39 protein-coding genes, 2 tRNA genes and 1 pseudogene are annotated in these 41047 nt (G+C 50.9%); 15 read left to right on the forward strand and 27 right to left on the reverse strand.

What is annotated here, in order from left to right; genetic code table 11:
- Positions 1-423 precede the first annotated feature (423 nt).
- Together KKF06_03790 and KKF06_03795 are read left to right on the forward strand one after the other, a co-directional pair.
- Complete coding sequence (locus KKF06_03790; protein ID MBU1616891.1) at positions 424-2061, forward strand: tetratricopeptide repeat protein; 1638 nt, start codon at positions 424-426, stop codon at positions 2059-2061.
- Positions 2045-2551: a hypothetical protein gene (locus tag KKF06_03795; protein ID MBU1616892.1), complete on the forward strand. Its 507-nt coding sequence runs from the start codon at positions 2045-2047 to the stop codon at positions 2549-2551. Before KKF06_03790 ends, KKF06_03795 begins: the two co-directional genes overlap by 17 nt.
- On the opposite strand, the gene gcvPB is transcribed toward KKF06_03795, so the two are convergent.
- Genes gcvPB through nusB form a run of 6 tightly spaced genes read right to left on the reverse strand, consistent with a single transcriptional unit; the run spans position 2530 to position 7916 of the window.
- Positions 2530-3993: an aminomethyl-transferring glycine dehydrogenase subunit GcvPB gene (gcvPB, locus tag KKF06_03800; protein ID MBU1616893.1), complete on the reverse strand. Its 1464-nt coding sequence runs from the start codon at positions 3991-3993 to the stop codon at positions 2530-2532. The two genes, KKF06_03795 and gcvPB, sit on opposite strands and share 22 nt — an antisense overlap.
- Before the next feature lie 17 nt (positions 3994-4010).
- Entirely contained in the window at positions 4011-5153 is a 1143-nt protein-coding gene (ugpC, locus tag KKF06_03805; GenBank protein ID MBU1616894.1) for a sn-glycerol-3-phosphate ABC transporter ATP-binding protein UgpC, read from the reverse strand.
- Positions 5122-5577: a 6,7-dimethyl-8-ribityllumazine synthase gene (ribE, locus tag KKF06_03810; GenBank protein ID MBU1616895.1), complete on the reverse strand. Its 456-nt coding sequence runs from the start codon at positions 5575-5577 to the stop codon at positions 5122-5124. The genes ugpC and ribE overlap by 32 nt, the downstream gene beginning before the upstream one ends.
- On the reverse strand, positions 5540-6808 hold the full coding sequence (locus KKF06_03815; protein ID MBU1616896.1) for a bifunctional 3,4-dihydroxy-2-butanone-4-phosphate synthase/GTP cyclohydrolase II: 1269 nt from the start codon (positions 6806-6808) through the stop codon (positions 5540-5542). Before KKF06_03815 ends, ribE begins: the two co-directional genes overlap by 38 nt.
- A 6-nt stretch (positions 6809-6814) precedes the next feature.
- Complete coding sequence (locus tag KKF06_03820; protein MBU1616897.1) at positions 6815-7474, reverse strand: riboflavin synthase; 660 nt, start codon at positions 7472-7474, stop codon at positions 6815-6817.
- Positions 7475-7517: 43 nt separating this feature from the next.
- Complete coding sequence (gene nusB, locus KKF06_03825; GenBank protein MBU1616898.1) at positions 7518-7916, reverse strand: transcription antitermination factor NusB; 399 nt, start codon at positions 7914-7916, stop codon at positions 7518-7520.
- A 63-nt stretch (positions 7917-7979) separates the two neighbouring features.
- Here nusB and KKF06_03830 point away from each other — a divergent pair, with 63 nt between their 5' ends.
- Positions 7980-9068, forward strand: coding sequence for a phosphotransferase (locus KKF06_03830; GenBank protein MBU1616899.1), 1089 nt, complete (start codon positions 7980-7982; stop codon positions 9066-9068).
- On the opposite strand, the gene accC is transcribed toward KKF06_03830, so the two are convergent.
- The 17 genes from accC to KKF06_03915 all read right to left on the reverse strand — a co-directional run bounded on the left by accC (position 9069) and on the right by KKF06_03915 (position 25024).
- The gene (accC, locus tag KKF06_03835) at positions 9069-10412 is read right to left on the reverse strand and encodes an acetyl-CoA carboxylase biotin carboxylase subunit (GenBank protein MBU1616900.1); all 1344 of its coding nucleotides are present in this window, start codon (positions 10410-10412) and stop codon (positions 9069-9071) included.
- A gap of 24 nt (positions 10413-10436) precedes the next feature.
- Complete coding sequence (locus KKF06_03840; GenBank protein ID MBU1616901.1) at positions 10437-11666, reverse strand: divalent metal cation transporter; 1230 nt, start codon at positions 11664-11666, stop codon at positions 10437-10439.
- A 1-nt stretch (position 11667) separates the two neighbouring features.
- Positions 11668-12924, reverse strand: coding sequence for a CBS domain-containing protein (locus tag KKF06_03845; GenBank protein ID MBU1616902.1), 1257 nt, complete (start codon positions 12922-12924; stop codon positions 11668-11670).
- Positions 12925-13010: 86 nt separating this feature from the next.
- A complete protein-coding gene (gene dprA / locus KKF06_03850) occupies positions 13011-14030 on the reverse strand; it encodes a DNA-processing protein DprA (GenBank protein MBU1616903.1) in 1020 nt (339 codons plus the stop codon).
- A 1-nt stretch (position 14031) separates the two neighbouring features.
- The gene (gene scpB / locus KKF06_03855; protein MBU1616904.1) at positions 14032-14715 is read right to left on the reverse strand and encodes an SMC-Scp complex subunit ScpB; all 684 of its coding nucleotides are present in this window, start codon (positions 14713-14715) and stop codon (positions 14032-14034) included.
- A complete protein-coding gene (locus KKF06_03860; protein ID MBU1616905.1) occupies positions 14702-15469 on the reverse strand; it encodes a segregation/condensation protein A in 768 nt (255 codons plus the stop codon). The genes scpB and KKF06_03860 overlap by 14 nt, the downstream gene beginning before the upstream one ends.
- Positions 15466-16449 (reverse strand): tryptophan--tRNA ligase, encoded by a 984-nt coding sequence (gene trpS, locus KKF06_03865; GenBank protein MBU1616906.1) that lies wholly within the window; start codon positions 16447-16449, stop codon positions 15466-15468. The genes KKF06_03860 and trpS overlap by 4 nt, the downstream gene beginning before the upstream one ends.
- 46 nt (positions 16450-16495) lie before the next feature.
- Positions 16496-18088 (reverse strand): penicillin-binding protein 2, encoded by a 1593-nt coding sequence (locus KKF06_03870; protein ID MBU1616907.1) that lies wholly within the window; start codon positions 18086-18088, stop codon positions 16496-16498.
- 3 nt (positions 18089-18091) lie between these two features.
- On the reverse strand, positions 18092-19033 hold the full coding sequence (holA, locus tag KKF06_03875; GenBank protein ID MBU1616908.1) for a DNA polymerase III subunit delta: 942 nt from the start codon (positions 19031-19033) through the stop codon (positions 18092-18094).
- Positions 19026-20195, reverse strand: coding sequence for a tyrosine--tRNA ligase (locus tag KKF06_03880; protein ID MBU1616909.1), 1170 nt, complete (start codon positions 20193-20195; stop codon positions 19026-19028). Before KKF06_03880 ends, holA begins: the two co-directional genes overlap by 8 nt.
- The gene (gene aroB / locus KKF06_03885; protein MBU1616910.1) at positions 20192-21301 is read right to left on the reverse strand and encodes a 3-dehydroquinate synthase; all 1110 of its coding nucleotides are present in this window, start codon (positions 21299-21301) and stop codon (positions 20192-20194) included. Before aroB ends, KKF06_03880 begins: the two co-directional genes overlap by 4 nt.
- A complete protein-coding gene (locus tag KKF06_03890) occupies positions 21298-21801 on the reverse strand; it encodes a shikimate kinase (protein ID MBU1616911.1) in 504 nt (167 codons plus the stop codon). The genes aroB and KKF06_03890 overlap by 4 nt, the downstream gene beginning before the upstream one ends.
- Before the next feature lie 13 nt (positions 21802-21814).
- Positions 21815-21888: transfer RNA gene (locus KKF06_03895), tRNA-Arg, on the reverse strand.
- Positions 21889-21894: 6 nt separating this feature from the next.
- A complete protein-coding gene (gene panB / locus KKF06_03900) occupies positions 21895-22641 on the reverse strand; it encodes a 3-methyl-2-oxobutanoate hydroxymethyltransferase (protein ID MBU1616912.1) in 747 nt (248 codons plus the stop codon).
- Positions 22613-23425, reverse strand: coding sequence for a diadenylate cyclase CdaA (gene cdaA, locus KKF06_03905; protein MBU1616913.1), 813 nt, complete (start codon positions 23423-23425; stop codon positions 22613-22615). The genes panB and cdaA overlap by 29 nt, the downstream gene beginning before the upstream one ends.
- On the reverse strand, positions 23415-24662 hold the full coding sequence (lysA, locus tag KKF06_03910; GenBank protein MBU1616914.1) for a diaminopimelate decarboxylase: 1248 nt from the start codon (positions 24660-24662) through the stop codon (positions 23415-23417). Before lysA ends, cdaA begins: the two co-directional genes overlap by 11 nt.
- A gap of 95 nt (positions 24663-24757) precedes the next feature.
- Positions 24758-25024, reverse strand: a complete 267-nt coding sequence (locus KKF06_03915; protein MBU1616915.1) for a hypothetical protein — start codon at positions 25022-25024, stop codon at positions 24758-24760.
- Between KKF06_03915 and KKF06_03920 the strand changes: the two genes are divergently transcribed.
- Positions 25023-26132: a family 16 glycosylhydrolase gene (locus KKF06_03920; GenBank protein ID MBU1616916.1), complete on the forward strand. Its 1110-nt coding sequence runs from the start codon at positions 25023-25025 to the stop codon at positions 26130-26132. The genes KKF06_03915 and KKF06_03920 overlap by 2 nt on opposite strands.
- 3 nt (positions 26133-26135) lie before the next feature.
- Here the strand turns inward: KKF06_03920 and cimA are convergent, their stop codons facing one another.
- Positions 26136-27695, reverse strand: coding sequence for a citramalate synthase (gene cimA / locus KKF06_03925; protein MBU1616917.1), 1560 nt, complete (start codon positions 27693-27695; stop codon positions 26136-26138).
- Between the two features lie 104 nt (positions 27696-27799).
- On the opposite strand from cimA, the gene KKF06_03930 reads away from it, so the two are divergent.
- From KKF06_03930 to pta, 10 genes are all read left to right on the forward strand, one after another.
- Positions 27800-28852 carry an NAD(P)-dependent oxidoreductase gene (locus KKF06_03930; protein MBU1616918.1) on the forward strand — a complete coding sequence of 351 codons (1053 nt, stop codon included), beginning with the start codon at positions 27800-27802 and terminating at the stop codon, positions 28850-28852.
- A 1-nt stretch (position 28853) separates the two neighbouring features.
- A complete protein-coding gene (locus tag KKF06_03935; GenBank protein MBU1616919.1) occupies positions 28854-30098 on the forward strand; it encodes an SPASM domain-containing protein in 1245 nt (414 codons plus the stop codon).
- A gap of 56 nt (positions 30099-30154) precedes the next feature.
- Positions 30155-30664 carry a hypothetical protein gene (locus KKF06_03940; GenBank protein ID MBU1616920.1) on the forward strand — a complete coding sequence of 170 codons (510 nt, stop codon included), beginning with the start codon at positions 30155-30157 and terminating at the stop codon, positions 30662-30664.
- A gap of 74 nt (positions 30665-30738) precedes the next feature.
- Positions 30739-31509: a hypothetical protein gene (locus tag KKF06_03945; GenBank protein ID MBU1616921.1), complete on the forward strand. Its 771-nt coding sequence runs from the start codon at positions 30739-30741 to the stop codon at positions 31507-31509.
- A gap of 66 nt (positions 31510-31575) precedes the next feature.
- A complete protein-coding gene (locus KKF06_03950) occupies positions 31576-32595 on the forward strand; it encodes a Fic family protein (GenBank protein MBU1616922.1) in 1020 nt (339 codons plus the stop codon).
- A 116-nt stretch (positions 32596-32711) separates the two neighbouring features.
- A complete protein-coding gene (locus KKF06_03955; protein MBU1616923.1) occupies positions 32712-33650 on the forward strand; it encodes a hypothetical protein in 939 nt (312 codons plus the stop codon).
- Positions 33651-33704: 54 nt separating this feature from the next.
- Entirely contained in the window at positions 33705-34409 is a 705-nt protein-coding gene (locus KKF06_03960; protein ID MBU1616924.1) for a hypothetical protein, read from the forward strand.
- 40 nt (positions 34410-34449) lie between these two features.
- Entirely contained in the window at positions 34450-35091 is a 642-nt protein-coding gene (locus KKF06_03965) for a uracil-DNA glycosylase (GenBank protein MBU1616925.1), read from the forward strand.
- Entirely contained in the window at positions 35088-36011 is a 924-nt protein-coding gene (locus KKF06_03970) for a DUF362 domain-containing protein (GenBank protein MBU1616926.1), read from the forward strand. The genes KKF06_03965 and KKF06_03970 overlap by 4 nt, the downstream gene beginning before the upstream one ends.
- A 7-nt stretch (positions 36012-36018) precedes the next feature.
- Positions 36019-37014: a phosphate acetyltransferase gene (gene pta, locus KKF06_03975; GenBank protein ID MBU1616927.1), complete on the forward strand. Its 996-nt coding sequence runs from the start codon at positions 36019-36021 to the stop codon at positions 37012-37014.
- Positions 37015-37461: 447 nt separating this feature from the next.
- On the opposite strand, the gene KKF06_03980 is transcribed toward pta, so the two are convergent.
- Positions 37462-39378, reverse strand: a complete 1917-nt coding sequence (locus KKF06_03980) for a RecQ family ATP-dependent DNA helicase (GenBank protein MBU1616928.1) — start codon at positions 39376-39378, stop codon at positions 37462-37464.
- A 140-nt stretch (positions 39379-39518) separates the two neighbouring features.
- Here KKF06_03980 and KKF06_03985 point away from each other — a divergent pair.
- Positions 39519-39773 (forward strand): annotated as a pseudogene (locus tag KKF06_03985) (macro domain-containing protein).
- A gap of 74 nt (positions 39774-39847) precedes the next feature.
- Here KKF06_03985 and KKF06_03990 read toward each other — a convergent pair.
- Positions 39848-39926 (reverse strand) — tRNA-Asp (locus KKF06_03990).
- An 84-nt stretch (positions 39927-40010) separates the two neighbouring features.
- Positions 40011-40265, reverse strand: coding sequence for a GIY-YIG nuclease family protein (locus KKF06_03995; protein MBU1616929.1), 255 nt, complete (start codon positions 40263-40265; stop codon positions 40011-40013).
- Between the last annotated feature and the right edge of the window lie 782 nt (positions 40266-41047).

The raw sequence follows: 41047 nt of genomic DNA on the forward strand, positions 1-41047 counted from the left end.
ATACACTTGCCACTGGTGACTCCTTTCCCGTGTGTGATGACACGGCTTCTTAAGATCTGCTTGAGCTTTCTATAGTATATCTCGCTGATATATCCGATCTTAATTAACTGAGGGGGGTCACCATGTCCATAGAACTTTCTAAGCCCCGGATCAACTAATGAAATTTCCTCAATTATTTAACGATAATTATATACGAGCGAAAAAATATACTTTAGGGGGCCATTCAAAATGCGAACACCAGGACCGACAAGTGTCAGACAAGGTTTGCACTGTAACGCTGGTCAACCACCAAAAACAACATTTGTCAGACAGTTTATTGGTGCTCACCCTTCTCTTGTTCTCCCACAAACCGGCAATCGGAGTCAAGTCTTCGCCGCCCTGCTAAATCATGGCGGCAGTTCATCAGAACGAAATAAAGATCTTTTGGCTGTATTAGAAAAAATGGGGCTCCAGCATCCTATTATGCAGAGCGATTCCGCTGTTTTGGGACATTTAGGAAAACTCCGGGGAAATGCTCCAGAGATATATTCACCTGTTTATCACTCGCTGTTAATATTAACTTCAATTGTAAATCAATCTGAAGAAATTGCCGTTTCCCTCTCTCGAATAAATTTAAAGATCTTTCCCTCCTATTCAAAAAAGTTAGGCACCGTCTGGGGGCTCCCAACTGTTTCCGGCGGGTTAGGCGTCCGATACAGCGAAGACCCATCGGCGGCCGCCAGGTTGAAATACGGCAGTATCCTTCCCAACCAGATGATCACCCTCCCCCCGGGAGAGCGAGTCGCGACTTGTTTTGAATTCAGCGTACTGTTAATTTCTCTGCTCCGCGCCGCCGGCCTCACCGCTGAATTCAACATGGTAGAGAACGAGTCTCACGCTAATGTCGTCGTTACCATCAGAAACGATTATACCGGCCGCGATCAGTATTATTTATTGGATGCCGCCAGACATTCCTTCGCGGAAATACCAGAAAGGCCAGGCACCATTGTTGACGACGCTACTGTCTATATGAAAAGCTGCACCAACCGGATTTTTTGGCGCGTCCAGCAGGACGCGATCGGCCTGGGACATGCCGAATGGTGCCAGGAGCTTAACGACTGCGTCGCTGGCGCCGCGCTGGCTGGACAAAATCAAAGCCAGAGAACCTTCAACGCCCTGGGGCTCGCCAAACTAAAAATCGGCAATAAGCAAGGGACTATCCCATTCACCGAACGTGAAATCAACGCCGCGGCGTTTGCCGTCGAGCGGGCCGCTCAACCTGAGTTAGACAAATACTTTACCAGTCAGGGGCTCGGGCCAAACCCTTCACCTTCCCAGATTGCCGCCGCTTTTAATCTATTACTCGACAGCGCTGACTCATCATCGTCTGGCCTCAAGCTTGACCGGAGCAATCCCAAAAATGGAGTCACGCCCAATAATCGTCTAATTATTAAAATTAAATTGGCGGAGCTCTTCCCGCAAACATTAACCAGCGGCCGCTCTTTCCTGAACAACCTGGAAAACGCCGTCGCCTGTTTCAAGGTGGCAATCACGCTGGACCCACAATACCGGACCGCCCGCTATAATCTGGCAAAAGCTCTTTTGGATCTGCGACAATACGGCGACGCCGAAGTTGTTATTCACCAGGCCCTTAATGTCTTTCAAAACGATCGTTACCTCCTCTGTCTGGCGGGGGAAGCGGCTGGCCACCTGGGAGACATCAACAACATGGAGCGGTATTATAAAAAAGCGCTGCTGCTCGACCACAATTACGTCATTGAAACGATCGCTGAACGGAACCCAGATGAGAGCCGTCGGGGATACTTTATATGGCAGGTTCTAGGTCTAGCCTGGAGTAAAGGCAAAGATTATGAGTCAGCCGCCACCTGCTTCCAGCACGCGCTGGCAATCAATCCTCACGACTCGACATCCGCTTTTGAACTCTCCTACGTGCGGCTGAAAATGGGGCATTTGCTGGGTGCGCTCGCCTCTTTCTTTCAGGGGATGCGTTCCCTGCTTAACCCAAACAGCCGCTTAATCGCCATTGATCCATTGGAAAACGTAGATGCCGCTGATCAGTAGACTTAGCTCAATTCTCCCGCTTCGCTGGGGAACCGTCGTCTCGGCTGATAAGCCAGGGGGGGCCAAGGCTTTGTTCTTTCGTGGCATCAAAGGTGAACATCGACCGCTTATTCCGACCGAGGGAAATGACCGTCTCTTTTTTCTCGCGCCTCGGCAAGAAGTCATGAGACTGCTTGAGGGATACAAAGCAATCGACGAAGGATCAACCAACGGAGCAAACTCCTTGCCTCCCTCCCTACGCCGGGAAGTTTTTTTAGGGATAGCGGCTGATTTCGCGGCTTTATTAAATAGCGGGTTAGCTTTTTTAATAGAAAGAAGCCCAGCTGGCACCAGGGAAAAAACAATCCGCCGGGAAACATCAGGCACTTACTTTTTTTCAACAAATGAGAATCTGACCTTTATTGATGACCACATTCCCCCGGTGAGTCCTTTGGAAATGATTTTTCCGGCTGTCGGCCCGCGACCGGATTATTTTCCGCCGAAAAAATAGCGCAGGTTAAGGTCTCTGGCCGCTTTCGCTTCATCCAGCCTTCTTACCGGCGTGGTTTGAGGCGCATTTTTCACCAGCTCCGGCGTTGTTTCGCACTCTTTGGCAATGGCGATCATCGCGTCACAAAATTCGTCCAGGGTCGCTTTTGATTCCGACTCGGTCGGCTCGATCATCAGAGACTCTTCCACGATCAGCGGGAAATAGATCGTCGGCGGATGAAACCCGTAGTCGATCAATCTTTTGGCGATATCGAGCGCTTTGACCCCGTATTTTTCTTTTTGCCACTTGGCCGACAGGACAAATTCATGCTGACAGGGTCGGTCGTAAGGAAGCCAATAATGTTCTTTGAGCCGGTTCATCATGTAATTGGCGTTCTCAACCGCCTTTTCAGAAACTTTTTTTAACCCTGCTCCGCCTAAGGAGCGGATATAAGCATATGCTTTAATAATAACGTTTATATTGCCATGAAAAGGATGGACCCGGCCGATCGATTTCGGAGAAACGTCAGAAGAAAACTTGTATTTCTTCCCTTTTTTAACTATCCGCGGCGTCGGAAGAAACGGGACCAGTTTTTTGTTGACCCCTACCGGCCCGGCCCCCGGCCCACCACCGCCGTGCGGTGCAGAAAAAGTCTTGTGTAAGTTGAAATGAGCAACATCAAAACCCAGGTCAGCCGGACGGCAGATCCCAAGATTGGCATTGGCATTTGCTCCGTCGTAGTAAAGTAGCCCTCCCGCTTTATGGACCAGTTCGGCAACCTCCAGAATATGCTCGTCAAATAGTCCCAGAGTATTGGGATTGGTCAGCATTAGCGCGGCGGTGTCTGGCCCAAGCGCCGCTTTGACCGCCGCAACATCGATATTTCCCCGTTCATTAGACTTAATAACAACCGGTTCGTACCCGACAATCGCCACCGAAGCCGGATTGGTCCCGTGAGAGGAATCGGGAATAATGACTTTGCGCCTCTCTTTTTCACCTTTATCCCGGTGATATTCCTTGATCATCATCAGGGCGGTCAACTCACCGTGCGCGCCGGCAGCCGGCTGAAGGGTAAACGCGTTATAACCAAAGATCGCGCAAAGGTACTGCTCAAAATTGTACAGGAGCTCCAGCATCCCCTGGATATCTTTTTCTTCCTGTAATGGATGAAGTTCGGTAAAGCCCGGCAAACTGGCAACATCTTCGTTAACTTTGGGGTTGTATTTCATGGTACAGGAACCTAAGGGGTAAAACTGAGTATCAACTGAAAAATTCATTCGCGACAAGCGGGTAAAGTGGCGGACAACATCAAGCTCGGTCAGTTCCGGCAGGTCAAGGTCGCCCCTGATAAGCTCAGGCGGAATAAGTTTTTCCAGCTCAACTTCCGGAACATCCAGCTCTGGCAGCGAACAACCGATCGCGCCAGGTGAAGATTTTTCAAATATCAACTTCTCCCTATTCACCTAATTCCCTATTCTTCCTAGACTATCGCTTTCTGGGTCTCCGGGTCAAAAAAGTGGATCTTTCGCAGGTCCATGACCAGGTCAAGTTCGGCTCCCGGCTTTGGGTCGGCAAATGTCCCAATGCGGCCGATCATCTGATCTTTCCCCGCCTTGACATAGACATTGATGTCGGAGCCCATCATCTCCCTGAAATCCACTTTAACTTTAATATGAAAACGATGCTGCTCTTCCAGCCAGGTGGAAGAAGGAACATCCCAAAGGTCTTCCGGCCTCATTCCAAAAACGACCTCTTTGTCAACATGGTTCGCCAGCTCGCCGTCAATTTCCGGTGGAACAAAAAAGGTAAAGGCTTCCCCTTCAAAGCTATATTTCCCGGCCTTCTTCCTGATCATCCCCTTGATAAAATTCATCTGGGGTGAACCAAGGAACCCGGCAACAAAGCGATTGGCCGGCTTTTCATAAATGCTGACCGGATTTTCAACCTGCTGGAGCTCGCCGTTCAGGATCACGGCAACCCTCTGCCCCAGGGTCATCGCCTCAACCTGATCGTGAGTCACGTAGATGATCGTCGTCTCCAGGCGCTTGTGGAGCCGCTGGAGCTCCGCCCGCATCTGGACACGGAGTTTTGCGTCAAGATTGGAGAGTGGCTCGTCCATCAGGAAAACCTGGGGATTGCGGACGATCGCCCGGCCAAGCGCGACCCGCTGGCGCTGGCCGCCGGAAAGTTGTTTGGGCAATCGATCAAGCAGCTTGGTCAGTTCCAGGCTTTCAGCTGCTTCCTTGACCCGCTCATCGATCTCCTTTTTGGGCAAACCGCGAAGCTTTAGTCCAAAAGCCAGGTTATCAAATACTTTCATGTGGGGATACAAAGCATAGGATTGGAAGACCATGGCAATGTTCCGGTCTTTAGGGGGAACATCGTTGATCAGCCGGTCGCCGATATAGATCTTCCCTTCAGAAACTTCTTCAAGCCCGGCGATCATCCGGAGAGTGGTCGTCTTGCCGCAGCCGGACGGCCCGACCAGTACGACAAACTCCTTGTCTTTGATCTCCAAATTGACGTTCTTGACCGCGACGACATCATCGAAATATTTAAAAACGTTCTCTAATACGACTTTTGCCACTGGCTTATATCTCCTTACCCAGGTTTGCCATTTCAATCGCTGATTGGGCGGCGGCAAACCCTTTATTTGATTTGACTCCGGAGCGCTCGAGCGCCTGCTCCAGGTTGTCAGTCGTCAAAACGCCAAAGATCACCGGGACACCGGTCTGCAGGCCAACCTGGGCGATCCCCTTGGCCGCTTCGGAAGCGACATATTCAAAATGCGGCGTTCCACCCCTGACCACCGCGCCAAGGCAGATGACCGCGTCATAGTTCTTGGCAAGCTTCTGCGCGACCAACGGCATTTCAAACGCTCCCGGCACCCAGACAATGGTCACATTCTCGTCTTTGGCTCCGTGGCGCTTCAGGCAGTCTTCCGCCCCTCCAACCAATCCTTTCGAGATCATTTCATTGAACCGGGAAACGATCAGGCAAAACTTAAGTTTACTTGCTTCCAGATTTCCGGCGATCACTTTTACCATGTTTAACAACCCCCTCTAATAAATGGCCCAGCTTGCGGGATTTTGTCCGCAAGTATTTTTCGTTAAATTTATTTGACCCCACTTCAAGCGGCAGTCGTTGAGTGATCTTTAGCCCGTATCCCGCAAGACCAACAACTTTTTTTGGGTTATTGGTCAAGAGTTTGATCGAAGTTAAGCCCAGGTCACAAAGGATCTGCGCCCCGATCCCGTAATCGCGCAGGTCAGGAGCAAAACCAAGCATTTCGTTCGCTTCAACAGTATCGTACCCCTGCTCCTGCAGTTCGTACGCCCGTAATTTGTCCTTCAGTCCTATTCCCCGCCCTTCCTGTCTCATGTAAAGCAAAACCCCAAGGCCGCAAAATTCGATCTTTTCCAGAGCTTTGGCCAGTTGCTCGCCGCAATCGCAGCGGAGCGAACCAAACGCGTCGCCGGTCAAACATTCAGAATGAACGCGGACCAGGACGTCTTTTTTCCCTTTTACTTTCCCCTTGACCAACGCAATATGGCTCTCGCCATTTAAGATGTTCTCATAACCCACGGCCGAAAACTCCCCATGTTTGGTCGGCAGTTTTACCGTCGAGATCCGCCTGACCAGCTTTTCGTGGTTCATCCGGTAAGAGATCAGGTCGGCAACGGTAACGATCTTGAGCTTGTGCCAGCGGGCAAATTCCATAAGCTGGGGGACCCTCGCCATGCTGCCGTCCTGATGAATGATCTCGCAAATGACCGCGGCCGGATATAGTCCGGCCATCTTGGCCAGGTCGACCGAAGCTTCGGTATGCCCGGCCCGCCGCAGGACCCCCCCTTCAACAGCGCGCAATGGGAAGATATGGCCCGGTTTAACCAGGTCGTTCACTTTTGATCTGGGATTGATCAGAACTTCAATGGTCTTTGCCCGGTCCGACGGGGAGATCCCGGTCGAGACCCCAAAGCGATGATGCGCGTCAACTGACACGGTAAAGGCGGTCCGGAGTTTTTCCCGGTTGTTCCCGACCATCTGGTCAAGTTCCAATTCGTCGGCCCGGTCGCCAGTCATGGGAACGCAAACCAATCCTTTGGCATGAGTGATCATAAAATTAACAAGCTCCGGAGTGATCTTTTCCGCCGCCACGACCAGGTCACCTTCGTTCTCCCGGTCGGCGTCGTCAACCACGACGACAAGTTTTCCGTTACGGATATCTTCTATCGCTTCGGCAATTGTATTGAATTTAATTTTAGATTTTACGTTCATTTAAGGTCAGTTCTCGATCCAGCCCATCGGTAAAAATCCAACCCGCATCATCGGGTCGTCGAGCATGTCGACGCCTTCTTCACGCCGGAGATGGTGTTCAATATATTTGGAAAAGATGTCGGCTTCAATGTTGACCTTGTCTCCGGCGGTCAGGGACCCCAAAGTGGTCTGCTTCAGAGTAAGCGGAATGATCGAAACACGCAGCAACCCCTGCCGAAAACCGGCAACGGTCAGGCTGACACCATTGATCGCGATCGAACCTTTGGCCACAAAATAATTCATCAGGTCGCTCGGCACGGCAAGATAAAGCTCAATCGCGTCACCGGAGCGGACAGTTTCGCGGACCTCGCCGACACCGTCGATATGGCCGGTAACAATGTGCCCGCCAAGCCGGGCGGTAACCAAAAGGGCTTTCTCCAAATTAACTTTATCGCTAACTCTAAGCTCGCCGATAGTGGATTTTTTAAGCGTTTCCGAGGAAAGATCAAACTCAACGTAGTCGCGGCGGATGTGAGTAATGGTCAAGCAAACCCCGTTCACGGCAAGGCTTTCTCCGACCTTGGTCCCTTCAAAATACTTCCTGCTATAAATGACCAGCTTGGCCGCACTCCCTTGTCGGACAAGAGAGGCAACGCTGCCTATTTGCTCAATTATTCCTGTAAACATAAGGATATTTTACCACATTTTAGCGTCTGGCTCAAGCCGGGGATTAAGGCAAGCGGAGATACGCGCCAAGTATCCCGTTGATAAACTTAGCCGCCTCTTCGGAACTGTACTTTTTGGCCAGTTCGACCGCTTCGTTAACTACGACCGAAGGGGGTGTTTCTGCGGCTTTAAGCTCGCTAAAGGACAGGCGGAGAATGCTCCGGTCAACCTTGCCTATTCTATCCAGAGGCCAGTCGACCGAAAATTTGGCGATTATCTGGTCGCTCCACTCCCGGTCGGCCCAGGCCTGTTTGGCCAGTTTTTCGGAAAAGCCAATTGTTTCATCAATGAATTTTTCCGACTCAAAGAGGTTCTTTAGCGCTTCTTCGATCGAATTATTGGATATTTCCGCCTGGTAAATGGCCTGCATCGCCAACCGGCGGGAGGTTGTTCGTTTTCCCATAACTTCAGTATATCATTCAAGTCTGAAATTATCCAACATTTATGACGATAAATAGCAAGGATCATGACCTATCTTCAATCATATATTGGTTTTAACGCGCCAAGCCTATCGGTAACGGCCCGCAGGAACGCCGGCTTGCCCATTTGGCGCAACCCAGATAATTATAGAATAATTGGTGACGCCAATAACAGGCGGCTGGTTGTTCTTGACGTTGAAGGCCGGATCAAACATGGGAACGCTCCAGTTTATCGCGGTTTTTTGATATCGCCTGAAACACCTTTTGGCCATCCTTGTCAGCCTGAACCGATTTTCATCAAATTTCCTCACGGATCTGAAATCGGCCTCTATGAATGGTTGGAAAAAGAAAAAGAGACATTGACCGCCTTAATTGACATCCCCAGAGTACCGCGGTTTTTGGCCGCCGGACAAGCTGACATTATCGAATACCAGCGCTTTGGCCAGGATTGGCATGATTGGCTTAAAAATGGAAATCAACCTCCATATCCTTATAAAATGCCGTTTATCGTTATCTCTTCAGTAAATGGAACAGCAATGAACGCCTTTAGCGACCAAACCCTCAAATTTGTACCAAGCAGACAAAGGCTCGGTTGGTTGACTGGCACGGTGCTTGCCGGGGCGTCTGAACTGCTGGCCAGGGTCCATGATCACGGCATTATCCATCGAGACCTAAAACCCGCCCATATTCTATACGACCAGGAAGAACAGATAGTTGGCCTAATCGACTTCGGATCTTCAACCAGAATTGCCGACCGGCCAATAAACGGCCACTTCGGAACATTAGCTTTTTTCCCGCCTGAATATGTGTTTGAGCCGCCGGAGAAAGAAGATCCAAGGATCGATGCCTACTCAATAGGAAGCACCGCCTTCACCCTGGCTTCCGGCGGCGGACATATTCATTACGGGGAACGTTTACCGGTCGACACGGTATATAATTTTGTCGAAAATATCTGGGCGTATCGGAGCGCGGGGGTCGCGGAATTGATCAAAGAAAGCAATCTGCCGGCGGAACTAAAAGAGACCTCTTTTGCTCGCTATATTTTTCAATTGATGCATCCTGATATAAATCAACGGCCAATCAACATGCGCGAGATCGCCGATAATTTCAGAAGGATCGGGGCGGAGTTGGGCTGATCAGCTCCCGAAATGCTCTTCGATAAACTTGGTGGTCGCTTCCCCTCTTTTGAAAGCTTCATTGCGCAAGACTTTCAGGTGAAAAGGGATCGTGGTGTGAATGCCGACGATAACGTACTCGTCTAAGGCCCGCTCCATCCGCTGGATCGCTTCCGTCCTGGTTTTCCCCCAGGCGATCAGTTTGGCGACGAGAGAGTCGTAGTGCGGCTGGATATAATAGCCGGAATAAACGTGGCTGTCGACCCTGATACCAGGCCCGCCGGGAGCATGATAAGCCCTGATCTCCCCCGGGCTCGGCATGAAATTGCGGGTGTGATCTTCAGCATTAATTCGGCATTCGATCGCGTGTCCCTGGTATTTAACGTCGCCCTGGCGGAACCTGAGCCGATCCCCGTCCGCGATCATGATCTGCTCTTTGATAATATCAACATTGGTGATCATCTCGGTCACCGGATGCTCGACCTGGACGCGGGTATTCATTTCCATAAAATAAAAATTGCCGTTCTTGTCGAACAGGTACTCGATGGTTCCGGCACTGTGGTACTTGACCGCTTTTGCCGCCCGGACCGAGGCTTCCCCCAGTTTTTTGCGGGTCCGATCGTCAACCACCGGAGAAAGTGATTCTTCAACTAATTTTTGGTGGCGCCGCTGGATCGAGCAGTCGCGCTCCCCAAGATAAACGACATTGCCGTGCCTGTCGGCCAGGATCTGGACCTCAATGTGACGCGGCTCTTCGATGAACCGCTCCAAATAGACTTCCGGGTTGCCGAACGCAGCCCCCGCTTCGCTCTTGGCGGTCCGCATCAGGTGGAGAAAATCCTTGGGGTCAAGGCAAATGCGTAATCCCCGGCCGCCGCCGCCGGCGGTCGCCTTGATAGCGATCGGAAATCCGATCTTTTCGGCGACTCTCTGCGCCTCCCCTTCGTCGGAAATCGTCCCGTCGGAACCGGGGACGATCGGAACGTTGGCCTTGGCCATGGTCTTTCGGGCGGTCGCCTTATCCCCCATTTTGTCCATCGCTTCGGGATCGGGACCGATAAAAACGACCTTATTGGCGGCGCAGATCTCCGCAAATTTTGAATTTTCCGCCAGGAAACCATAACCGGGGTGGATCGCTTCCGCGCCGGAAACTTCGGCGACACTGATGATGCTGGGGATGTTCAGATAGCTTTGGGTCGGGGCGGCCGGCCCGATACAGAACGATTCGTCAGCGATCTTGACGTGCAGCGAGTCTTTGTCCGCTTCGGAGTAGACGGCCACTGTCTTGATCCCCATCTCTTTGGCCGCCCGGATAATCCTGACGGCGATCTCTCCGCGATTAGCGATCAGTATTTTTTTGAACATGCAAGGTCGAATGTTATCATGGAATTAAAAGAAGGTCAAATAAAGCATGATCAGGGAAATAACAGTAAAGCAGACGATCGTCAACCAGGCGATGGCGTTGAACAAGCTGCTGTTGACATGATTCCCCATCATTTTTTTATCGTTAATAAGCCGTAATATGACCACAAAAATGATCGGCAAAATAATTGTATTCAACGCCTGAGAAGCAACCAGGATGAACATGATCGGCAATTGCGGCAGAAGGACCAGAAAAGTACAGACAAAAATGCAAAAGCCAATGATCAGATAAAAAAGCGGAGCATCCCGGTAAGAAGAGTTTACTTTCCGCTCTGTTCCTAAGACCTCGGTTATCGCGTAGGCGGTCCCCATGGAAATAACGCAAACTCCGAGGATCGAAGCGTTGAGCAGCCCCCAGGCAAAAAGATGTTTGGCAAAATCTCCAAGCAGCGGCCCAAGGGCCCGGGCGGCGTCAATAGCGCTTTCGATCCTTACCCCTTTGACATAAAGGGTCGCGGCACAGGAAATAATGATAAAATAAGCGACCAGATCGGTCCATATTGCTCCAAAGATCACATCCAGCCGGGCGTTTTTCAGATGTTTCTTGGTTACCCCTTTATCGACAAAATACGACTGGACAAAAAACTGCCCCCAAACGGTCAGAGTGGTCCCGATCAAAGCGGTCGCGGTAAAAATATATTCCCGGTTTAGCGGCAAATATGGGACAAAGCTCCCCCGGACCATTGCCGGAATGTCCGGCCTGGCAAGGAATCCATTGATTATGTAGCCAAAAAACAAGATACATGAGGTCAGAAATATATTCTGGACCAGGTTAAAGCTCCCTTTAACGATAATATAATATATCAGCACACTAAAGATCGGCACAAAAATATAGCGGGGCAGACCATAGATGTCGGCAACCGAGGCGATCCCGGCCACATCAGCTAAAACGTTGGAAAAATTAGCCAGAAAGACCAGGCTGATCAGGATCAAAGCGCTCTTTAAACCAAGCTTTTCTCTGATCAGATCGGCCAACCCTTTGCCGGTCACCACCCCAAGCCGCATACCCATCTCCTGGGTGACGTAAAGCATGATGGTAATTAAGATCAGGATCCAAAGCATCCGGTAGCCGAAATGAGCCCCAACTATCGAATACGTCGCGACCCCACCGGCATCATTATCGGCGGTCCCGGTTATGATCCCCGGACCGATTACCGATAAAAAAATGATTCCCCTGATCCACCAGTAGCGCAGCATTTTAACCTATCCTTTGCCTTTTGCGGCGGGCAACAGGCGGTAAAATGTAATCAACCACGTCGTCGATCGTTACGATCCCGAGGATCTTCTTTTCCTCATCAACCACCGGCACCGCCAGCAAATTGTATTTGGAAAAGATCTCGGCGGTCTCTTTTTCTTTCATCTCCGGTGTCAAAGTCACAAAATCGGTGATCATGATGTCGGAGATCAGCCGGTCCGGCGGTGAAACGATCAAATTTCTCAAGCTCAGAATCCCGGCCAAATGATGTTGATCATCGACCACGTATAAATAATAAATAGTCTCCGCCCCCGGGGCGATCTCCCGCAGTTTGGCGATCGTCGCTTCTACCGTCATATCCTGGGGAAAAGTGATAAATTCGGTGGTCATGAGCCCCCCCGCGGTCTGGTCGTGATGCTTTAGCAGCTCGCGGATCTTCCCCGCTTTACCGACCCGCATCAGCCGAAGGAGCTCTTCGGCCTTTTCCTGCGCGAGGTCGCCGATAATATCGGCCGCTTCGTCGACCGGCATCTTCTCCAAAACTCCCAGCGCCTTTTTGGTGTCAATGTTGGAAACAATGATCGCCCCTAGCATCGGCTCCAGCTCGTGCAGGGCTTCGGCCGCGGTCTTATCGGCGAGGGAAGAAAAGATCGCTGTCTTCTCATCAACGTGGAGCTGGGAAATGATCTGGGCAACATCGGCCGGGTGGAGGTCAGAAATAGTTTTGCTCGGAATGGCGATCTTGCCTCCAGTAAGCCACTGGACATGGTCCCAACCGATCAGGCTCTCCTGGATCCGGCGGTGAAAGACCGAAGTGACCCAGTTGACCGCCCCCTCCAACCCCAAACGCCGCAGCATCCCCAGCGTCCCAACATCGGCCGCGATCAGCCGGACATCCTGGTTCATCTTGGCCAGCTTCAGGTCGTTGACCCGAATAACCCTCGCCCCTTCCAGGTCAACTATCTGTTTGTCGACAATATCCCGCATCAGCATAACTTCGCCTTCGCGGCGCGTCGCCAGCGCAACCTGCTCCCTGGGACTGCGGGTAGAAACAAACCGCCGGCCGATCAGGTCGATCTCGCCGATCAACAGGACTTTTTCGGCCCCTTCTATGGTTATGATCAAAAGGCCGGCAACTTTGGGAAAGGATTCTCCCAAAGCAATGATAATATCTTTGACTTTGCCGATGTTTTCCTGCACGCGATCAACCACAGGAATGCCGATTAGCTCTGAAGCGAACATTTCAGAAAATAAAACCATGATGAAGCCCCCCAATATTTGTCGGACTGGGGAATCTAGAGAGGTTTTGCAAGATCACCAGATCACCTAGCCCTGGACCGAACTCATTATATCATAATGTAATATTGGCCCGGGAGTTGTTTTACCGCCCGCTTGATCTCTAAAGAAAGAAGCAGGGTTGAAAGCTGGTATCCGGGTAAAGCTAATTCAGCGGCAATGACGTCCAAATGTTTTGGCTCCCGGCTTAAGCGGGCAAAGATCCGTTCCTCTTCCAGGGTTAATTGGCAGGCGGCTGCCGGCCGGCACTCCCGCTCATTGTTTTGGGGTTCCAGGTTAAGTTCAACCAGGACATCGTTAACCGTTTCAACCAGCTTAGCCCCGTCTTTGATCAGTGAATGAGGCCCGCGGCTTAATTCGGAATCGATCCTTCCCGGCACCGCCATGACCTCCCGCCCCTGCTCCAGCGCCATCCGGGCAGTGATCAGCGCGCCGCTCTTTTCTCCCCCTTCGACCACGATCACCGCCCGACAAAGACCGGAAACTATCCGATTGCGCCGCGGGAAGCTCCAGGTCTGCGGTTTTTGACCAAGCGGATATTCGGATATGACCCCGCCGCTCTTACTTATCTCGATCGCCAGCCTGGCATTACAATACGGGGTTGGAGCATCCACCCCACCGCCCAGAACCGCGATCGTCCGTCCGCCGGCCGACAACGCCCCTTCATGAGCGGCAGTATCTATCCCCATCGCCAGACCGGACACTATCGTCAACCCGCAGCTGGCCAGGCCCGCGGCCAGTCGCCTGGCGCACTCCAACCCATACGCTGTCGCCTTTCTTGTTCCAACGATCGCCACGGCCGTCTCCATTTTCACTAAATCGCCTCGAAGATAGAGGATCGGCGGCGGGTCGTGGATCTGCTTTAGTATTTCCGGATAATCGTGGTCGACCAGCTGGATAATGCGGATATTGTTCTTTTGCGCGGTCTCTATCTGCCGGTCGGCAAGGTCAAGGGGAGCATTGAATTCGGCGCAAAGAGATTGGGGCGAATCCCCTCGCTCCAAACGCTGACGCAGTTTGATCGGCCCCAACCCCTCCACCATATTCAACCCCACCCAGTAACGCAGCATATTAAGCGATAGTTTCTTCTCCTGTAATTATTGTCAATGGCTCATCAGGCCCTGGTTCGTTGACCGGTTGCGCTTCAACTGGCGTTTCTGCCTGCTCTTCAGGCAAGACCGACCGATAATCGACCGGAGTTTCGTTGATATCAAACGGGAGCGGCGGCAGCTCCGACAGGTCCTTAAGGCCGAAATGGCGGAGAAAATTTTCGGTCGTAACATATATATATGGATGGCCCAGCGCCTCGCTCCGCCCCGCTTCTTTGATCAGCCGCTTGGAGATCAAGGTATCCATAATGTAATCGGCATTGACCCCGCGGACCCGCTCCACTTCCCCTCTGGTCACCGGTTGTTTATAAGCGATCACCGCCAAGGTATCGAGCGCCTGAGTCGACAGGGTGGTTTCAACTTTGGGACGGAGGACCTTTTGCACATATTCGGCGTTATCGGCGTTCGTCCCCATTAAGTAACCACCGGCCACCGAAAAGATCATAATTCCTCTGGCCTGATATTCAGTCAGCAATTCTTCCAGGGCCGGAAGGAAAACTTCTTGAGAAAGCTCCAATACTTCCGCCAGCTGGTCCGGTGACAACGGCTTGCGGGCGACAAACAGGACCGACTCAATAATGCTTTTGATCTTTGACCGGTCAAGGGCTACGGCCGCTTGCTCACCAATATTTTCAGCTGTTTCCATCTCTCTCTCCCCCTCCCCCGGCGGTGCCGAGGCTGATCATGATCGTCGCGAACCGGCGGTCCTGTTTCAAGTCAAGATTTCCCTGCTTGGCCAGCTCCAGGATCGCCAGGAAAGTGACCACTACTTCCAGTCTGGTCTTCCGGATAAACAGCTCTTCAAAAGGGACCCCGGCCGGTGTCCGGGTCAAGATCTCCCTGATCTCCACTATCCGCTCTTCCAGAGTGATCTCTTCCGCTTTAATGTGCAGAACGTTTTCCCGTTCGACCGCTTCGTCATAAACCTTCTTAAAAGCGACGACCAGGTCGCGCAAAGAAACATCGACCAGCTTGATCTCTTTGTCGACCTTCTCCCCCTCGTGGCGGGAATAGATCTTGTCAAAAACCTCTTTACGCTGGCGCAAATTCAAGGCGATCTGCTTATAGGCGGCATATTCATGGATATGGGAGATCAGCGACGCCTCGATCTTCAGGTCGTTTTCCGCTTCACCTTCGACCTGCCGGACCGGCAAAAGCCCTCGGGTCTTCAAGTCGATCAGGTAAGCCGCCATGTAAAGAAAGTCGGAGGCGGCGATCAAACCCGGTTTAAAGTTTTTCCAGTATTCAAAATAAGAAGAGATAATGTCGGAGATCGAAACGACCGCGGCCTCAAGCTTGCCGTCATCGATCGCTTTTAACAGCAGGTCGAACGGCCCCTCAAATACTTCAAGCTTGATCTGGTAAGCAGTCTCCCGGTTAAGCAGTGCTCCTTCCGTCATAATAAACCCACCGCCTGTTTGGCCTCTTTCAGGGTCTTGGAAGCGACCTCTCTCGCCTTGGCCGCTCCGGCCGCCAGTATTTTAGCGACCAGCTCCTGGTCTTTCTGGTAATGAGCCTGGCGGGCATGGATCGGCGCCAGATATTTGATCAGTATCTCTGCCAGCTCTTTCTTGCAGGCGACACAACCCCGTTTGGCAGACCGGCATTCTTCCGCCACGGTCCCGGTCATTTCTTTGCCAAAAACCTGATAATAAGCGTAGACCGGGCAAACTTCGGGATGTCCCGGATCATCTTTCTTTACCCTGGCCGGGTCGGTGATCATTGATCCGACTTTTTTCCGGAGCTCTTCCGGAGGGTCAGAAATAGCGATGGTGTTGCCGTACGACTTGCTCATTTTGCGTCCGTCGATCCCCGGCAGGACCGGGAAATTGGTGAGCGCATCCTTAGGCTCCGGGAACGTCTCCTTATAAAGAAAATTGAAGCGCCGCGCGACCTCTCGGGTCAGCTCAAGGTGCGGCAGCTGGTCCTCGCCAACCGGGACCAGATCAGCTTTATAGATCAAGATATCGGCCGCCTGAAGCAGTGGGTAACCGAGAAAACCGTATGTCCCCAGGTCCTTCTCCTTCATTTCGTCGATCTTCCCCTTATAAGTCGGGACCCTCTCCAGCCAGGAAAGAGGGGTGATCATCGAAAATATCAGGTGGAGCTCGGCATGTTCAGGAACATCAGACTGGCGGAAAAGGACCGCTTTTTCCGGATCGATCCCGGCTGACAGCAGGTCAACGGTCAATTGTTTGACGCTGGAGCGAAGATGTTTGGTTTCGGCGTAGGCGGTCGTTAAGGCATGGAAATCAGCGATAAAAAAGAAACATTGATGTTCGGTTTGCAGTTTGACCCAATTTTCCACCGCCCCGATAAGATTACCAAGGTGGAGTTTCCCTGTCGGCTGAATTCCTGATAAAACCCGTTTTTTAATCATAACAATTTTCAATGATTATAACACAAATATTAGTTGTTTCTCGCGCTCACAACATATCCGGTCGAACGTTCAAATACCGGAGGGTATATTCAGTGACCGTTTTAAACGGCGGAGCCGCCACTGTTTCCCCCCAGATCGAAGTCTGCGGCGCGTCAAAGATAACCAAAGTTATCACCGCCGGATCATTGAGCGGGGCCAAACCGATAAACGAAGTAATATACGAGTTCTTTAAATAACCCCGCCCACCCGGCGCGGCTTTTTGCGCGGTCCCGGTCTTGCCGCCAACAGAAAAATAAGCCATGGCCGCTTTCTTGCCGGTCCCCCGCAGGACAACATTTTTCATAATGGAAAGAACCGCTCCCGCCGTTTTCTCGGAAACGGCCCGCCGGTCTGGCCGTTCGTCAAACGCTTTCACAAAATTCCCGTCGCTCCCTTCGATCTTTCTAACAACATGCGGTTTCACCATTTTCCCTTTATTGGCAAAAGCGGAAACCGCTTGCAGAAGCTGAAGCGGGGTGACCGCCAACCCCTGGCCAAAAGTTGACATCCCGATCATTGCTTTTGGCCATTTTGGCCAATCCATTACTATCCCGCGCGATTCGCCGGCCAGACCAAAACCGATCTGCTCCCCAAAACCAAAGCGCCGGATAACTTGATGATATTTTTTTGCCCCCAGCATGATCCCGACCTGAACGGTCGCGGTATTGATCGACTGCTCCAGCATTTCCGAAATAGAGACGGTCGAGCCCTGCCAATCAATGTGGTGGGCATTGGTGATCTTGCGCCCGCCGATCTCGACCTGGTCCAGCGCTTTTAGTTTGGTATCGAGATTAATTACCCCTTGTTCAAGGCCAGCAGCAGCCAAAACCAACTTAAAGGTCGAGCCAGGCTCATAAGGATTTAAAAATCGGGGATGCCAGAGACGGGAATCGGCCTTCCCGTAATAATTGGGGTTAAAATCAGGTTTACTGGCCAGGGCGAGGATCTCCCCGTTCTTGGCATTCATGACAATGATCATACCGGACAAAGCCCCGGTCGCTTTGATCTGTCTGGAAAGTTCGCGTTCGGCAACATATTGAATGGCGCTATCAACCGTCAGGGTGACGCTCATCCCGTCGCCGCTCGGCTCGATCTCGCGGACCGCGCCGTAAAGCTCGCGGCCGGTCGGGTCCCCTTCGGTCACTACCTTTCCTGTTTTTCCCTGCAGGTATTTGTCCCAGGAAACCTCGATCCCGGAAAGCCCCTGATTGTCGACACCGACAAAACCAAGGAGCTGAGCGCATAACCGCTCTTTGGGATAGATCCTTTTTTTCTCCCTGATCATCCGGTATTCTTTGGGATTTTTTGCCAGCGCCCTGGCCGCTTCTTCCCGGGTAACTTTGCGGACGATCCAGGAGAACCCTTTTCGGCTGGTAAAAACCGAGTAAGAATCAACCGTGGTCGCCAGAATATCTCCCCGCGCGTCCAAAATATCACCCCGGTTGGTGGAGATCGGAATGATCCGCAGGCGCTGGTTTTGCGACCTTTCCAGATAGAACTTGTAATGGACGATCTGCAGGTCGACCAGCCGGACAATGACCGCCGCGAAACCGATCAGGAAAAAAAGAAAAAGCAACCTGAGCCGCGTTTTAAGCTGCATCGATCACGCTCCGCAGAGCGTGGTCAGCAGTATTTCAAATACAACCGCCTGCGACGCTCCGGACTTTAATTTCAGGTTAGTATCCAGAAGAACTATGATGTTGTTCTTTAATTCGTCCAGGGAAAAACGGTCGATCGTTTCCAGGCATTTTCTAACGTTAAACTGGCTCGCCCCAATCGCCTTGGCTACGCTGTAGGGGTTGCGGTCACGGCCGGGAAGAGCCTTGATCTGGAACATCAAGCGGTACTGCGTCCTAAGCAGCCCCAGCAGGGGCAACAGCTCTACCCGGTTATAAAGCAAGTTCTGGAAAAGCGTCAGCGCCAGCGTCAGATCTTTATGCCTTAGAGCGTCAACCAGGGCAAAGACGTTGACCTCTCCCTGTGAGGCGGCCGCCTTTACATCGGCCGGGGTGATCTCTCCAGATTCCCCGACATAAGTTGCCAGCTTATCGAGCTCATTGGCTAAGAAAGCCAGGTCAGTCCCGCAGACCTCGATCAAAAGATCGGCCGCGGGGGATGATATTTTTTTGCCGAGTTTTTTTCCCCGCTCCGTGATCCATTCTGCCAGCTGATCGGTCTCCCACGGCGCAAAAGAGCGGCATTCGGTCACCTCCGCCCTCTCGGCCAGGAACTTAAAGAACTTCATCCGCTTGTCGATCGCGGAAAAATGGAACACCGCGGTTACTCCCGGCGGAAGATCGCGCAGAGGAGCGATAAGATCGGCCTGATTTTCCGGGGATATTTCAATGTCCCTGATTATGACGACCTTATCCCCCCCTAAAAGGGTTTGGGTCTGCAGGGCCGAGCTTAATACGGCGGGGGAAATTTCGCCTTCAAGGATTTCGAGATCGAGGGAAGGATCGGCCACCGATCTTTTAAAAGCGGATATTTTTTCTTCGACCAGCAGCCGTTCGTCGCCGTAGATCAAATGGAGTTGATTAGACATTTTTGACGCGCAGGAATTTCCGTTTTCCGACCTTGATCGTCCGCTCTTGTTCAAGCGAGACGACCGCTTTTTCGTCGGCCGCGATCTGACCGTCTATGGATACCCCCCCCTGCTGGACCAGCCGCTTGGCTTCCGAGCGGGACGGCGCCAGCCCTGCCTCGGTCAACAGGTCAAGCAGCGGCAACTGACGATGCCCGGTGGTATAGAGTTCAACTTCCCTGGGGACCTCCCCTTTTTTAAAAACGGAGGTAAAATGTTCTTCGGCCGCCGCCGCCGCGCGATCATCATAAAAACGGGCTACCAATATGCGGGCCAGCTTCTTTTTTGCATCCATTGGATGGGCAGTTTTGATCTCCGCCAGCGATTCGGTCGTCAGCAGCTCATAATAGCGGATCATCAGCTGGTCCGAGATCGACATGATCTTGCCGTAGATCTCATTGGGTTCTTCGGTAATGCCGATATAGTTGCCGAGCGATTTACTCATCTTTTGGACCCCGTCGGTCCCTTCCAGCAGCGGCATGGTCAGGACCACCTGTGCCGCCTGACCCGCTTTTTGCTGCAGGGTCCGTCCCATCAACAAATTAAATTTCTGATCGGTCCCGCCGATCTCGATATCCGCCTTGAGATGGACCGAATCATGCCCTTGCAGAAGAGGATAAAGAAACTCCAGGATCGAAATATCCTTTTCCCCCTCAAAGCGGGCGGCAAAATCTTTCCGCTCCAGCATCCGGGCGACCGTGTATTGGGCCGAAAGCTTGAAAACATCCATCAGGTTCATTTTTTCCAGCCAATGCGAATTATAGACGATCTCGGTTTTCCTTTTGTCGAGGATCCTAAAAACCTGCTCTTTATAAGATCCGGCGTTAGCTTCAACCTGCTCCCTGGAGAGCGGCTTGCGGGTCTCAGACTTGCCGGAAGGATCGCCGATCATCGCGGTAAAATCGCCGATCAAAAATATGATGTGATGCCCCAGCTCCTGGAACTGGCGGAGCTTGTTCAAAACCACGGTGTGCCCCATATGGATATCGGGAGCCGACGGATCGGCCCCAAACTTGATCCGCAGGGGACGGCCAAGCTTTAATTTTTCCACCAGCTCATTCTCCGGGATGATCTCAACCGCCCCGCGCCTGATCAGCTCCAGCTGTTCATCATAGTTCTTCATTTTGCCCCCAGTTCGAGCAACGTCTTCCTGATTATTGGCAGCGGCACGTTGTCGCGAATGATGACTTTCCCCAGTTTTTCCGGAAGAACAAAGTTGACCTTCCCCCCCAGTACCTTTTTATCAATATTGATCCCGGCTATAAGCTTGCTGACCGGAAAGTTCTTTATTTCCGACGGCAAGCCAAGCTTGTCGAGCAATTGACGGAGCCGCGCGGTCACATTCGGGTCCAGAATGCCAAGCTTTTGAGCGACCAGCGCCGCCGCGACCATGCCGATCGCCACCGCTTCGCCATGATTATAAGAGCGGTAATGGGTCAGCGATTCGATCGCGTGGCCAAAAGTATGACCAAAGTTAAGGATCATCCGAAGTTTGGCCTCTTTCTCGTCTTTTTCCACCACTTCCGCCTTGATCTTGGCCGATTCGACGACGATCGTTTGCCAAAGTTTCATGGCGGCCCGCAGGGTATCTTCTTTTTCAAACGCCCTGGTATGAAGATGATGGGCGTTCTCTTCCAAAAATTTAAAAAAGCTCGCGTCTTTGATCATGCCGTATTTGACGATCTCGGCCAGTCCGGTCCGCAATTCCCGCGCCGGGAGAGAGGTGAGCGACTTAACGTCGACAAATACCAGCCGGGGCTGATAGAAGGCGCCGATCAGGTTTTTCCCCTTGGGGTGGTTGACCGCGGTTTTCCCGCCGATCGCGGCATCAACCTGCGCAAGCAAGGTGGTCGGCACCTGAATATAAGGGATCCCTCTCATATAATTGGCGGCGACAAAACCGGCCAGGTCTCCTACGACCCCGCCGCCAAGCGCGACGATCAGGCTGTCGCGATGGGCTCCGTGGCGGACCAGCTGGTCAAAAACTTTGGCCGCTTCGGCCAGGGTCTTGTGGTTTTCTCCCCGTTTGGTCTCGATCGTCACCAGCTTCCCTTTAAACCCCTTGCTGACCCGGTCACCATAAAGATCATTGACCAGCGGATCAGTGATCAGGAAGATCTCTTTTCCCCAGTTATTGGCCTCAACGATCTTGCCAAGCTCCGGCAGGATATCGGTCCCGATCAAAACATCATAACTGTGCTCTTTTAGATTGACCCTGATCTTGTTCATAATTTTAATTCCTTAATTATTTTTTCGGCTACTTCCGTTACCGAAAGAGTGGTCGTATCGATCGTCAGATCCGCTGCGGCCTGATAGCTTGGCCGCCGTTTCTCCAATAGCCTGGCGATCTCGGCCCGGGGGTCGCTAACGTTCAAAAGCGGCCGGTGCGTCTCCCGCCCGACCCGTTCATGGATCTTGTCCGGCTCGGCAGTAAGCAGGACGACTTTCCCTATCTCTTTGAGCAAGTCAATATTTTCCTGGCGCAAAACTATGCCGCCGCCGGCAGACAGGACAAAACCTTCATAACTTTTCAATGTCTTTAGCGTATCGGTCTCCAGCGCCCGAAAGTGATCTTCCCCCTCTTCTTTAAAGATCCGGCTGATCTTCTTCCCCTCCACCCCTTCGATCAGTTCGTCGGTATCAAGGAACTCAATGTTCAGTCTTTTGGCCAGCGCCTTGCCGACAGACGACTTGCCGGAACCCATAAAACCGATCAAAATTATGTTCATATATGTTTTAATTTGCCCCCGACAGGGATCGAACCTGCGGCCTGCGGTTTAGGAAACCGTCGCTCTATCCAACTGAGCTACGGGGGCAAGATCCTATTTTCTGATTTCCCTGATAAATTCGCCAACCACCCGGCGGACCGTCCCGGCCACATCAGCCCGTTTCTTCACAAAGCTGGGCGGGTTCTCGTAAAGTCCGATCAGGTCGCTGGTCACCAGGACCTGGCCGTCAACTTTCTCCCCGGCGCCGATCCCGATCACCGGGATCTTTAAAGCCTTGGTCACCTTCGCGGCCAGGGCTTCGGTAACCAGCTCCAGAACAACGGCAAAACAGCCAGATTTTTCCAGCGCTCTGGCGTCAGCCATGATCTTATCGGCCGACCGCCGCTCTTTTCCCTGGACCTTATAACCGAGCAAATTGACCGACTGCGGCGTAAAACCAAGATGCCCCATGACCGGGATCCCGGCTTCAATTATTTTACGGACCGCGGTTAAATGGGCCGGGCCTTCGAGTTTGACCGCGTCTGCGCCCGCTTTGACCAAACGGATCGCATTGGCGGCCGCTGTTATCGGGTCGGCCTGAAAGGAGCCAAAAGGCATATCGGCAACGACCAGGGAGCGTTTGACCCCTCTGGCAACCGCCCGGACGTGGACCTCCATCTCTTCCATCGTCACGGGCAAGGTGTCCTTATAACCAAGGGCGACATTGCCAAGCGAATCGCCAACCAGAACAATATCAACCCCAGAACTGTCCAAAAGCCTGGCAAACTGAAAGTCATAAGCGGTCAGCATGACCAGCTTATGCTCAGCTTGCTTAATATTGAGCGCGTTTAATTTTGCCATGACTCCAGCCAAACAGATCGATCCGGTGCTTCTCCATCCGATAAATGGAAAAGAGTTTTTCTTCCAGCAGTTCGCTGGTCAGGTGCCTGATCAGGTTGCCATTCTCCGCCACCGAAACGATCCCGCTCTTTTCCGAAACGACGATAACCAGAGCGTCGGAAACCTCGGACAGGCCGACCGCCGCCCGATGCCGTGTCCCCAATCGATGATCGAGCAGACGACTGTCGGAGATCGGGAGCAGACAGCTTGCCGAGATGATCCTTTCCCCCTGGACAATGACCGCCCCGTCGTGCAGAGGGGACCTTGGCTCAAAGATCGAAAGGAGAAGTTCAGTCGAAAGAAAAGCGTCGAGCCGGACGCCCGACTCAAGGTGTTCGGTCATCCCCATCATCCGTTCAATAACGATCAGGGCGCCGACTTTTTCTTCGGCTAACTGCTCAACCCCCCGGACGACGCTCCTGACATAATAGCTTCCTTCGCGGACCGGAGCCAGGGAAAAAAGCCCCAGGATCCGGCCTCGGCCAAACCGCTCCAGCGTTCGACGGAGTTCCGGCTGGAAAAGAACGACCAGCATGACCGCGACCGCCGGAGCAAATTTCTCGAACAGCCAGTTGATCGTATAAAGGCCGATGAACCGTCCGACCGCGTAAACAAAGATCAAGAAGATCAGCCCGCGGATCAGGGTCATCGCCCTGGTCCCCTGGAGCCAAAGGAGCGAGTAATATATAAATACCGCGACCGTAAATATATCGATCAGGTCAACCCAGCGAAATTCAGGTGTCATTTTTGATCATATCCTCATAACTTTCTCGTTTAACGATTTTTTTAGCTTGGCCGCCCCCTACCATGATCATGGCCGGACGGGGGACCCGGTTGTAATTGGAGGCCATTGAATAATTATACGCGCCTGTGCAGGCAATCGCTAAAACATCGCCAGCTTTTGCCGGCGGGAGTTGGCCATCCTTGATGATCAGGTCTCCCGATTCGCAAAACCGCCCCCCGATCGTCACAGTTTCACTCCTGGCCGCCTGCGGGTCGCGCGCCAAAAAAGCTTCATACTTCGCCTGATACAAGATAAAGCGCGGGTTATCGGACATCCCGCCGTCAACGATCAGATATTTTCTGACGCCTGGAATATCGCGAACCGCACCTATCGTATACAATGTTATCCCGGCCAGCCCGACAATCGAGCGGCCTGGTTCTATAATCAATTTAGCTTTTGTCTTGCCAATAAGCTCTGCTGAGATCTTCTTGGCAAATTCCTTAATATTGGGGGCTGTTTCACCGCTTAAATAAGGGATCCCAATCCCTCCCCCCAGGCTTAGTTCATCCGTCTTATATTTTTGTGTCAAAGAGACCAGTAGTTTTGCTTCAGCAACGAACGGCTCAACGTCAAAGATCTGCGAGCCGATATGCGCATGAAAGCCGGCCAGCTTGATCCGTTTATGTTGACCGATCTTTTTGATCAGCTCATCAAGTTGATCCAGGGGAACCCCAAACTTGGAATCGATCTTGCCGGTTTGGATAAATTCATGAGTATGAGCTTCGATCCCGGGATTGACCCGGACCAGAACCGAAGCATCTTTATTAAGCTTGTCGGTTATCCCCGCAAGATTGACCAGCTCATCTTGGTTGTCGATCACAAATCGGCCAACACCCGCTTTAAGCCCCTCTTCGATCTCTTTTGGCGATTTATTATTACCGTGAAAATAGATCTTTTTTGGATCGGCTTTCGCCTTCAGAACGGTAAAAAGCTCTCCGCCTGATGAAACATCAAACCCCAGCCCTTCGGAAGCAATGACCTTGACAGCTCCGACCGCGCAAAGGGCTTTACTGGCAAAAACAACTTCACCGTTCGGGTAATGCTCGCGAAAGGCGCTCATATAAGCCTGGCACTGCCGACGGATAGTTTCTTCGTCCAAAACATAGAGAGGGGTCCCAAATTCTCTGGCCAGATCAAGCAGATCACAGCCGCCGACCTCCAGATGTCCGGAAGCGTTTATTTGCGCGGTTTTGGGCATATTTTCAGCTAACATATGTTTGAATTATAACACAAATAATTGATCAAAAATAACTGAAATTTCCGTTTATGGGAGAGGATAATCAATTGTACGGCTCATTTTAATAAAACAGGAGCAAACATGAAACTTACCATGACGCGGCCTCGTTTGATCACCAGATCATTACTTTTAGCTGGAGCGACAACTCTTGCCGCCTGCGGCTCAACCTGCGGAGGGCAAAAAAGCCAACCCAGCGCTCCTGCCACAACTATTCCATCAGTATCTGCTTCAACAATAATTCCCCCGGCAGTCGGTACTTCAATCACCAACTCCCTTTTCACTACCCTGGGGATCGTTCCAACCGAAGTCCACGAATTTAACATGGACGATACTACTGCCTGGGAACGGAGGAGCGGCGCCAACGGCGATCCCTTCAATTGCGTCTTCAAACCTGATAAGATTTCTTTTTCTAATGACGGCGTATTGAAACTCTTTTTATCGAAAGGTGAGTGCGCGGAATACCGAACAGTCAAAAAATATAGTTTTGGTTTTTTTGAAGTTCGTATGCGCATTGCTAGTGGCAGTGGTCTCATGGCCGGCTCATTTTTCTTATACACCGGGACTTATGGCAAACCCAATCATCACGAGACCGACATTGAAGGCAAAGGCAAAGATTGTTCTATCCAACTAAACCACTATGGCCAGGGGAAAGGAAACCATGAATTAGTTCTAACCCACGATCGGCTGGGGTTTGATCCTTGCGCCGATTTTCATAATTATGGTTTTAAATGGGCACAGGACAGCATTACTTATTATATTGATGAAAAAGAAGTTCATCGGGTCACCACGGATATTCCTTCCCAACCGGGACAAATAATGACCAACATTTGGGCCGGGACAAAAACGGTAGATGGTTGGCTCGGCGCTTACACCCCTGGCAAAACTTACACAACTCAATACGATTGGGTAAGATACGCGCCGCTGACTGCCGAAAGTCAACCGGCATCACCCCCCACCACTGCGTCAACTCCGCTTACAGCAAGACCTTTGGCTCCATCAACAGCCTCTGTCGCTTCGGTCAATGTTCTACCGATCAAGACAATCCAACAAAACAATTACGCCTACAATGGCGGTGCTCTGCGGGAAGAAAACGGGGTTTACTATTTTAGCGCTAGCGGCTCCAGAGATCCTGGTTTTGGCATTATTACCGGAAACGCTCCTCTGGCCGGACGAAAAACCGTCCATTTTAAGGTCCGCGGATCCGTTGCCAATCAGGAAAATGGAGCCAGATTGATCACCCAGGTTTACAGCGATAAGAATAACGCAAGCCACCCGGCGATCACTTATGATCCGGTCAATGTCACCAGCGATTGGACTGAAGTCGTGATCTTCCTGGGCAATGAAGTGGAAAAAGCGCAAAAACTCCAGTGGCAGTTGAACAGCAACAACGGTTCGTGTCAGATCGAGGTCAAAAATATTCGCTTCGAATAAGGGTTAGCAGGCCTTCATCAGCTTATATTCGAAGGAGTCGACCAGAGCGAGCCACGAGGCCTCAATGACGTTGGTCGAAACACCGACCGTGTTCCAAACATCTTTCTCGTCGGCCGATTCGATCAGCACTCTGACCCGGGCGGCAGTCCCGGCCTGGCTGTTTAAAACCCTAACTTTATAATCGGTCAACTTGACCGTTTTAATTTCCGGATAAATATTCTCCAGTACTTTGCGCAACGCGTCGTCTAACGCGTTGACCGGCCCATCCCCCATCCCTTTAGCATCGTATTGTTTTCCCTTGACCTCTAGTTTAATATTAGCGGTAACAACAGGGGTCTTTTCTCCTTCTTTATCGGTCTCAATCTTAAAAGACTCCAGTTCAAAAAACGGTTTAAATAAACCGACCGTCCGCTTGACCAGAAGCTCGAACGAAGCCTCCCCTTCTTCAAACGAATAACCGGCATGCTCCAGTTCTTTCAGCATGGTGATCAGTTTCTTGACCTCCGGCGAATCTTTTTTCAGGTCGACTTTATACTCCCGCGCCTTGACCAGCAGGTTGCTGACGCCCGACAGTTCAGAAACGGTAATTCTCCGTTCGTTACCGACTAGTTCCGGTTTGATGTGTTCGTAGGTCCCCGGATGCTTGACCACCGCGCTGACGTGGATCCCCCCTTTATGGGAAAAGGCGGAGCGGCCGACGTACGGCTGGTGCGGGGATTGCGGCAGGTTGGCGATCTCGGCAATATGCCGGGAGATCTCGGTCAGTTTTTTTAGCTGATCATCGCTGAGGCACTCGGCGCCAAGCTTAAGCTTGAGCATTGGAATAATGGAACAAAGGTTAGCGTTGCCGCAGCGTTCCCCCAACCCGTTCATCGTCCCCTGGACATGCGTGGCCCCACAATAGACCGCCATACCAGAGAGCGAGACCGCGCATTCGGAATCGTTATGGGCATGGATGCCAAACGGGATGTTAATCTCCTTTTTCATCTCGTTTAAGATTATCTCTCCTTGATAAGCAAGTGTTCCGCCATTAGTATCACAAAGGCAGAGAAGGTCGGCCCCCGCTTCTTCCGCCGTTTTTAAGACTTTCAGGGCATATTCTTTGTTTGCCCTGTACCCGTCAAAGAAATGTTCGGCGTCAAAAACGACTTCTTTCCCCGCTTTCTTGGCGTAAGCAACCGTTTCCTTGATCATTGCCAGATTTTCTTCCAGGGTCGTCTTGAGCGCGTCGGTCACGTGGAAATCCCAGGTTTTGCCAAAGATAGAAACGACCGGGGTCTCGGCCGCCAGCAAGGTTTGGATGTTCCTATCATCTTCAACTTTAACGCCTGGCCGGCGGGTCGAGGAAAAAGCGACAATCTTCGCCTGTTTTAGCTTTAACTCCCTGACCGCCCTAAAATACTCAATATCCTTCGGGTTGGAGCCGGGCCACCCCCCTTCGATATAGTGAACCCCAAGCTCATCGATAAGTTTGGTTATTTTAAGCTTGTCTTCCAGGGAAAAGCTGATCCCTTCGGTCTGGGCGCCATCACGCAGGGTGGTATCAAATAATTTTACAAGCATGGATTAATTATAGCATGAAAGAATAAACTTCCTCTATTAAAAACGCGTGAAATCCCCCCCTGAAGTAGCGATAATAAGACAAAGGGAGATGAGCAAAAACCGCTATGTCTAATAATTATTCGATCGGTCATCATGTTTTTATTGCCGGTTTTTCCGGCTTCCTGGGCAAAGCGCTTAAAACTGGTTTCGCCAGGAACGCTGACAAATTATATTTGCAAAACCGGAGCGGCATTTTTGTTGAAGAAAAAGGAGCAAAGACCCCTCGCCAGATTTCCCGCGACCCCTACGATCAAAAGAACCTGCAAACCGCCCTTGCTGATTCGCAGACCTGCCTGAATGCTGTTGGCTTCCCCAGCGGATACGGAGAAATCAGCCCTGAAATTGTGGCTAAAAGCTTAGCCGGCAACCTTTTACACACCGATCAGCTCGCGCAAACCGCCGCCGAAACCGGGGTAAAAATGTTTATTTCGCTTTCGAGCATGGCGGTCTATTATCAATTTCTTTCTCCGCAAGTCAGGGTGGCAAATGAAAACTCGCCGCTTGAGCTCCCACCCCAACTTCTTGAAATGGCCGAAGCCGGTCTTGCCAGGTTCCGGGCTCATCCGTCAAGTTCAGCCTTGACCAGCGGAGAGGACGTTTTCCCCCAAGCCTTGCTGGAAAACATCAAAAACACTCGCCTCGCTTACTCTCTAGGAAAGTATCTGGCCGAAGCCAGCGTGAGAAATTGGTTTCCGCCTCAAAACAGCAGGCTCCTTCGGATAGCCAATATTTATATTGCGGGAGACAGTGGGCAGCGCATTATCCCTTCGTTCATCAGAAAATTCGCCGCCGGCGAGGACGTGGTAGTTCACAACCTCTCCCGTAATTTTATTTACTGGGCTGATTTTGAAAACTTATTGGACCGCATCATCTCCCGGACCGAGCCGCCGGCCGGCCCGGTCAATGTTTATGCCCCGGGGTGCACGGTCCCGCTCCCTGACCTGGCAAGGGAATTGGGGTCATACTTCCCCCTCTCTCTCTCCCGCATTGTTCTCAATGAAAACATCTCCGAACCGGATATTGATTTTACTTCGCGATACCCGGACCTTTACGCGGCAAACTTCACTTCAGTAACCGAAGGGCTCAAAAATGTCATTCCCCTTCAAGGAGAAAAATAAAATGTCGTCAACGATCGTGAGAACACAAGATATAGTAAAGCGTTTCATTCGTTCCGGAGGCAATACTCCCCTGAACTACGAAAAGCACCTGGTGCAGCAGCAATGGTCGCGTATCCTCAAAGTGCTCCAGGGAAAAGTCGTCCCTCCCTATGAAGTCGAGATCCAGCCTTCCAGCGCCTGCAACATCAGCTGCATCTGGTGCATCGGCGAAAGCATTCAAAACGCCAATCAGGTCATCCGTCTCCCCAACGCCCTAAAAAAAACAAAGGATATGCTCAAAGTCGTCGCCGGAATAGTCGATTATAAGGTCCGCGACAACTACACTGAAGGCGGGGAGCATAGAATGCGCGATTATCGCGTCGAAACCGTAAAGTTTTCCGGATTTATCGGAGACCCACTGGTCGCTAAAGAAGCGACCCTGGCCGGCATGCAGTATCTCTCGCAAAATTACGTCCGGGTCGGCCTTTTCACTAATGGCATCATGATGGACGAAACAACCTGGGACACTATCGCCAACGCCGGCTTCCTCCATCTTAGCCTTGATGCCGGCTCCCCTGAAACTTTTGCCTATCTGAAATGCAAACGGGACCTGGCTCTCGGAGAAAAATACTTTGGCTTGATAATGCGCAACCTGGAAGGGCTGGCGGCCCGCAAAGCAAGATCGGCCGGCGCGGCTGCCGACCTTAATGTCGGATATATTCTTAATCCCTATAATTATCGCGAACTGCCTGGAATTGCTCATCGCCTGAAAGAGACCGGTGTCAATTACCTGAGGCTAAAAATTGACATCGCGGACCAATTGACCCTCAGTCTACCCCAGATAAGGGAAGCCAAAGAGCTGATCGGCGAAGTCAAAGCCACACTGGTAGGCCCGGATTTCAAATTAGTGGAAACCCATCAGCTGGAAGGCCCGCCCGATGAACGGCGGTGTTTTTCCCGCTGTTACACGCATTTCCTTTGGGGGACGGTCGGCTCCGACGGCAATGTTTATCCATGCGACCATAACACCTACCCCGGAGCCCCGCACTACGGCAACGCGATCAACACCCCCTTTCGCGAAGTCTGGGAAGGTCCGATGCACGCCCTGATCAGCCGCGGCCTCCCCAATATCTGTCCCCCTACCTGCTCCCCTTTTGCCACCCGCGTCAATCCTTTTCTTGAAGCACTGAAAAGACAGCAACGCAAACATGGCCTGGATGGGCTGGAAAAGATTCGGCAGGAGATAGAAGGGATGAAATCAACTTGAACCAAAGTTGCCGGTTCTTTTGAAATCCTGACAAATATTTCACGATAATATTACATATGAAATGCATATCCTCAACAGGACAAAGACCAAGAATGCTCTTCAATGGTGCGCCAAGATCAAAATGGGAGACCTCTTTCATCCATAGCGGCATGCGCACAACCTTGCGGACATTGATTGTTTACCTGCTGAAAAAGGAACGATCGACATATCAGATAGCCAAAGAGGCAGAAATAAAAAACCTTAGCCTTGAGGAGCTGATCTCCAAAGATGAGGTTAAGACTATGCTGGAAAGACCGGATATTATTGATCGCTTAAAAAACAATCAGATGTTAATGCTTTCCTACAAAGAGACCAGCGCTCGGGCCATGCACGATTTCTATCGGCAAATATCTTCTTTTGCCCAAGCTTTTCTTGCGCATTCTCCTTCAGGTCAGCGTCAACTTGCCGTTCAAGAAGCCCAAAACGGAATGAATCCAGAGCCAAAGCAACCTTGCTTAAGCTCACTAACCGGAAGTGAAACACTCCTTTACATGATCAGCCGAACCTCTCAAACAATCAAGCTTTAAACCTGAAATTTCTGCCGGAAAATGCCGATATATTATAGAGAGACATACGTTAAGAACCAGGGAGTTCAATAGATATGCATATTTCCAGCGCCGAACATTTACGATTCACCGCTCCACTAAGACAGCTCCCGGCCAGCAGCCACCGGGTTCCCGCCAGGATCACGGCCAAACTTTCCGAAACAAAATCCTGCGAAGGGATCCAAAGCCTGCTGCAAGGCGTTGGACTGACGGTTTTAGAGGTCGAAGCCACTCCAAGCGCTTTTCTGGCCAGGATCGCCTTGCCATCAGCCATTTTGGAACTGATTCCCAATAAAGAAAGTTATTTTAGCCCCCAGATCAAGTTCCCCAGATTTGCCTCGGCCGATCTTCCTTTTGGAACCGTCTTGCTCAACTGTTTGATGCCTCCGCTTGAGGAGCTTGATTCCGCGGAAAAGGTCTTTTCCGCTTATGTTGATGTTTTGGCTAAATTATCTCAAGCGCTTGAAGCAACCCCTGTCGCCTGCTATACCGGCATCAAAGGGGACCAGGATCAGGGAAAGAACGATCTGTTTGAACGAAGTTTCCGGTTTTTCTTCAGTTCTGATCCGGCCGGATCGACCGCCGCGATCGAAACGATCGTTGCTCTATACATGATGCCGAAGCCAGAAACAGCTCAAGAGCGCAAATTTCTATACAATGAAAAAGTTAACGCTCGTTATCGCCGCGATCTCTGTGCCCCGCCAAATTCCCGGCCTATACCGCATCCAATCCTCGAAGATGTTATGCCGATGATCAAGACCGGCCTCCTTTTACGGTTTGGGGACCAAATAGAAGCAGAAACCAACCAATTAAAACAGAGCGCCTAAAAAACCCAAACACTTAACTAGAGGCTTGACGCTTTCTTTACGCTTTGTTATAATTATGCTATTCCAATGTTTAAACCAATTTATAGGATTACCCCATACCTATTGAATTTGATCGATGAAGCGAGCTCGCTCAAGACCTGGATCGAGCTAGCGCCGCTTCAGCTCGCCTGGCTTCCGCTGATGCAAAAAGACGCCCGGGCGAGACAAGCCCACTTCTCAACTTCGATCGAAGGGAATGCCCTGACCCTGCCAGAGGTCAAGGCGGTCGACCGGGGAGAAACAGTCGGCCATTCGCGCCAGCACGAGCTGGAAGTCACCAATTATTTAAAAGCGATGATCTGGATCTCTCATAACACCAAAGCGAATATCGATGAAAAGCTGGTCTTTAATCTCCACCAGATCATCACTCACGGCCTGCTAGACGAAAAAAAGAGCGGCTGTTATAAAACCAGGCAAAACTATGTGGTCGATGACCATAAGATCAGGGTCCATACCCCAACCTCTCCATCTGAAACCCCGGCCGCGGTCGCCGATCTCCTGGCCTGGGTCAACAGCAACGAAGCCAAAAATCTACACAGCATTCTGGTTTGCGCGATCTTCCACCACCGCTTTGTTTCGATCCACCCGTTCAGCGACGGGAACGGCCGGCTGGCCCGCGCCATCAGCACCCTGATCCTCTACCAGCGCGAATTTGACCTCCACCATATTTTTAGTCTTGACGAATTCTTTGCCGGCGAACTGAAACGCTACTATCAAAAGATCCAGCAGGCCAGAGGCCTCGACTACGACCTGACCCATTGGATCGAATACGTCGCTGAAGGGGTTGTCGCCACGCTGAAACGGACCAAAAAGCGGATCGAAGACCTTCAGGTCACCTCCAGTTATCCGCTCGCCATCTCCAGGCGCCAGGAAGAGACCCTTCGCCTCCTGCGCGACCGCCGCTCGGTCCAGGTCAACGATCTGATGAGCGAACTGAAGGTCTCCCGGGCCCGGATCAACCAACTCATCGCCCCGCTGATCAAAGGGGGGATTATCATCAAGGAAGGAGAGAGTCGGGCGACCCGCTACAAATTAAACATCCATTAAATGCAATTTTTACCGGTTTATTACGATATATAACCAGAGGAACCTATATGAGGATCGGTAATTTAACCGCAGTTCACCACGCCGGTCAGGCAGGACCCAAGACTGACCGCCACGAAATGACCAAAAGGTTGCTGCTCAACCCGCTGGCCAGGCGCTTTTTTGACCGGGCAACATCCACCGGCGCAAGTATCATTGAAATCTTTGACGGAACGATGAATAACCAGGTATTAATGAAAGTGCTTGGGCCAAAGATCGAGGAGATAGAGCGGCTTGGCCCTGCGGCAATTATGGCCCAGGCCAGAAGAGTCATCAATAAACATATTGAGGAAACAGGATTTAAACGGCCGACAGAATTACCGGACGACAACCTGCTGGTCAACAACTTTTTTTCCATAATGCCAAACGGGGATGTTGATCTTGGCCAGCTATTATCTCAAAATCTGGCTGCCCTGCAGATGATCAGCGATCCGTCAAAATACGCCAGATATTCCGAAGCGATCCTTAGCCGCTTTGAGAAAATATACTATGTCCTTCGAGCCGGCGAAATACTTGCCAACGGGAATATTGTCCCCATTGCCAGTGCCACACCTCTGCCGGTCCAAACCGCTGACAGGCTTGATCGGGATCTAACCGATATTATTACCGGTCATATCAACGTGTCTAGAATTGAAAACGAGACCTGGCGAGAAACAATTACATCAATTATTATCACCCCCCATCCTTTGCCGGTAAAAGCCCTTTTGGAAGAGGCAATCATACAGTTTGACGCCTTAACCCCGGAAGAAAAAACAGCCGAAGCGCGAAAATACGACCACTCGATCCATCAATTAAGCCAGGCTGATCTTCCGCATCCCCATGACGCGAAAGAGCTCGAAGAACGGGGATTAAACTGGGCGCTGGGTATTTTGACCGCCTTCCGATCCGATCGGGCCAACGTTCCGCCGGCGGATTTAACCGAAGCCTTCCGGACCGCTCTGGTTTGGTTGAGCGTAAAGTATGATCCTGCCCTCTTTCTCCCTAAAAAAGTGAATTATCTCCCAAAAGGGGCCGAATAGTCGAAATAGCCTGAAATTATACCCATTTTTTCTCGACAAATATAGGGAGAAACAATGACAAATCGGGCCCTATATTTTTTACCAAGATTACACCAATACTCCGAAAAAGATCTGCGGCTTGCTCATCGTTCGGCTTTTACTCTTTTGCGGCGGCGAAGCAAAACATTGGCCCACGATCCAAACGGCGACCAATCAGTTGAACAGGCCAAAAGGATCGTCGTTATGAGCCTGGCGGCTCAAAATAAGTATGATCACATATTTACCACCGACGGATTAGAGGCATCGCTTCGCGCCTTCGATAACTATCAAAAATACGCCCGATTACTAGCCGATTACCCTGATCCCTTAAAAACACTCCCTGGCGGACTGCAATTTAATTTAATCGCCGGGTTTAATTCTCTTGAAATTGAACAGGTCGGTACCGGTCTGCGGCTCAACGCCATGCCACAGGTCCACCCCATCAACCCAACTGATGATTTTATCATGATCCGGGTACTGGCTTGCGCTCACGCCCAGATAACCTTTATGTATCAATGGTGCATGGACCTGGCAGGCACCCGGCCAAGAAATTATCAGGATGTCTACATTGATCGGCCCGTTCGCCTGGGAACAGAAGAGGTCAAAAACTTTTTACAGCCTTTCCAGGGTAACCTTTCCTATCATAGTGAGTTTTTCCCTCCAGTGTTATATTTTACTGCCAGATCTTTAATCGTTGCCCCAGACACAGCCCTCCCCTTTAATATTACAATCCCATACTAATTTTTGATTTTCTCTATTATTGGTGCTAAAATTTTAAGTAATGGGATTATTTGCTACCGAACCAGATCTTAGCCATCTTTCCTACATCGAGATCGAACAACTCGCCCAAACCTGCGTGAAATGCCCTCTTTCCAATGGCCGTAACAAAGTCGTCTTTGGCAACGGCCCGGTCCCCTGCGACCTGATGATCATTGGCGAAGCGCCAGGAGCTGACGAAGACGAACAAGGGTTCCCATTTGTCGGCCGGGCCGGACAGCTCCTTACCCAAATCCTCGGATCGGTCGGGATCAAGCGGCCAGACGATGTTTATATCGCCAATACCGTCAAATGCCGCCCGCCGAACAACCGGGCGCCACTGGCGACCGAACAGGCGGCCTGCGCCCCTTACCTGGCCGCCCAGGTCCGACTGGTCAACCCAAAAATTATTATTCTGCTCGGCGCGCCGGCGGTCAAAGCGATCCTGAAGCTGGACGAACCGATGAGCACGATCCGCGGCCGCTGGTTCAAGTTCCCCGGCAACCAGGAGATATCGGTAATGCCCCTCTTCCATCCGGCCTATCTCTTGCGCAATCCATCAAAAGAAAAAGGGGCCCCAAAATGGATCACCTGGCAGGACATGCAGGAGGTCAAGAACGCGCTGGAATATTTGAAGAAAGTCGAAGAACTGTCCACTGTCAAATGAATGTCTTTTTCTCTTCAGACATCTCAAAAGCCAAAGAAATATTTGAAACTGCCGGCTTCAGCAAGATCATCTTCCAAGACGATGCCGTCGCCCTTAAGATCCATTTTGGCGAACCGGGTAATACCGCCTACCTAAAGCCCGACCGGGTCAGCCCGATCGCCCGGCTGATCAGACAGCTTGGCGGGCGTCCCTTTTGGACCGACGCGAACACCTTATACCAGGGCAAACGAAACGACAACGAGACCCATTTACAAACCGCCCACGAACATGGTTATACTTTGGCAAATACCGGAGGGGAAACAATCATCGCCGATGAACCGGGAGACCAGCGGGGCCGCGAATTGGCCGTAAATTACCCCCATTTCAAAAAGCTTTACGTCGCAGCCGGAACGCTGACCGCCGGAGCGATGATCGTCTTAACCCACTTCAAAGGCCATGAAACGACCGGCTTTGGCGGCGCCCTGAAAAATATAGGCATGGGGCTGGGGAGCAAACTGGGAAAGCTAAAAATGCACCAGGATTGCCTTCATTGCCCCGAAGTCAAAACCTGCCGCAAAAACCAGACCCTTGAAGCCTGCTGGTTCGGCTCCCCCGAATTGGTCCAGGAGAAAATTGCCGAATATGCCGCCGGGATCGCCGCCCAATTCAAAGGGAAGATTGCCTATATAAACTTTATCACCGACGTTTCACCGAATTGCGACTGTTATCCGCACAACGACCCGCCGGTCGTTCCGGACATCGGGATCGCCGCCTCTTTTGACCCGGTCGCCCTCGACCAGGCCTGCGTGGACCTGGTCAACAAAGCGGCCGGCAACGATAAGTTCCGCGCTCTCTGGCCAGCCGTCGACTGGGGCATCCAGCTCTCTCACGCCGAGAAGATCGGCCTGGGTAGCCGGAAGTATGCGCTTGTGGTAAAATAAAAAAATCATGGACTTAATCGCCGAGATCTGGAACAAAGCCAAGCGCCTCAATAAAACGATAGTCCTCCCCGAAACCGAAGACGCCCGGACCCTGAAAGCGGCCGAACTCGCCGTTAAAAGCAAGATCGCTAAAATTATCTTGATCGGCGAAGCCGACAAGATCAAAAAGACCCCCGGCGCCGGCGACGTCGACCTCTCCGGCATGACCATCGTCAATCCGCTCGAGCATCCCAAACTTGATAAATACATCCAGGTATTAAAAGACAAACGGGCCGCCAAAGGAATGACGATCGAAAAAGCGCGCCAGCTTCTGACCAGGGACTTTCCATATTTCGGAGCAATGCTGGTCGACCAGGGGGAAGCCGACGGCATGGTTTCCGGCGCGACCCACACCACCGCCGACACTCTCCGGGCGACGATCGACTGTATCGGCAAAGGGACCGGACAATCGATCATCTCCAGCTATTTTGTGATGATCCTGCCGGACAAGACCTTTGGCGAGGAAGGGATCCTTTTTTACGCCGACTGCGGCGTCGTCCCCAACCCGACCGCGGAACAGCTGGCCGATATCGCCATCCAAACCGCCGACCAGTTTGTGAAGCTCGTCGGCCGCGAACCACGGGTCGCCATGCTCTCTTTTTCGACCAAAACTTCGGCGGTCCATCCGGACGTCGATAAGGTCATAAACGCGACTAAGATCGCCAAAGAAAAAAAGCCCAACCTTCTCCTTGATGGAGAGCTTCAGCTCGACGCCGCTATTGTCCCGGAGATCGGCTCCCGTAAAGCGCCGGGGAGCATCGTCGCCGGTCGGGCTAATGTTCTTATTTTCCCTGATCTTGATGCAGGTAATATCGGTTATAAACTAACCCAGCGGTTGGCTAAAGCCCAGGCTTTCGGGCCAATTTTGCAGGGGGAAGCGAAACCGGTCAACGATCTTTCCCGGGGTTGCAGTGTAGAAGACATCCTCAATGTTATCGCGATAACCGCGGTCCAGGCACAGTAGCTTTTGCATTTTTGATCGTATAGCAAGCGACATCCGAGCCGGCAATTAATCTTTTTTGAACGCGTAAAACGGCCGAAACTGTTTTGTCCGGATTTTGGCTCATGCCTTCAACACAGACTTTTTTGGCCTAATTTTAATTTACCTGCGCGCCTTAACAGATCGGTTATCACCGCCTCCGCTACCCCAGCCTGCTCACCCAAATCCTGGCCGTTTTCTTTGGCTTTTTGAAATAAAGCGGCGGCTTTCAAGCGGCACTCGATCGCTCCGGGCTTGGCGCGGGCATAATCGCAGACCCAGGCGGCAGGTCGCTTTAGATATATCCGGGCTGCAATAGCCGCAGGCCGGGCAGGACTGGATCCACGTTTCCATAGTTGAGCGGTACATTTCGGTCGGCCTGGCATCCAGGTCCGGCGAGCAAAAAAAACAGCTTGACGAACCGAGCAGATTTTAGTCAAGGGCTAGGAGATGGGAGGGGCTAGGCTTGCTCTCTCTGCCGCCAGGGCGTCTATTATTTAAAGCTTGTTTTATGCAAATATTTCTGCAGCAATTATCACAACACTTCGGTGCTACCGGAAGAGCAACAAGATTCGCCTGGTCAAAACCCTTTCTTAGCGCGCGTACCAGGTGTTTAAACCCGTCGATGAGACGAACAATTAACCGACCGATCCCATCCGTTACTCCGTTTAAAATAGTGACGTCCCCGTAATATGAAAGCAAGAACTGCCGGCGGCATTCTTTCGTACTTACATACTCGACCAATTTAGCCAGCTCGTCATATCTCATTTTTTCCGCTTGCCCCAGATCCCGGTAATCGTTATAAAGGTTTTTATCCGACTTGATCGCTCGTATTGTCCCGTCGCTCTGATCAAACGACACATAACCCCTTTCGCACAACAACTCTCTGGCAATCTTATACTTCTCTCGCTCATACTGGTCATGGGCATAGCACTTTTCAATTTCCTTATCATTGGCTAACCCATCGATCGAACATCCTACTGCGGAACTATAAACTCGCTTAATATCGGCAATATTAACGCTTTTTCCGATTAGATAGACCTGCTTGCTTTCATTACCCTGGTCATACAATATTACACTCTCAACCTCGGCACCATTCCTACCTGCCCGGCCGCTTTCCTGATAATAACAATTTATCGACTCCGGCAGATCGTAATTAACAATATAGTCAATATCCTGGATGTCTATCCCCATACCGAACGCCTTGGTGGCAACCATTACGGTTTTCGTGCCGTAAATCGCATCATAGTTTTGGTTATTCTGTTTCGCGCCCATTTTTCCAACATATTTGACACTCTCGATCCCGCGGCTTTTTAACAATGCGCGAACCTCATGGACGGTTTTTTGCCAGGCACAATAAATTATCCCCTTTTTGCCGTTTCGCGCAATAATATATTCTACTAACGCGGCCTGCTTGTCCGTCTCATGGCGATAGCGATTGACTCGATAATAGATGTTCTTTCGATTAAACCCCTTGATGAACGTATTGGGCTTGCTCATGACCAGTTTATCCCTTATCTCCGCCTGCATGAGCTTGTTCGCGGAAGCGGTGATCGCCAGGATGGGGATCGGCCCCAGGGCTTGCCGAACTTTAGCTATTTTGGAATAACTTGGCCTGAAGCCCAGCCATTCCTTGACACAGTGCGCCTCGTCGACAACGATCAAATTGATCTTGATCATTCGCAATTGTTCAATGAATTCCTCCGACAAGCGCTCCGGCGCGATGTAAAGCAGTTTAAAATACCCTGCCGCGACCATAGCCAGTCTTTTTTCTCTTTCTTCCTTACTGAGATCGCTGTTGATATAAGTAGCCGGTATATTCTTTCTGATCAGGGAAGTCACCTGATCATGCATTAAACTTTTGAGGGGAGAAAACACCAGCACGATCCCTGTTTGATATCCCAGGGCAGGCAACTGGAAACAAAGTGATTTCCCTGCCGAGGTGGGCATGACGAGCATTGTATCCTTGCCTTTTAGTAGGCTTTCGATCGTTTCCTTTTGGCCTATTTTAAAATCGCTGTAGCCAAAATAGCTTAAAAGGTAGTAAAGATCAGAAAACTTATTATCAATCAGACCTATGTGCCCAAGGAAGCGCCGGATCTTCCTGTTAAGGAAGCGAAAGAATCGTTGACCAAGAGTGGCCTGGACCTGGGGGTGGATAAGACAATGACATTTATTACAAAGCGTAATTAAGTTTGATAACTCGTGAGATCCGCTTTCTGAAATAGGGATTATATGATGAACATACAGCAGGCTTTTTTCACCGCATTTTTGGCAAGCATGCTGGTCTCTATTTTTAACTTTGGCGCGTATTTCTTCCCAATTACTGGGATACTTTTTTGACAACATATGCTTAAGCCTTGCCTCCCCTCATTATCCCCACTATTTAGCCTAAATTTCAATATCTATATAGTGATTTTTGGCTTTATAATTTAAATATTATCTCTTTTCAGCCTGATCCCAGCCTCCCCAATTCTATAAATCCCCATATGCCCATTGAGCTGATCCAGGGCGACATTACCACGCTGTCAGTTGATGTCATCGTCAACGCCGCTAACAAGACTCTCCTGTGTGGGGGCGGAGTGGGACCCATTTTTGGGTGGAAAGAAGGGAGGGACGAAGCGATCCTAACCGGTTGCTATCTTAATTAATTTAAGCTGGCCCAAGAGAACGGCTTTAAAAGCCTAGCCTTCCCCGCCATCGCCATCGGAACTTATGGCTTCCCAATAGACCGGTCGGCTTGAAGACATGACCCACCAACTGAAAACGATCAAAAAGCATCTAGGGGAACTATGTTGTTGGTGGAAATAAAAATAAGTGGCGGGCCCGAAGGGATTTGAACCCTCGATCTCCTGCGTGACAGGCAGGCATGTTAAACCAGGCTACACCACGGGCCCACTTATTTAATAGCGGGAAATCAACCTGATTATTATAACAGATATGAAAATTATTGGGAAGACAGATAAAATAACGGTTAATTGTTAAATGTAGTTCTTAGTTGTTATTAATGATTCTATGAATTTGCGGCTTTTTCTCCTTTTCAGGCAAGATTCACGTTTTCTGGCCTCACTATTTGTCGTATAACTCTCTGAATAGACAATTTCAAGCGGAATAAGCCCCTTTGTGCTTCTTATCTTACCGGCATTATGTTGTCTTAATCGCTTCTCAAGACAATGCGTAGCCCCAACATAATACTTGCCATTCTTTTTACTTCTTAGGATATACATAAAAAACATGATAAAAAACAGCTCATAAAGGATGATAGTTTGGGATTTTCCCGACTCACATTATTTTAAAATAATTGTGGAACAGTCGGGATCCCGTCGGTTTCACATCATCATATTTTAATGTCCGACGGGAGAACCCTCGATCTCCTGTCCCGATTCACATTATTAAACAATAAAATAATTATGGAATAATCGGGATCCCGCCATAGGCGGGACGTGACAGGCAGGCATGTTAAACCAGGCTACACCACGGGCCCACTTATTTAATAGCGGGAAATCAACATAGTTATTATATCAGATTACCTGTTATACGCCCACTCTAAATTTATTAACGGGTTGTTTCATACGATTAAATGTGGCCTTCAAAGGGGTTCCTTGCTGGGGCGGGGTTAGCAACAACCCTACTAAGATCAGGTTGTTGCGGGGGCATTTTGAAGGCCGGGGATTCTTAAGGGGTATCCCCTTAAGCAGTTTCTTTCCCCCATTTCTTTGCTGTCAAAGAAATGGGGAAGAAACAAAAGAGAACAAAAACTAAAATACGGGTAAGGATAAAACTAAAGAAACCGGAGTTCCCCCTGACCTCCCCCCCTCAACAAGCAGGTTCAGTCGCGGGTAAAAAAGAGCCGCTTGGAAAGTGGAAACAACTCAATTTATATTCTATAATATATCTATTATGAAAAAACTAATTATCGGTTCTTTGCTGGTCCTCTTTGCCGCTTCGCTCGCCGTCGCGCAGGAAACCAGCCAGCAGGCTGACCAGGATTACATCAACAAGCTCTATTACCGGCATA

Source organism: Candidatus Margulisiibacteriota bacterium (genome assembly GCA_018822365.1).
In the GTDB taxonomy this organism is placed as follows: domain Bacteria; phylum Margulisbacteria; class WOR-1; order O2-12-FULL-45-9; family XYB2-FULL-48-7; genus XYB2-FULL-45-9.

What these genes read in the sequence shown, in the direction of transcription:
- dprA (MBU1616903.1), bottom strand. Translation starts at nt 14,030, where the DNA reads ATGCTGCGTTACTGGGTGGGGTTGAATATGGTGGAGGGGTTGGGGCCG.
- KKF06_03845 (MBU1616902.1), bottom strand. Translation starts at nt 12,924, where the DNA reads ATGGTTTTATTTTCTGAAATGTTCGCTTCAGAGCTAATCGGCATTCCT.
- KKF06_03920 (MBU1616916.1), top strand. Translation starts at nt 25,023, where the DNA reads ATGGACGATACTACTGCCTGGGAACGGAGGAGCGGCGCCAACGGCGAT.
- KKF06_03935 (MBU1616919.1), top strand. Translation starts at nt 28,854, where the DNA reads ATGTCGTCAACGATCGTGAGAACACAAGATATAGTAAAGCGTTTCATT.
- KKF06_03820 (MBU1616897.1), bottom strand. Translation starts at nt 7,474, where the DNA reads ATGTTTACAGGAATAATTGAGCAAATAGGCAGCGTTGCCTCTCTTGTC.
- KKF06_03890 (MBU1616911.1), bottom strand. Translation starts at nt 21,801, where the DNA reads ATGAACATAATTTTGATCGGTTTTATGGGTTCCGGCAAGTCGTCTGTC.
- KKF06_03915 (MBU1616915.1), bottom strand. Translation starts at nt 25,024, where the DNA reads ATGTTAAATTCGTGGACTTCGGTTGGAACGATCCCCAGGGTAGTGAAA.
- trpS (MBU1616906.1), bottom strand. Translation starts at nt 16,449, where the DNA reads ATGATTAAAAAACGGGTTTTATCAGGAATTCAGCCGACAGGGAAACTC.
- scpB (MBU1616904.1), bottom strand. Translation starts at nt 14,715, where the DNA reads ATGGAAACAGCTGAAAATATTGGTGAGCAAGCGGCCGTAGCCCTTGAC.
- KKF06_03960 (MBU1616924.1), top strand. Translation starts at nt 33,705, where the DNA reads ATGACAAATCGGGCCCTATATTTTTTACCAAGATTACACCAATACTCC.
- KKF06_03870 (MBU1616907.1), bottom strand. Translation starts at nt 18,088, where the DNA reads ATGCAGCTTAAAACGCGGCTCAGGTTGCTTTTTCTTTTTTTCCTGATC.
- KKF06_03945 (MBU1616921.1), top strand. Translation starts at nt 30,739, where the DNA reads ATGCATATTTCCAGCGCCGAACATTTACGATTCACCGCTCCACTAAGA.
- KKF06_03840 (MBU1616901.1), bottom strand. Translation starts at nt 11,666, where the DNA reads ATGCTGCGCTACTGGTGGATCAGGGGAATCATTTTTTTATCGGTAATC.
- KKF06_03930 (MBU1616918.1), top strand. Translation starts at nt 27,800, where the DNA reads ATGTCTAATAATTATTCGATCGGTCATCATGTTTTTATTGCCGGTTTT.
- KKF06_03965 (MBU1616925.1), top strand. Translation starts at nt 34,450, where the DNA reads ATGGGATTATTTGCTACCGAACCAGATCTTAGCCATCTTTCCTACATC.
- KKF06_03880 (MBU1616909.1), bottom strand. Translation starts at nt 20,195, where the DNA reads ATGAAGAACTATGATGAACAGCTGGAGCTGATCAGGCGCGGGGCGGTT.
- KKF06_03980 (MBU1616928.1), bottom strand. Translation starts at nt 39,378, where the DNA reads ATGTTGTCAAAAAAGTATCCCAGTAATTGGGAAGAAATACGCGCCAAA.
- panB (MBU1616912.1), bottom strand. Translation starts at nt 22,641, where the DNA reads ATGGCAAAATTAAACGCGCTCAATATTAAGCAAGCTGAGCATAAGCTG.
- KKF06_03860 (MBU1616905.1), bottom strand. Translation starts at nt 15,469, where the DNA reads ATGACGGAAGGAGCACTGCTTAACCGGGAGACTGCTTACCAGATCAAG.
- aroB (MBU1616910.1), bottom strand. Translation starts at nt 21,301, where the DNA reads ATGAACAAGATCAGGGTCAATCTAAAAGAGCACAGTTATGATGTTTTG.
- holA (MBU1616908.1), bottom strand. Translation starts at nt 19,033, where the DNA reads ATGTCTAATCAACTCCATTTGATCTACGGCGACGAACGGCTGCTGGTC.
- ribE (MBU1616895.1), bottom strand. Translation starts at nt 5,577, where the DNA reads ATGGTAAAAGTGATCGCCGGAAATCTGGAAGCAAGTAAACTTAAGTTT.
- KKF06_03830 (MBU1616899.1), top strand. Translation starts at nt 7,980, where the DNA reads ATGACCTATCTTCAATCATATATTGGTTTTAACGCGCCAAGCCTATCG.
- KKF06_03815 (MBU1616896.1), bottom strand. Translation starts at nt 6,808, where the DNA reads ATGAACGTAAAATCTAAAATTAAATTCAATACAATTGCCGAAGCGATA.
- KKF06_03970 (MBU1616926.1), top strand. Translation starts at nt 35,088, where the DNA reads ATGAATGTCTTTTTCTCTTCAGACATCTCAAAAGCCAAAGAAATATTT.
- KKF06_03995 (MBU1616929.1), bottom strand. Translation starts at nt 40,265, where the DNA reads ATGTTTTTTATGTATATCCTAAGAAGTAAAAAGAATGGCAAGTATTAT.
- lysA (MBU1616914.1), bottom strand. Translation starts at nt 24,662, where the DNA reads ATGCCCAAAACCGCGCAAATAAACGCTTCCGGACATCTGGAGGTCGGC.
- KKF06_03795 (MBU1616892.1), top strand. Translation starts at nt 2,045, where the DNA reads ATGCCGCTGATCAGTAGACTTAGCTCAATTCTCCCGCTTCGCTGGGGA.
- cimA (MBU1616917.1), bottom strand. Translation starts at nt 27,695, where the DNA reads ATGCTTGTAAAATTATTTGATACCACCCTGCGTGATGGCGCCCAGACC.
- cdaA (MBU1616913.1), bottom strand. Translation starts at nt 23,425, where the DNA reads ATGACACCTGAATTTCGCTGGGTTGACCTGATCGATATATTTACGGTC.
- nusB (MBU1616898.1), bottom strand. Translation starts at nt 7,916, where the DNA reads ATGGGAAAACGAACAACCTCCCGCCGGTTGGCGATGCAGGCCATTTAC.
- KKF06_03955 (MBU1616923.1), top strand. Translation starts at nt 32,712, where the DNA reads ATGACCAAAAGGTTGCTGCTCAACCCGCTGGCCAGGCGCTTTTTTGAC.
- pta (MBU1616927.1), top strand. Translation starts at nt 36,019, where the DNA reads ATGGACTTAATCGCCGAGATCTGGAACAAAGCCAAGCGCCTCAATAAA.
- accC (MBU1616900.1), bottom strand. Translation starts at nt 10,412, where the DNA reads ATGTTCAAAAAAATACTGATCGCTAATCGCGGAGAGATCGCCGTCAGG.
- KKF06_03950 (MBU1616922.1), top strand. Translation starts at nt 31,576, where the DNA reads ATGTTTAAACCAATTTATAGGATTACCCCATACCTATTGAATTTGATC.
- KKF06_03940 (MBU1616920.1), top strand. Translation starts at nt 30,155, where the DNA reads ATGAAATGCATATCCTCAACAGGACAAAGACCAAGAATGCTCTTCAAT.